At 65.2% G+C, this 56,973-nt stretch carries 51 protein-coding genes and 1 pseudogene (1 of these 52 only partly in view); 28 read left to right on the top strand and 24 right to left on the bottom strand.

Going from position 1 to position 56,973, the window contains the following annotated elements:
• The 3 genes in view from AC1D1Y_RS18430 to AC1D1Y_RS18420 are tightly spaced (at most 34 nt apart) and all read left to right on the top strand, a layout consistent with a single transcriptional unit that may run on beyond the window.
• Positions 1–646 carry the 3' portion of an ABC transporter ATP-binding protein gene (locus tag AC1D1Y_RS18430; protein WP_477683592.1) on the top strand. Its footprint begins 971 nt before the window's first position, so only the last 646 of its 1,617 coding nucleotides appear in the window; the start codon falls outside the window, past its left edge; the stop codon is at positions 644–646.
• A 34-nt stretch (positions 647–680) separates the two neighbouring features.
• A complete protein-coding gene (locus tag AC1D1Y_RS18425) occupies positions 681–1,370 on the top strand; it encodes a cysteine hydrolase family protein (RefSeq protein WP_477683591.1) in 690 nt (229 codons plus the stop codon).
• 9 nt (positions 1,371–1,379) lie between these two features.
• Positions 1,380–2,111 (top strand): GntR family transcriptional regulator, encoded by a 732-nt coding sequence (locus AC1D1Y_RS18420; RefSeq protein WP_477683590.1) that lies wholly within the window; start codon positions 1,380–1,382, stop codon positions 2,109–2,111.
• Positions 2,112–2,143: 32 nt separating this feature from the next.
• Here the strand turns inward: AC1D1Y_RS18420 and AC1D1Y_RS18415 are convergent, their stop codons facing one another.
• From AC1D1Y_RS18415 to AC1D1Y_RS18370, 10 genes are all read right to left on the bottom strand, one after another.
• Positions 2,144–3,073, bottom strand: a complete 930-nt coding sequence (locus AC1D1Y_RS18415) for a dihydrodipicolinate synthase family protein (protein WP_477683589.1) — start codon at positions 3,071–3,073, stop codon at positions 2,144–2,146.
• Positions 3,074–3,106: 33 nt separating this feature from the next.
• The gene (locus AC1D1Y_RS18410; RefSeq protein ID WP_477683588.1) at positions 3,107–4,843 is read right to left on the bottom strand and encodes an IlvD/Edd family dehydratase; all 1,737 of its coding nucleotides are present in this window, start codon (positions 4,841–4,843) and stop codon (positions 3,107–3,109) included.
• A 24-nt stretch (positions 4,844–4,867) separates the two neighbouring features.
• On the bottom strand, positions 4,868–5,902 hold the full coding sequence (gene yjfF, locus AC1D1Y_RS18405) for a galactofuranose ABC transporter, permease protein YjfF (protein ID WP_477683587.1): 1,035 nt from the start codon (positions 5,900–5,902) through the stop codon (positions 4,868–4,870).
• Positions 5,899–6,948, bottom strand: coding sequence for an ABC transporter permease (locus AC1D1Y_RS18400; RefSeq protein WP_477683586.1), 1,050 nt, complete (start codon positions 6,946–6,948; stop codon positions 5,899–5,901). The genes yjfF and AC1D1Y_RS18400 overlap by 4 nt, the downstream gene beginning before the upstream one ends.
• Positions 6,941–8,467: a sugar ABC transporter ATP-binding protein gene (locus AC1D1Y_RS18395; protein ID WP_477683585.1), complete on the bottom strand. Its 1,527-nt coding sequence runs from the start codon at positions 8,465–8,467 to the stop codon at positions 6,941–6,943. Before AC1D1Y_RS18395 ends, AC1D1Y_RS18400 begins: the two co-directional genes overlap by 8 nt.
• 55 nt (positions 8,468–8,522) lie before the next feature.
• Positions 8,523–9,740 carry a multiple monosaccharide ABC transporter permease gene (gene mmsB, locus AC1D1Y_RS18390; protein WP_477683584.1) on the bottom strand — a complete coding sequence of 406 codons (1,218 nt, stop codon included), beginning with the start codon at positions 9,738–9,740 and terminating at the stop codon, positions 8,523–8,525.
• A gap of 1 nt (position 9,741) precedes the next feature.
• Positions 9,742–11,250 carry a multiple monosaccharide ABC transporter ATP-binding protein gene (gene mmsA / locus AC1D1Y_RS18385; RefSeq protein WP_477683618.1) on the bottom strand — a complete coding sequence of 503 codons (1,509 nt, stop codon included), beginning with the start codon at positions 11,248–11,250 and terminating at the stop codon, positions 9,742–9,744.
• Positions 11,251–11,380: 130 nt separating this feature from the next.
• On the bottom strand, positions 11,381–12,451 hold the full coding sequence (gene chvE / locus AC1D1Y_RS18380; RefSeq protein ID WP_477653914.1) for a multiple monosaccharide ABC transporter substrate-binding protein: 1,071 nt from the start codon (positions 12,449–12,451) through the stop codon (positions 11,381–11,383).
• Positions 12,452–12,513: 62 nt separating this feature from the next.
• Complete coding sequence (locus AC1D1Y_RS18375) at positions 12,514–13,479, bottom strand: ABC transporter substrate-binding protein (RefSeq protein ID WP_477683583.1); 966 nt, start codon at positions 13,477–13,479, stop codon at positions 12,514–12,516.
• A 55-nt stretch (positions 13,480–13,534) separates the two neighbouring features.
• Complete coding sequence (locus AC1D1Y_RS18370; protein WP_477683582.1) at positions 13,535–14,986, bottom strand: aldehyde dehydrogenase family protein; 1,452 nt, start codon at positions 14,984–14,986, stop codon at positions 13,535–13,537.
• A 105-nt stretch (positions 14,987–15,091) separates the two neighbouring features.
• Here AC1D1Y_RS18370 and AC1D1Y_RS18365 point away from each other — a divergent pair, with 105 nt between their 5' ends.
• Positions 15,092–16,051, top strand: a complete 960-nt coding sequence (locus tag AC1D1Y_RS18365) for a LysR family transcriptional regulator (protein ID WP_477653917.1) — start codon at positions 15,092–15,094, stop codon at positions 16,049–16,051.
• Between the two features lie 106 nt (positions 16,052–16,157).
• Here the strand turns inward: AC1D1Y_RS18365 and AC1D1Y_RS18360 are convergent, their stop codons facing one another.
• On the bottom strand, positions 16,158–16,943 hold the full coding sequence (locus AC1D1Y_RS18360; protein ID WP_477683581.1) for an SDR family NAD(P)-dependent oxidoreductase: 786 nt from the start codon (positions 16,941–16,943) through the stop codon (positions 16,158–16,160).
• Between the two features lie 173 nt (positions 16,944–17,116).
• Between AC1D1Y_RS18360 and AC1D1Y_RS18355 the strand changes: the two genes are divergently transcribed.
• Together AC1D1Y_RS18355 and AC1D1Y_RS18350 are read left to right on the top strand one after the other, a co-directional pair.
• Complete coding sequence (locus AC1D1Y_RS18355; protein ID WP_477683617.1) at positions 17,117–18,019, top strand: SMP-30/gluconolactonase/LRE family protein; 903 nt, start codon at positions 17,117–17,119, stop codon at positions 18,017–18,019.
• 48 nt (positions 18,020–18,067) lie between these two features.
• The gene (locus AC1D1Y_RS18350; protein WP_477683580.1) at positions 18,068–18,994 is read left to right on the top strand and encodes an aldose 1-epimerase; all 927 of its coding nucleotides are present in this window, start codon (positions 18,068–18,070) and stop codon (positions 18,992–18,994) included.
• A gap of 14 nt (positions 18,995–19,008) precedes the next feature.
• On the opposite strand, the pseudogene AC1D1Y_RS18345 reads toward AC1D1Y_RS18350, so the two are convergent.
• Positions 19,009–19,633, bottom strand: a pseudogene (locus AC1D1Y_RS18345) (IclR family transcriptional regulator).
• A 102-nt stretch (positions 19,634–19,735) separates the two neighbouring features.
• Between AC1D1Y_RS18345 and AC1D1Y_RS18340 the strand changes: the two are divergent.
• From AC1D1Y_RS18340 to AC1D1Y_RS18310, 7 genes are all read left to right on the top strand, one after another.
• Positions 19,736–20,689: a hydroxymethylglutaryl-CoA lyase gene (locus AC1D1Y_RS18340; RefSeq protein ID WP_477683579.1), complete on the top strand. Its 954-nt coding sequence runs from the start codon at positions 19,736–19,738 to the stop codon at positions 20,687–20,689.
• A complete protein-coding gene (locus tag AC1D1Y_RS18335) occupies positions 20,682–21,890 on the top strand; it encodes a CaiB/BaiF CoA transferase family protein (RefSeq protein ID WP_477683578.1) in 1,209 nt (402 codons plus the stop codon). Before AC1D1Y_RS18340 ends, AC1D1Y_RS18335 begins: the two co-directional genes overlap by 8 nt.
• A gap of 44 nt (positions 21,891–21,934) precedes the next feature.
• Entirely contained in the window at positions 21,935–22,915 is a 981-nt protein-coding gene (locus AC1D1Y_RS18330) for a Bug family tripartite tricarboxylate transporter substrate binding protein (RefSeq protein ID WP_477683577.1), read from the top strand.
• A 93-nt stretch (positions 22,916–23,008) separates the two neighbouring features.
• Complete coding sequence (locus tag AC1D1Y_RS18325) at positions 23,009–23,980, top strand: Bug family tripartite tricarboxylate transporter substrate binding protein (RefSeq protein ID WP_477683576.1); 972 nt, start codon at positions 23,009–23,011, stop codon at positions 23,978–23,980.
• Between the two features lie 10 nt (positions 23,981–23,990).
• On the top strand, positions 23,991–24,920 hold the full coding sequence (locus AC1D1Y_RS18320; protein ID WP_477683575.1) for an SMP-30/gluconolactonase/LRE family protein: 930 nt from the start codon (positions 23,991–23,993) through the stop codon (positions 24,918–24,920).
• 61 nt (positions 24,921–24,981) lie between these two features.
• The gene (locus tag AC1D1Y_RS18315; protein ID WP_477683574.1) at positions 24,982–25,914 is read left to right on the top strand and encodes a LysR family transcriptional regulator; all 933 of its coding nucleotides are present in this window, start codon (positions 24,982–24,984) and stop codon (positions 25,912–25,914) included.
• Positions 25,915–25,951: 37 nt separating this feature from the next.
• A complete protein-coding gene (locus AC1D1Y_RS18310) occupies positions 25,952–26,401 on the top strand; it encodes a DUF2214 family protein (RefSeq protein WP_477683573.1) in 450 nt (149 codons plus the stop codon).
• A 3-nt stretch (positions 26,402–26,404) separates the two neighbouring features.
• Here the strand turns inward: AC1D1Y_RS18310 and AC1D1Y_RS18305 are convergent, their stop codons facing one another.
• Both AC1D1Y_RS18305 and AC1D1Y_RS18300 read right to left on the bottom strand, forming a co-directional pair.
• A complete protein-coding gene (locus tag AC1D1Y_RS18305) occupies positions 26,405–28,705 on the bottom strand; it encodes an O-linked N-acetylglucosamine transferase family protein (protein WP_477683572.1) in 2,301 nt (766 codons plus the stop codon).
• Positions 28,706–28,763: 58 nt separating this feature from the next.
• Entirely contained in the window at positions 28,764–29,396 is a 633-nt protein-coding gene (locus AC1D1Y_RS18300; protein WP_477683571.1) for a LysE/ArgO family amino acid transporter, read from the bottom strand.
• Positions 29,397–29,509: 113 nt separating this feature from the next.
• Between AC1D1Y_RS18300 and AC1D1Y_RS18295 the strand changes: the two genes are divergently transcribed.
• Positions 29,510–30,430 (top strand): HTH-type transcriptional regulator ArgP, encoded by a 921-nt coding sequence (locus tag AC1D1Y_RS18295; RefSeq protein WP_477683570.1) that lies wholly within the window; start codon positions 29,510–29,512, stop codon positions 30,428–30,430.
• A gap of 64 nt (positions 30,431–30,494) precedes the next feature.
• On the opposite strand, the gene AC1D1Y_RS18290 is transcribed toward AC1D1Y_RS18295, so the two are convergent.
• Positions 30,495–30,791 carry a PsiF family protein gene (locus AC1D1Y_RS18290; RefSeq protein ID WP_477674922.1) on the bottom strand — a complete coding sequence of 99 codons (297 nt, stop codon included), beginning with the start codon at positions 30,789–30,791 and terminating at the stop codon, positions 30,495–30,497.
• A gap of 133 nt (positions 30,792–30,924) precedes the next feature.
• Between AC1D1Y_RS18290 and argS the strand changes: the two genes are divergently transcribed.
• The 8 genes from argS (at position 30,925) to AC1D1Y_RS18250 (ending at position 39,305) form a co-directional block, all read left to right on the top strand.
• Positions 30,925–32,610: an arginine--tRNA ligase gene (gene argS / locus AC1D1Y_RS18285; protein WP_477683569.1), complete on the top strand. Its 1,686-nt coding sequence runs from the start codon at positions 30,925–30,927 to the stop codon at positions 32,608–32,610.
• Positions 32,611–32,668: 58 nt separating this feature from the next.
• Positions 32,669–33,307 (top strand): SPOR domain-containing protein, encoded by a 639-nt coding sequence (locus tag AC1D1Y_RS18280; RefSeq protein WP_477683568.1) that lies wholly within the window; start codon positions 32,669–32,671, stop codon positions 33,305–33,307.
• A gap of 117 nt (positions 33,308–33,424) precedes the next feature.
• A complete protein-coding gene (locus AC1D1Y_RS18275) occupies positions 33,425–34,087 on the top strand; it encodes a thiol:disulfide interchange protein DsbA/DsbL (protein WP_477683567.1) in 663 nt (220 codons plus the stop codon).
• 149 nt (positions 34,088–34,236) lie between these two features.
• Positions 34,237–34,866: a lipopolysaccharide transport periplasmic protein LptA gene (gene lptA / locus AC1D1Y_RS18270; RefSeq protein ID WP_477683566.1), complete on the top strand. Its 630-nt coding sequence runs from the start codon at positions 34,237–34,239 to the stop codon at positions 34,864–34,866.
• Positions 34,867–34,882: 16 nt separating this feature from the next.
• On the top strand, positions 34,883–35,665 hold the full coding sequence (gene lptB / locus AC1D1Y_RS18265; RefSeq protein ID WP_477653937.1) for an LPS export ABC transporter ATP-binding protein: 783 nt from the start codon (positions 34,883–34,885) through the stop codon (positions 35,663–35,665).
• Between the two features lie 134 nt (positions 35,666–35,799).
• Positions 35,800–37,335: an RNA polymerase factor sigma-54 gene (locus tag AC1D1Y_RS18260; RefSeq protein WP_477683565.1), complete on the top strand. Its 1,536-nt coding sequence runs from the start codon at positions 35,800–35,802 to the stop codon at positions 37,333–37,335.
• A 141-nt stretch (positions 37,336–37,476) separates the two neighbouring features.
• Positions 37,477–38,883, top strand: a complete 1,407-nt coding sequence (locus tag AC1D1Y_RS18255; protein ID WP_477683564.1) for a THUMP domain-containing class I SAM-dependent RNA methyltransferase — start codon at positions 37,477–37,479, stop codon at positions 38,881–38,883.
• Complete coding sequence (locus tag AC1D1Y_RS18250; RefSeq protein WP_477683563.1) at positions 38,880–39,305, top strand: putative toxin-antitoxin system toxin component, PIN family; 426 nt, start codon at positions 38,880–38,882, stop codon at positions 39,303–39,305. The genes AC1D1Y_RS18255 and AC1D1Y_RS18250 overlap by 4 nt, the downstream gene beginning before the upstream one ends.
• A 23-nt stretch (positions 39,306–39,328) precedes the next feature.
• On the opposite strand, the gene AC1D1Y_RS18245 is transcribed toward AC1D1Y_RS18250, so the two are convergent.
• A complete protein-coding gene (locus AC1D1Y_RS18245; protein ID WP_477683562.1) occupies positions 39,329–41,056 on the bottom strand; it encodes an FMN-binding glutamate synthase family protein in 1,728 nt (575 codons plus the stop codon).
• Between the two features lie 96 nt (positions 41,057–41,152).
• On the opposite strand from AC1D1Y_RS18245, the gene AC1D1Y_RS18240 reads away from it, so the two are divergent.
• A complete protein-coding gene (locus AC1D1Y_RS18240; RefSeq protein WP_477674912.1) occupies positions 41,153–41,983 on the top strand; it encodes a YecA/YgfB family protein in 831 nt (276 codons plus the stop codon).
• A gap of 11 nt (positions 41,984–41,994) precedes the next feature.
• Here AC1D1Y_RS18240 and AC1D1Y_RS18235 read toward each other — a convergent pair whose 3' ends face one another.
• The 6 genes from AC1D1Y_RS18235 to AC1D1Y_RS18210 all read right to left on the bottom strand — a co-directional run bounded on the left by AC1D1Y_RS18235 (position 41,995) and on the right by AC1D1Y_RS18210 (position 49,450).
• Positions 41,995–42,780, bottom strand: a complete 786-nt coding sequence (locus AC1D1Y_RS18235; protein WP_477683561.1) for a 5'-methylthioadenosine/adenosylhomocysteine nucleosidase — start codon at positions 42,778–42,780, stop codon at positions 41,995–41,997.
• A gap of 97 nt (positions 42,781–42,877) precedes the next feature.
• Positions 42,878–44,566: a long-chain-fatty-acid--CoA ligase gene (locus AC1D1Y_RS18230; protein ID WP_477683560.1), complete on the bottom strand. Its 1,689-nt coding sequence runs from the start codon at positions 44,564–44,566 to the stop codon at positions 42,878–42,880.
• Between the two features lie 169 nt (positions 44,567–44,735).
• On the bottom strand, positions 44,736–46,160 hold the full coding sequence (locus AC1D1Y_RS18225) for an NAD(P)(+) transhydrogenase (Re/Si-specific) subunit beta (RefSeq protein ID WP_477683559.1): 1,425 nt from the start codon (positions 46,158–46,160) through the stop codon (positions 44,736–44,738).
• Positions 46,157–46,483 carry an NAD(P) transhydrogenase subunit alpha part 2 gene (locus tag AC1D1Y_RS18220; RefSeq protein WP_477674908.1) on the bottom strand — a complete coding sequence of 109 codons (327 nt, stop codon included), beginning with the start codon at positions 46,481–46,483 and terminating at the stop codon, positions 46,157–46,159. Before AC1D1Y_RS18220 ends, AC1D1Y_RS18225 begins: the two co-directional genes overlap by 4 nt.
• A gap of 80 nt (positions 46,484–46,563) precedes the next feature.
• On the bottom strand, positions 46,564–47,679 hold the full coding sequence (locus AC1D1Y_RS18215; protein ID WP_477683558.1) for a Re/Si-specific NAD(P)(+) transhydrogenase subunit alpha: 1,116 nt from the start codon (positions 47,677–47,679) through the stop codon (positions 46,564–46,566).
• Between the two features lie 235 nt (positions 47,680–47,914).
• A complete protein-coding gene (locus tag AC1D1Y_RS18210) occupies positions 47,915–49,450 on the bottom strand; it encodes a CoA-acylating methylmalonate-semialdehyde dehydrogenase (protein WP_477683557.1) in 1,536 nt (511 codons plus the stop codon).
• 156 nt (positions 49,451–49,606) lie between these two features.
• On the opposite strand from AC1D1Y_RS18210, the gene AC1D1Y_RS18205 reads away from it, so the two are divergent.
• Together AC1D1Y_RS18205 and AC1D1Y_RS18200 are read left to right on the top strand one after the other, a co-directional pair.
• Complete coding sequence (locus AC1D1Y_RS18205) at positions 49,607–50,587, top strand: LysR family transcriptional regulator (protein WP_477683556.1); 981 nt, start codon at positions 49,607–49,609, stop codon at positions 50,585–50,587.
• Between the two features lie 133 nt (positions 50,588–50,720).
• Positions 50,721–51,245 carry an NUDIX hydrolase gene (locus AC1D1Y_RS18200; RefSeq protein WP_477683555.1) on the top strand — a complete coding sequence of 175 codons (525 nt, stop codon included), beginning with the start codon at positions 50,721–50,723 and terminating at the stop codon, positions 51,243–51,245.
• Here AC1D1Y_RS18200 and AC1D1Y_RS18195 read toward each other — a convergent pair.
• Positions 51,239–52,840, bottom strand: a complete 1,602-nt coding sequence (locus AC1D1Y_RS18195; protein ID WP_477683554.1) for an OpgD/OpgG family glucan biosynthesis protein — start codon at positions 52,838–52,840, stop codon at positions 51,239–51,241. The two genes, AC1D1Y_RS18200 and AC1D1Y_RS18195, sit on opposite strands and share 7 nt — an antisense overlap.
• Positions 52,841–53,066: 226 nt before the next feature.
• On the opposite strand from AC1D1Y_RS18195, the gene mnmA reads away from it, so the two are divergent.
• Complete coding sequence (mnmA, locus tag AC1D1Y_RS18190; protein ID WP_477683553.1) at positions 53,067–54,281, top strand: tRNA 2-thiouridine(34) synthase MnmA; 1,215 nt, start codon at positions 53,067–53,069, stop codon at positions 54,279–54,281.
• Here mnmA and AC1D1Y_RS18185 read toward each other — a convergent pair.
• Entirely contained in the window at positions 54,260–55,669 is a 1,410-nt protein-coding gene (locus AC1D1Y_RS18185; protein ID WP_477683552.1) for a MipA/OmpV family protein, read from the bottom strand. The genes mnmA and AC1D1Y_RS18185 overlap by 22 nt on opposite strands.
• Positions 55,670–55,889: 220 nt before the next feature.
• Here AC1D1Y_RS18185 and AC1D1Y_RS18180 point away from each other — a divergent pair, with 220 nt between their 5' ends.
• The gene (locus tag AC1D1Y_RS18180) at positions 55,890–56,165 is read left to right on the top strand and encodes a DUF4242 domain-containing protein (RefSeq protein WP_477683551.1); all 276 of its coding nucleotides are present in this window, start codon (positions 55,890–55,892) and stop codon (positions 56,163–56,165) included.
• Positions 56,166–56,174: 9 nt separating this feature from the next.
• Positions 56,175–56,973: AfsR/SARP family transcriptional regulator (locus AC1D1Y_RS18175; protein ID WP_477683550.1), on the top strand; the 799-nt coding region annotated here is incomplete at its 3' end.

Here is a 56,973-nt window from a genome sequence, read left to right as displayed (position 1 = left end):
CCAGCGCGAGCTGGTTGAAGCGCTGGTCGGCCAGCGGGCGCGCGCCGCCGGCGTAGTGCGGGTGGACGGCCGGCCTTACGCCGCCACGCGCGGCGAGAACCACAGCCTGAAAGTGCGCAGCCTGCCCGAGGAGCCGCTGCGCAATGCCTGCGTGGGTGATCTCAGCGTGGCCGAAAACATGGCGCTGCGCGACTTCGACCGAGCGCCGCTGTGCGCTGCAGGACGCTTGCGCTTCGGGCTCTGGCGCAGCCGCGCGCGCGAATGGATCAAGGGCTACGGCATCAAGACCCAGGGCGAGAACGCGCCCATCCGCAGCCTGTCGGGTGGCAACGTGCAGCGTGCCGTGCTGGCGCGTGAGTTGCATGGCGAGATCAAGGTGCTGATCGCCGCCAATCCGGTGTTCGGCCTGGACTTCGCGGCCGTGAAGGAAATCCACACGCGCCTGCGCGGCGTGGCGCAGCAGGGCGCGGCCGTTCTGCTGGTCAGCGAAGACCTTGACGAACTGCTGGAGCTGGCCGACCGCATCGTGGTGATGAGCGAAGGGCGCATTGTCTTCGAGACCGCAGCCTCCGGGGCCCGGCGGCAGGTGCTGGGTGCACACATGGGCGGGGGACATCACCCGCCTTCGGCGGAGGGTATGGCGTGAACTTCCCTGCACGTTCTTTCCCGGGATCACCACCATGCAACTAGACCAGGCCCAACCCTTTCCCTACACCTTCACGCTGAAGTCCACCGCGCTGGTCATCATCGACATGCAGCGCGACTTCATCGAGCCCGGCGGCTTCGGGGAAACGCTGGGCAACGACGTCTCGCTGTTGCAGGCCATCGTGCCGGCCTGCAAGGCCGTGCTGCGGGCCTGGCGCCGCGCCGGCGGGCTTGTGGTGCACACCCGTGAGGCGCACAGCGCAGACCTGGCCGATTGCCCGCCGGCCAAGCGCAACCGCGGCAACCCGGCCCTGCGCATCGGCGACATGGGAGCGATGGGCCGCATCCTGGTCGCCGGCGAACCGGGAAACCAGATCATCCCCGAGCTTGCGCCGCTATCGGGCGAAATCGCCATCGACAAGCCCGGCAAAGGCGCCTTCTACGCCACCGGCCTGCACGAGCGGCTGCAGCAGGCCGGCATCACGCATCTGCTGTTCATGGGCGTCACCACGGAGGTCTGCGTGCAGACCTCGATGCGCGAAGCCAATGATCGCGGCTATGACAGCCTGCTGCTGGAAGACTGCACCGAAAGTTATTTCCCGTCCTTCAAGTCGGCGGCCGTGGCGATGATGCGCGCCCAGGGCGCCATCGTCGGCTGGACCGCCACCAGCGGCGAGCTGCTGCCCAGGCTGGCGGCACTGCCTGCACAGCCCCAACACTGCTAGAGTTTCGCCATGCACACTGCCACCAGCCATTCCCCGAGCCTTGCCGGCCCGCCCGCCTACCGTTCACGGGCCGACGAGGTGTACGAAGAGCTCAAGCGCGACGTATCCGAGTTCAAGCTGGTGCCGGGCGACCGCTTCACCGAGACCGAGATCAGCGAGCGCCTGGGCGTCTCGCGCACGCCGGTGCGCCAGGCGCTGTTTCGCCTGCAGCAGGAAGGTTTTGTCGAGGTGCTGTTTCGCAGCGGCTGGCGCGTGCTGCCCTTTGACTTCGACAAGTTCGAGCAGCTTTACGACCTGCGCATGGTGCTGGAAACCACGGCCGTGCAGCGCCTGTGCGCCGGCAGCCAGGCGGTGGACACCGCGCTGCTTGCTGAACTGAACGCCATCTGGCTGGTGCCGGCGGCGCAACGCAGCGCTGACCACGTGCAGGTGGCCCAGTGGGACGAAGCGTTTCATTGCGCGCTGGTGGCAGCCGCCGGCAACGCCGAGATGGCCCGCGTGCACCGCGACGTGACAGACCGCATCCGCATCATCCGCCGGCTCGACTTCATCAAGCAGCCGCGTGTCGACGCGACCTATGAGGAACACGCCAAGATCCTCAAGGCGGTCCAGGCCAAGCGCGGCGACCAGGCGGCCATGCTGCTGCGCGCCCACATCGAGACCAGCCAGGCCGAGGTGCGCAAAATCACGCTGCACCAAGTCCACCTGGCGCGCCAGGCCGGGTCCGGAACGCCTCCTTGAAAGCCGCGTAGGCCTGCCTCAGGCAGGCTTGCCTACCGCGCCCAGCGCAGCACCAGCGGATCAAGCCGCCTGGCGGTCGCCAGCAAGCCTGCGCGTGTGTCCGGGTGCATGGCCGGGAAAGGATGGCGCGGCGCCTCGCAGGCGATCACGCCCCCTTCCTTCATCAAGGCCTTGGCGGCCAGCAGCCCCGCCTGGCGGTTTTCGTAATTGATCAAGGGCAGCCACTGCTGGTAGAGCGCGTAGGCCTTGTCGTGATCACCGGCGCGGTGTGCCTCGATGATGGGGCGGATGCCGTCGGGGTAGCCGCCGCCGGTCATGGACCCAGTCGCACCGGCATCGAGGTCGGGCAGCAGCGTGATGGCCTCCTCGCCGTCCCACGGCCCTTCCACCGCATCGCCACCCAGGCGGATCAGCTCGCGCAGTTTGGAGGCCGCGCCGGCCGTCTCGATCTTGAAATAGGCGATGTGCTCGATCTCGCGGGCCATGCGCGCGAGGAAGCAGGCTGACAGCACCGTGCCGCTGGCGGGGGCGTCCTGGATCATGATGGGGATGTTGACCGCATCCGAAAGGCGCGCATAAAACTCGTATATCTGGGGCTCGCTCACGCGAAAGGTGGCGCCGTGGTACGGCGGCATGACCATCAGCATGGCGGCGCCCATGTCCTGCGCGCGGCGGCTGCGTTCAGCGCAGATCTTCGTGCCGTAATGGGTCGTGGTCACGATGACGGGCACGCGCCCGGCCACGTGTTCGAGGATGCTGCGGGTCAAGGTTTCGCGCTCTTCATCCGACAGCACGAACTGCTCGGAGAAGTTGGCCAGGATGCAGATGCCGTCGGAGCCGGCATCGATCATGAAGTCGATGCAGCGCTTCTGGCTTTCCAGGTCCAGCTCGCCGGACTCGGTGAAGGTGGTGGGGGCGACAGGGAAGATGCCGCGGTAGCGCGGCCGGCGGGAGGTGTTCATGGTAGGGGCGGGTTGGGTGATTCAGTGAGCGTGTCAATGGGAGTGGCGGGGAACCTCGGAGCCGCGGCAACCCACCAGGAAATCGAAATCGCAGCCCTCGTCGGCTTGCAGCACGTGGTCCACATAAAGACGCTGGTAGCCGCCCCGCATGCCTTCGGGGGCTTTGCCGTCCAGGGCGGCGAGGCGTTCAGCCAGTTCCGCATCGCTGATGTCCAGGTGCAGCCGGCCGCCTTCACAGTCCAGTTCTATCCAGTCTCCGTCGCGCACGGCAGCCAGCGGCCCGCCGGCCGCGGCTTCGGGCGCCACGTGCAGCACCACGGTGCCGTAGGCGGTGCCGCTCATGCGAGCGTCCGAAATGCGCACCATATCCTTGACGCCTTGGCGCAGCAATTTGGGCGGCAGGCCCATGTTGCCGACCTCGGCCATGCCGGGGTAGCCCTTGGGGCCGCAATTTTTCATGACCATGACGCAGCTCGCGTCGATGTCGAGGTTCTCGTCGACGATGCGCTCCTTATAGTGCTCCAGGTTCTCGAACACGACCGCACGGCCGCGGTGCTTGAGCAGTTCGGGCGAGGCCGCGGAAGGCTTGAGCACCGCGCCGCGCGGCGCCAGGTTGCCGCGCAGGATGCAGATGCCGCCGTCGGCGATCAGCGGGTTGTCGAGCGGGCGTATCACCTCGTCGTTGTACTGCGGGGCTTCGCGCACGTTGTCCCATATCGACCGGCCGTTGACGGTGAGCGCATTTGGATGCGGCAGCAGGTTGTTCTCACCCAGGCGGCGCAACACGGCGGGCAGGCCGCCCGCGTAGTAGAACTCCTCCATCAGGAAGCGGCCGGAAGGCTGCAGGTCGACCAGGGTGGGGGTGCCGCGTCCGATACGCGTCCAGTCCTCCAGGTCCAGCTGAACACCGATGCGGCCGGCAATCGCCTTGAGGTGGATCACCGCGTTGGTGGAGCCACCAATGGCGGCGTTGACGCGGATCGCGTTTTCAAAGGCTTCGCGCGTGAGGATCTTCGACAACGTGAGGCCCTCGCGCGCCATCTCGACGGCCCGCGCGCCCGACATCTGCGCCAGCACATAACGGCGCGCATCCACCGCGGGGATCGCCGCGTTGTGCGGCAAGGAAGTGCCCAGCGCTTCGGCCATGCAGGCCATGGTGGAGGCCGTTCCCATGGTGTTGCAGGTGCCGGCTGAGCGCGACATGCCGCCCTCGGCCGCCAGGAACTGGTGCAACTGGATTTCGCCGGCCTTCAGTGACTCATGCAATTGCCACACGGCCGTGCCCGAGCCGATATTCTTTCCCTCAAGCTTGCCATTGAGCATGGGCCCGCCGGTGACCACGATGGCCGGGATGTCGCAGCTTGCCGCGCCCATCAGCAAGGCGGGGGTGGTCTTGTCGCAGCCCGTGAGCAGCACCACGGCATCAATGGGGTTGCCGCGAATCGCTTCTTCCACATCCATGCTGGCGAGGTTGCGCGTGAGCATGGCGGTGGGCCGCAGGTTGGACTCACCGTTGGAGAACACCGGAAACTCAACCGGAAAACCACCGGCCTCGGAGATGCCGCGCTTCACATGCTCGGCGATTTTCCGGAAGTGGGCATTGCAGGGCGTGAGTTCCGACCAGGTGTTGCAGATGCCGATGATGGGCCGGCCGTCGAATTCATGGTCGGGAATGCCCTGGTTCTTCATCCAGCTGCGGTACATAAAACCGTTTTTGTCGGCCGAGCCGAACCATGCGGTGGAGCGTAGTTTTCGTTTGGAGTCTGTCATGGGGAGTGTCTGGTCAATGAGGTTTCAGGAAGATTTGGGGCCGCGGTTTGCCAGCAGCCTTTGCAGCAGGCAAAAAACAAACAGCAGCACACCGACGACAATGCGTGTCCACCAGGAACTGAGGGTGCCGTCAAAAGAGATCAGGGTCTGGATGATCCCGAGCATCAGCACCCCGAACAGGGTGCCGGCCACATATCCCACGCCGCCGCTGAGCAGCGTGCCGCCGATCACCACGGCGGCAATGGCGTCAAGCTCCATGCCGGTGGCGTGCAGGCCGTAGCCCGAGAGCATGTAGAAGGTGAAGACCACGCCGGCCAGCGCCGAGCAAAAACCCGAAAGCGTGTACACCCCCACCAGCGTGCGGCGCACCGGCAGGCCCATCAGCAAGGCCGACTGCTCGTTGCCGCCGACGGCATACACGGCGCGGCCGAAAGGCGTGCAGTGCGCGATGAACACCGCGGMGAACAGCACCGCCATGGCGATGACGGCGCYGACCGAAAGCGAGGCGTCCGCCCACAAGGGAATACGCAGCTGCGAGACTTCCGAATAAAACTCGTTGGTGATGCTGATGGAGTCCACGCTGATCAGGTAGCACAGGCCGCGCGCGAGAAACATCCCGGCCAGCGTGACGATGAAGGGCTGCAGGCGAAAGCGCTCAATCAGAAACCCCATGAAGGCACCGAAGGCCGTGCCCATGAACAGCACCAGCGGAATCACCGCGGCCGGGCTCCAGCCGTGGTGCTCCACCAGCGCGGCCGACACCATGGTGGTCAGCGCAATCACGGAACCGACGGACAGGTCAATGCCGCCCGAAAGAATGACAAAGGTCATGCCCACGGCAATAATGACCAGGAAGGCGTTGTCAATCAGCAAGTTGAGAAAGACCTGCGCCGAGAAAAAACCGCTGTAGAGCACCGAGCCCAAGGTCGCCATGGCGATGAAGAGCGAGACGGTGGCCGCCAGCGGCAGGTATTTCGGATTGAAACGGGACGCCGGCGCCGCTGCTGCCGGTGGCACGGGCGCGGCGGCCCCAACGGAATTGGCCAGCACCCGGCTCATGGCCGCATCCCCCGCGCGGCCGGCCGCCGCATCCAGATACCGACCTCGGCCCGGAATTCAGGCGACTGCAGCAACATCACGGCAAACACCACGACAGCCTTGACCACCAGGTTGATCTCGGGCGGCACGCCCAGCGAATAGATGGCGTAAGTCAGGGCCTGGATGATCAAGGCCCCGATCACACTACCGACCAGGCTGAAACGGCCGCCGGTGAGCGCGGTGCCGCCCAGCGTGACCGCCAGGATCGCGTCGAGTTCCAGTAACTGGCCGGCGTTGTTTCCGTCGGCACTTTTGACGTTGGAGCTGATCAACAAGCCCGCGATGCCCGCGCACACACCGCAGAAGGCGTAGGCCGCAACCACCAGCCGCCGCGCCTGCACACCGGCGACGCGCGCCGCGGTCGGGTTGATGCCCACGGCCTGGATGAACAGGCCCAGAGCCGTGCGCGTCACCGCCAGGTACAACAGGGCAAACACCACCGCCACGATAAACAGCGAGAAAGGCAGGCCCAGCAGGTAACCGCTGCCCAGGAAGAAAAACGGCGCGTAGTAGATGGTGATGATCTGCCCGCCGGTGATGAGCTGTGCGATGCCGCGGCCGGCGACCATGAGGATCAGCGTGGCGATGATGGGTTGCATGCCGACCCTGGCAACCAGCAGGCCGTTCCACAGCCCGCACAGCAGCGCGATCCCCAGCGCCGCGAGGATCGCCAGCGGCATGGGGAAGCGGCTCACGCTTCCCGCCACCGATCCGCCAATCATCCAGGCGGCCACCGCCGCCGCGATGGCCACCACGGCGCCCACGGAGATGTCGATGCCGCGAGTGGCGATCACCAGGGTCATGCCCAGCGACACCAGCACCAGCGGCGCGGCGCGGTTGAGGATGTCGATCAGGCTGCCGTACAGGTGGCCGTCGCGCCACTCGACGTGCAGGAAACTGGCGTTAAACACCGTGTTCACGGCCAGCAGCAGGAACAGCGTGATGAGCGGCCAGGCCAGGCGGTGCCGAAGCAGCGCTGTCAGGGGGGAGTGGGAAGCGTCAGACATGTTCAGCCGCAATCAGCTCGTAGACGGTGTCTTCGCTGCTGCCGGCGGGCAACTCACCCACCTTGCGGCGATCCCGCAGCACCACGATGCGGTGCGCCACGCGCACCACCTCGCTCATTTCGGAAGAGATGAAAATCACGGCCATGCCGGCCTGGGCCAGGCGCAGGATCTGCTCCATGATTTCCTGCTTCGCGGCCACGTCGACGCCGCGCGTGGGTTCGTCCAGGATCAACAGGCGCGGCTCGGTCGCGAGCCAGCGCGCGATCATGGCCTTTTGCTGGTTGCCGCCCGACAGCAGGCCGATGGGGGTGTCCACACTCGCGGTCTTGATGCCCATCGCCTGGACAAAACGTTCGGCCAGTATGGTCTGGTCGGCACGCGACAAAAAACGGCGCATGCCCATGCGGGCCTGCAGCGCCAGCACGATGTTTTCCCGCACCGAGAGCTCAGCCACAATGCCGTCGGTCTTGCGCTCCTCGGGGCACAGGGCGAGGCCCTGCCGGATCGCGTCGACGGGGTTGGAAAAAGTGACCGGCCGGCCGTCGATGCTGAGCACGCCGCGGTCTGGTTTCTCCAGGCCGAACAGCAGGCGCGCCAGTTCCGTGCGGCCCGCGCCCAGCAGTCCGGCCAGGCCCACGACTTCGCCGGCGCGCACGCGCAGGTCCACGGGCTGCAACTGGCCGGCCTGGCCCAGGCCTTCGGCTTGCAGAAGCGCCGGCGCGGCATCGTCAAATTCCGGGGACACGGCGGCGGCGGTGGATTGCGCGGCCAGTTCCCGGCCCAGCATGGCCGCGATCAGTGCCTGCGGCCCCAGTTCACTGGCACGCCACTCGCCGACCCAGCTGCCGTTGCGCAGCACGGTGATGCGATCCGACACCGCATACACCTGGTTCAGGAAGTGGGTGACAAAAACAATGGCCAGCCCCTCGGCGCGCAGGCGTCGCAGCACTTCAAAGAGCTTTTGCACCTCGTCGTCGTCGAGGCTGGAGGTCGGCTCGTCGAGGATCAGCACTTTGGATTCAATGCCGATGGCGCGCGCGATCGCCACCAGTTGCTGCACGGCGACGGGGTAGCTGGACAGCAGGCGCGAGACGTCGATGTCCAGGCCCATGCGCGCGACCAGTTCGCGCGCGCGGCGGTTCACGGTGGTCCAGTCGATGCGAAATCCCTGCGCGAGCCCGTAGCGCGGGTAGCGGCCCGCGAAGATGTTCTCCGCCACCGAAAGGTTGGGACAGAGATTGACTTCCTGGTAGACCGTGCTGATGCCCAGCCGCTGCGCGGCCAGGGGGGAGTCGGGCCACACCGGTTGCCCATCCAGCTGCATCCGGCCGCCGCTGGCTTCCAGCACACCGGTCAACACCTTGATGAGCGTGGACTTGCCGGCGCCGTTTTGCCCCATCAAGGCATGGATTTCACCGGGATACAGGCGCAAGCGCACATCCTGCAAGGCCGGAATACCCGCGAACTGTTTATGGATGCCCGCAAGCTCCAGCACGGGGGCGGCGTCGGCCACGGTCATGGAGCGGCCTTCGCGCCATGCGCCGCGGTATTCGCCTTCGGAACGGCCGGGCGGTTCATGCCTTGTTCTTGTTGTAGACGTCGACAAACACGGCGGCCAGCAGCACCACGCCCTTGATGACCTGCTGGTAGTCGATGCCTATGCCCAGGATGGACATACCGTTGTTCATCACGCCCATCACAAACGCGCCTATCACCGCACCCATGACCTTGCCGACGCCGCCCGAGGCCGAGGCCCCGCCGATGAAACAGGCGGCGATAACGTCGAGCTCAAAGCCCAGGCCGGCTTTGGGCGTCGCGGTATTCAGGCGCGCGGCGAACACCAGGCCCGCCAGCGCCGCCAGCACGCCCATGTTCACAAAGGTGTAGAAGGCCAGGCGCTCGGTCTTGATGCCCGAAAGCTTGGCGGCCTTTTCGTTGCCGCCCAGCGCGTAGACGCGCCGCCCGATGGTGGTGCGGCCCGTGATGAAGTGGAACAGGAAAATCAGTGCGGCCATCACGATCAGCACATTGGGCAGACCCCTGTAGGAAGCCAGCAGGTAGCTGAAATAGATCAGGAGGGCCGAGAACATCGCCGTTTTGACGAAGAAAATGGCGGCGGGCTCGGCCTGGATGCCGTGCTTGAGCTGCTTGGCCCGCGCGCGTATGCCGGCCACGGCGAGCACGGCGGCCAGCGCCACGCCCAGCAGCAGCGAGGTCATGCGCAGGCCGTCGGTGCTCAGCAGGTCGGGCATGAAACCCGAGCTGAGCATCTGGAATGAATCGGGGAAGGGGCCGACCGACTGGCCTTGCAGCAGTGCCAGCGCCAGCCCCTTGAATACCAGCATGCCGGCCAGCGTGACGATAAAAGAGGGGATGCGGAAGAAGGCAACAAACCAGCCCTGAACCCCGCCTATCAGCGCGCCGCAGAGCAGGCACACCAGCGAGGCCGGCACAAAATGCCAGCCGTACTCCACCATCAGCACGGCCGCCAGCGCGCCTATGAAGCCGCACACCGAGCCGACCGAGAGGTCGATATGGCCCGCCACGATCACCATCAGCATGCCCAGCGCCATGATGACGATGTAACTGTTCTGCAGGACCAGGTTGGTGAGGTTGAGGGGCTGCATGAGCGTGCCCTCGGTCATGTACTGGAAGAACGCCATGATGGCCACCAGCGTGATCAGCATGCCGTACTCGCGGAAGTTGTGCTTCAGGTAGTCGAGCGGTGATTTGTCGCTTGCAGCGGCGGCTTTTGCGGCAATCGCGGTGGTGTTGGAAGACTCGTTGTTCATTTCAGCTTGCTTTCATGATCGCGCGCATGATCTTTTCCTGGGAGGCCTGGGCCGTCGGCATCTCGGCGATGAAGCGGCCTTCGTTCATGACGTAGATACGGTCCGTCATGCCCAGCAATTCAGGCATTTCCGAGGAAATCATGATGATGCATTTCCCTTCGGCCGCGAGCTGGGCCATCAGGGTGTAAATCTCGTACTTGGCGCCTACGTCGATGCCGCGCGTGGGCTCGTCGAGGATGAGCACTTCGGGGCTGGTGAACAGCCATTTCCCGAGCACCACTTTTTGCTGGTTCCCGCCCGAGAGGTTGAGGACTTTCTGGCCGACGCTTGAGCACCGGATGCGGAGTTTTTCGCGGTAGCTTTGCGCGACCTGGTATTCGCGGCCGCTGTCGATGACGGCGGCGCTTGAGACGCCTTTGAGGTTGGCCAGCGAGACGTTGAACTGGATGTCTTCGCTGAGCACCAGGCCGTTGCCTTTGCGGTCTTCGGTCACATAGGCCAGGCCGTGGCGGACGGCTTTCTCCACGGTGCCCACATCGACAGGCTGGCCGTTGAGCAGAACCTGGCCGCTGATGCGGCGCCCCCATGAGCGGCCGAAGATGCTCATGGCAAGTTCCGTGCGCCCCGCGCCCATGAGCCCGGCAATGCCGACGATTTCACCGCGCCGCACCTGCAGGTTGACGCCCTTGATGAATTGCCTGTCCGTGTGCAGCGGGTGGTAGACGTTCCAGTCGCGCACTTCAAACACGGTTTCACCGATTTGCGGCTGGCGCGGCGGGTAGCGGTCGGCCATCTCGCGGCCCACCATACCGCGGATCACGCGGTCTTCGCTGATGGGTTCGGCGGCGCGGCAGTCCAGCGTTTCCACGGTGCTGCCGTCGCGCAGGATGGTGATGGCGTCCGCCACGCGTGAAATTTCGTTGAGCTTGTGTGAAATGAGGATGCAGGTGATGCCCTGGCCCTTGAGCTCCAGCAACAGGTCAAGCAGCGCCTGGCTGTCGCCTTCGTTGAGGCTGGCAGTCGGTTCGTCGAGGATGAGCAGCTTGACCTGCCGTGACAGGGCCTTGGCGATTTCCACCAGCTGCTGCTTGCCCACGCCGATGTCCGTGATCAGTGTGGCGGGCGACTCCTTGAGGCCGACTTTTTTCAGCAGCGCCTGCGTCTTGCTGTGCGCGGCCATCCAGTCGATCACGCCGCGCTGCGCGGTCTCGTTGCCGAGGAAGATGTTCTCGGCAATGGACAGCAGCGGCACCAGCGCCAGTTCCTGGTGGATGATGATGACGCCCAGCTGTTCGCTGTCGTGGATACCGAGGAAGCGGCGCTCCTGTCCTTCGTAAACAATGTCGCCGCTGTAAGAACCGTGCGGGTAGACACCGGAAAGCACCTTCATCAAGGTCGACTTGCCGGCGCCGTTTTCACCGACGATGGCGTGGATCTCCCCGGCGCGCACGCGCAGGTTGACCTTGTTCAGCGCGACAACCCCGGGAAAGGTTTTGCGGATGTCGCGCATCTCGAGAATCGTTTCCAATGCCTGTCCTTTTGGTACAAAAATCGCTCCAAAGGTGATTGGCACCCATGGGCGTAAACAGTCCCGTGCCCCCAGGGCACGAGACCGTCGTGCTTTCAAGCCTCAACCAGGGTTACTTGATTTGCGACTCTTTGTAGTAACCGCTACCAATCAGAACCTGGTTCCAGTTGGAGGCATCCACAGCCACCGGCTTCAGCAGGTAAGAGGGCACCACCTTCACGCCGTTGTTGTACGTTTTGGTGTCATTGATCTCGGGTTGTTTGCCGGACAGCATGGCGTCCACCATGTTGGCCGTGACCTTGGCCAGCTCGCGCGTGTCCTTGAAGACGGTCGAGTACTGCTCACCTTTCAGGATGGACTTCACCGAAGGAATTTCGGCGTCCTGCCCGCTGACCACCGGGCAAGGCTGCTGCGCTGAGCAATAGCCGACGCCTTTGAGCGAAGACAGGATGCCGATGGACAGGCCGTCATAGGGCGACAGGACCGCGTGGACTTTGTCCTTGCCGTAATAGGCCGACAGCAGGTTGTCCATGCGCGCCTGCGCGACCGCACCGTCCCAGCGCAGCGTGCCGACCTTGTTCATGCCCATTTGCTTGCTGCGCACCACCAGCTTGCCGCTGTCGATATAGGGCTTGAGCACGCTCATGGCACCGTCGTAGAAGAAGAAGGCGTTGTTGTCGTCGGGCGAGCCGCCGAAGAGTTCAATGTTGAAAGGACCCTTGCCCTGCTTCAAGCCCAGCTTGTCGACGATGGAAGTGGCTTGCAGCACGCCGACCTGGAAGTTGTCGAAGGTGGCGTAGTAATCCACGTTCTTCGAGCCCTTGATCAGGCGGTCATAGGCGATGACCTTGACACCCTTGTCGGCCGCGTTTTGCAGGGCCTTGGACAAGGTGGTGCCGTCGATGGACGCGATCACCAGGACCTTCACGCCCTTGGTGATCATGTTCTCGATCTGGGCAAGCTGGTTCGGGATGTCGTCGTCGGCGTATTGCAGGTCGGTCTTGTAGCCGCGCTCCTTGAGCACCTTGACCATGTTGTCGCCGTCGGCAATCCAGCGGGCCGAGGACTTGGTCGGCATCGAGATGCCGATGCTGCCCTTGTCCTGCGCGTAGGCAAGCGGCGCGATGCCCATGGCGCCCAGAACCAGGCCGGCCAGCAATGTCTTCAGAAAAGTACGCTTCATTAAATGTCTCCTAGAGTGTTATGAATAATTCTTCAGTATCCGTGCGCTGTTGCAGGCACAAATCAGTATTTACGCTTGGGGAACTCTTTGGCTGCTACTTCCATCGGAAAAATCCCCTCTTCGGTAACGATACGTTTCTGAACCGGCTTGCCGGCCTTGATGTCCTTGACCGCGGCCATCAGTTGCGGGCCCAGCAAGGGGCTGCATTCCACCGACACATTGAGCTTGCCGGCCATCATGGCCTCAAAAGCGCCCTTGACGGCATCGATCGAAATGATGGTGATGTCCTTTGCCGGCTTCATGCCCGCCTCTTCAATCGCCTGGATCGCGCCTATGGCCATGTCGTCGTTGTGCGCGAAGAGCACATTGATCTTCTTGCCTTCGGCCTTGAGGAAGGCTTCCATCACTTCCTTGCCTTTGGCCCGGGTGAAGTCGCCCGTCTGCGAACGGATGATCTTGAACTTCGGGTCGGCCTTGATGATTTCTTCAAAACCTTTTTTGCGGTCGATGGCCGGTGCGGAGCCCACGGTTCCCTGCAGCTCGACGATATTGACCTGGCCGGTGGTGCCCTTCATTTTCTCGACCAGCCAGCGGCCTGCCTTGCGGCCTTCTTCCACAAAATCGGAGCCCATGAAGGAGACATACAGCGAGGTGTCCTTGACGTTGACGGAGCGGTCGGTCAGGACCACCGGAATCTTGGCGGCCTTTGCCTCGCGCAAAACGGTTTCCCAGCCCGACTCCACCACGGGCGAGAACGCGATCACGTCCACTTTTTGCGCGATGAAAGAGCGGATCGCCTTGATCTGGTTTTCCTGCTTTTGCTGCGCATCGGAGAACTTGAGTTCGATGCCGGAGTCTTTGGCGGCCGATTTGATGGATTCGGTGTTGGCGGTGCGCCATTCGCTCTCCGCGCCCACCTGGCTGAAGCCCAGCACGATGGGTTTTTGCGCCCAGGCCGAAGCCGGCAGCAAGCCGGCAAGAGGGGCGCACGCGAGCGCGGCGGCGAGGGTACGGCGATTGATCTTCATGTTGTCTCCTTTGGTTGAAATTGAACTGACAGCTCTCCCGTGATCTTCATACGGCTCAGGCCAGCACGTAGCCGGTCTTGACCGTGGTGTAAAACTCCGCGGCGTAACGGCCTTGCTCGCGCGAGCCGTAGCTGGATCCCTTGCGCCCGCCGAAGGGCACGTGAAAGTCGACACCCGCCGTGGGCAGGTTCACCATGGTCATGCCGACTTCGGCGTGGCGCTTGAAATGCATGGCGTGCTTGAGGGAGCTTGTGCAGATGCCGGCGCACAGGCCGAAAGGCGTGTCGTTGGCCAGGGCCAGCGCGTGTTCAAAGTCATCGGCCTGCAGCACGCATGCGACGGGCCCGAAAATCTCTTCGCGCGCGATGCGGTGCTCGGGCCGGGCCAGGAAAAGCGCCGGGTTCATGTAATGCCCCGGTGTCGGGCGTTCGAGCAGTTCGCCGCCCCAAACATGCTCGGCGCCCTCATTGCGCCCTATCTCCAGATACGATTGATTCAGGTCAAGCTGGCCCTGGTCGACCACGGGGCCCATTTCAATACCTTGTTCCAGCGCGTGGCCCACCTTGAGCGCGGCGATGCGGTGGCGCAGCCGAGCGACGAAGGCGTCATGCACGGGCGCCTCCACGATGAGGCGGCTGGACGCGGTGCAGCGCTGGCCCGTCGAAAAATACGAACCCTGCACAGCGCATTCGACGGCCCGGTCAAGGTCGGCATCGGCCAGCACCACCAGCGGGTTTTTGCCGCCCATTTCAAGCTGCACCTTGGCGCGGCGCGCGGCGGCGGACTGGAGAATGCGTTCGCCGGTCGACACCGAGCCTGTGAAGCTCAGCGCATGGACCAGGGGATGGTCGACCAGCGTTTGCCCGACTTCCCGGCCGCTGCCCATGACAAGGTTGAACACGCCCGCGGGCAAGCCGCAGCGGCTAATGATTTCCGCCAGCGCCCATCCGCAGGTGGCGACCAGCTCGGCCGGCTTGAAGACCACCGTGTTGCCATAGGCCAATGCGGGTGCGATCTTCCAGGCCGGGATCGCCAGCGGGAAATTCCACGGCGCGATGATTCCCACCACGCCGACGGGTTCACGTGTCACGTCGACCTGGATACCGGGCCGCACCGATGCCATGGTCTCGCCCTGCACGCGCAGCGCTTCCCCCGCGAAAAACTTGAAGATCTGGCCGGCCCGCGCCGCTTCGCCCACACCTTCGGGCAATGTTTTTCCTTCTTCCCGCGCCAGCAGCATGCCCAGCTCATCCTTGCGCGCCAGGATCTCGCTGCCTATCTGGTCGAGTACGTCAGCGCGGCGCTGCGGGGTGCTGTGGCTCCAGTGCGGCAAGGCCTCGGACGCGGCCCGGATGGCGAGTTCGGTCTGGTTGCGGTCGGCACGCGCGTATTCGCTCACCACCTCCCGGGTATCCGAGGGATTGGTGCTGGTGCCTGTTGTTGTGCCGGTTTCCCAGCGCCCGTTGATGTAATGCCGGGCGCTTTGCTGCAGCTCGCCGAATTTCATGAAAGCCTCGTTTTTTGTCACGCTGCAGTCTATGATTCATTTTGATATCGATCTAATCGTTTTTTTGACAAAATAGATATCGTTCTACGCATTCTGGAAAACCCGATGAGTACTTATAACCACTGGTTCATACGCGCGCGGCTCAAAACCCGGCAATTGCTGCTGCTGGTGGCGCTCGCCGAAGAAGGCAACATTCACCGCGCGGCGCAGGTCCTCAGCATGACGCAGCCGGCCGCGTCCAAGCTGCTCAAGGACCTGGAAGATGTGCTGGAAGTCCCGCTGTTCGAGCGCCTTCCGCGCGGCATGCGGCCGACCTGGTATGGCGAGACCATGATCCGCCACGCGCGCATGGCGCTGGCCAGCCTGAACCAGGCGCACGACGAGCTCACCGCGCTCAAAACCGGGCACTTCGGCCATGTCGGCATCGGCGCGATCACCTCGCCGGGGCTGGCCTTGCTGCCCTCGGCGGTCGCCGTGGTCAAACAGGAGCACCCGAGCCTGCGCATCTCGCTGGACATCGAAACCAGCCCGGTCCTGCTGGAGCGGCTGGAGCAAGGCAGGCTGGACATCCTGGTGGCACGCCTGTTTGCCGAGCACGACAAGACGAATCTGCGCTATGAGCCCCTGGTCGAGGAACCGGTCTGCGCCATGGCCAGGCCGGGGCATCCGCTGCTGGGCGTGTCGGGCCTCACCCTGCGCGACGTGGTGGCGGCCGCCTGGATMGTGCCGCCTGCGGGCAGCGTGCTGCGGCACCGGTTCGAACTGATGTTCCAGGAAGACGGGCTGGCGCCGCCGATCAACGTGGTCGAGTCCTCAGCGCTGCTTTTCATCACGCGCATGCTGCAGCAAAGCGACATGGTGGCCGTGGTCGCGGCCGACGTGGCGCGGTATTACGCCGCGCACGGCCTCGTCTCGGTGCTGCCGCTGGACATGCCCTGCCACATGGACGCCTTCGGCATCATCACCCGCACCGACCGCCTGCCTTCGCCCGCCGCGAAAGTCATGATGAAGGCGCTGAAGACGGCCAGCTTCACGCTGTATGGACGCAAGTTGGAGGCGGACTAAAACCCGCGCTGCTCAGACCAGAGACACCGCGGAACCGGCTTTGCCGGGCCGCCAGTGTCGCCCCCTTGAGGGTGGGGGTGCCGAAGGCGCTTCGGGGAGGGCCGGACTAAACCCAGCCGGCATCCACCTTGAACTCCTGCGCCGTGCACATGGCGGCGTCGTCGGAGGCCAGGAACAGCACCATGCGGGCGATGTCGTGGGGCAGCAGTTTGTCGGGCAGGCACTGGTTGCGCTCGAGTTCCTTCTCGCCTTCGGCATTCAGCCAGAGCTCGATCTGCCGCTCGGTCATGACCCATCCCGGCGATACGGTGTTGATGCGGATGCGATCGCGGCCCAGTGTTTTCGCGAGACCGCGCGTCAGGCCGTTCACCGAAGACTTGGCGATGGCGTAGCACGGGTAACCGGTGCCCTTGCCCTGCCAGCCGGTGGAACCCAGATTGATGATGGAGCCGGCGCCCAGCCGCTGCATGCCCGGCACCACCGACTGGATCGCAAAAAAAGCCGGCCGCTCGTTGATCGCGATGCGGTCGTCATAGTAGGCGGGGGTCACGGACTCCAGGCTGTGGCGGTCATCGCTGGCAACGTTGTTGACCAGCACCGAGAAATCGCCCAGTGCGCCCGCCGCCTCGGCGATGGCAGCCTGCAGGGCGGCCACGTCCCGCACGTCGCAAGCGCGCCACCACGGGCGGGTGTGCCCCGCATCCGCGAGCTGCTGCGCAAGCGCTTCGCTGGCCTCCTTGGCGACATCAATAAAGCCAACGCGCGCGCCCTGTTGCGCGAACGCCGTCACGATGGCGGCGCCTATGCCGCTTCCTCCGCCGGTGACAAACACCGAGCGCTGGTTCAGGCTGGGGAAGACAGACAGGATGCCGGCGGCGGGCGCGGTGCGCATGGGAAGGGAGCTGGAAATGTTTGACATTGCAATTTATGTATCAATGAATTTATAAATAATAAGTTTTCAACATCACTATGCATTGATATTATCCATCGCGTCAAGAAAAAAAGGCTGCGGTGCTCAACGCCGGCCCGCAACAACAGGGGACATCAGTGACATCGATTCTGGACATGCCCACGACCCTGGCGGTGCCCGACAGGGCGCATTGCGTTCATCCGGCCGGGGCCCTGCTCGGTGAAGGCACGCTGTGGTCGCCGCGCGAGCAGTCCCTGTACTGGGTGGACATCCTTGGGCGCCGCCTGCACCGCTTCCGCCCGGCCACCGGCGCGCGTAGCAGCTGGTCTTTTGACGAGGAAATTTCCGCGCTGGCCGAGCGGGCTTATGCGCCCGGCCTGATCGTGACCCTGCGGCACGGCTTCGCGCTGTTTGATCCCGCGTCGAACACCGCGCCGACCTACCTGCACCAGCCCGAAGCCGACTTGCCGGGCAATCGCTTCAATGACGGCAAGTGTGATGCGCAAGGCAGTTTCTGGGCAGGGACCATGGACTTTGATTGCACGGCCCCGACCGGCGCGCTGTATCGCTACGACCCCGACGGCCGATGCACGCGCCATGATGAAGGTTTTGCGGTGACCAACGGCCCCACCTGGTCCGTCGACGCGCGCACCCTGTATTTCAACGACACGGTCAACGGCCGTATTTATGCCTATGACTTCGATACCGGAGCCGGCAGCTTGTCGAACAAACGGCTCTGGCTGGCCTTTGCGCCGGGTGACGGCGTGCCCGACGGCATGACCACCGATGCCGCGGGCCGCCTGTGGATTGCCCACTGGGGCGGCGCCTGCGTCAGCTGCCATGACCCGGTCACCGCGCGGGAGCTGTGCCGCGTGCCGCTGCCGACAAGCCATGTGACCAACTGCGCCTTTGGCGGGCCGGACATGCGCACGCTTTTTATCAGCACCGCCCGGACCGGGCTCACGCCCGAACAGCTCGCCGACCAGCCGCTGGCCGGCGGCCTGTTCGCGGTGGCCATGGAAAGCCCGGGCCTGCCCGCAGGTTTGTTCGGCGGCTGATGGCATGGACGACAGCACCATGGACTACCCCAACCGTGAAAGATCGCCATGACTGATTCCGCGCATCCCGTTGTCTGGCTGCGCCACGCCGGCCAGCGCCTGGGGCTGCTGCCCTCGCTGGGCGGCAGCGTGGCCGCCTGGCAACTTGAGCGCCCGCAAGGGCCGCTGGACCTCTGGCGGCCCTGGGACGGCAAAACAGAAGACCTCTACCAGACCGCTTCGTTTGCCATGGTGCCCTGGTCCAACCGCATCAGCAGTGGCGGCTTCACGCATGCCGGGCAGTTTCACGCGATGCGGCCCAACCGCAAAGGCGAACCCTATCCCATCCATGGCGACGGCTGGCTGCAACCCTGGCAGCTTTCGCAGCCGGCCGCCGACACCCTGGTGATGACGCTGGTGTCGTATGGCTTCGATGGCAACCCGTATGACTACGAAGCCGTGCAGACTTTCCGGCTGGTAGACGGCGGGCTGGACCAGCGGGTACAGGTGCGCCACCTGGGCGTCACGCCGCTGCCCTACGGCCTGGGCGTGCACCCCTGGTTCCCCCGCACCCCACAAACGCGGATTAGCGCGCCTGTGCAAGGTGTTTGGCTCTGCGGCGACGATCCGCTGCCGATTGGGCACACGACGGACTTTCCGGCCGGCTGGAACCTGAACGAAGGCGCGCCGGCCAACGGCCCGCTCATCGACAACGGCTACACCGGCTGGGGCGGCGAAGCCCGCATCAGCTGGCCCGAGCTGGGCCTGCAACTCACGGCCCGCATGCCGGACTTCGAGGAAGACGGCGGCGCGGCGCAGCACTTTTGCCTGGTCTACCGGCCGCCGCAGGGCCCCGCGTTTTGTTTTGAGCCGATCACGCAGCCCATCGATGCCTTCCACCTGCCGGGGCAACCCGGCCTGCGTGTGCTGGGGCCCGGGGAGCAGTTTTCGCTCAACATTCAGTGGCGCATCGAAGGCGCGGCCACGCGGGGCTGAACCGGCACAGACCCTTAAACCTGGCCTGTCAGGCGGCGGGCGGCTTCAAGTACCGGCTTGACATGGGTTTCGCTGTAACGGTTGGCAGGCATGGTCAGCGTCACCGCGCCCGCCAGTATGCCGTCGGCCCTGAACACCGGCGCTGAAATGCCGGCCACCTCGGCCAGCCGGTCGCCAACAGCCGTGTAGTAACCCTGTTCGCGGATCCTGGCGTAAAGCTGGTGGTCTTTTCGTGCGGCGGCCCTTGCCCTCCCGGTGTCGAACGCGATCAGGATGCGGGCGCCCGTACCGCGATCAGCGGGCAGCAGGTCACCGGCCCGGATGTGGTCGCGGATCGGCTGCGGCGAGTCCACGCGGTACAGGCACAGGCGCGCCTCGCCCTGGCGCACGTGGTAGGCCGCGCTTTCGCCGGTAGCCGCGACCAGCTCGCGCAGCACCGGCAGCACCACGCGGTCCAGCGAAAACGAAGCGGCGTACACCGCGTTGAGGCGCGCCACCTCATTGCCCAACCCGTAGCTGCCGTCGTCCAGGCGCTGTACCAGGCGCGCGTGCTCAAGCGAGGGCGCGTCCCCCCGGGCCCGCGCCGCCGGGGGCGGCATCGCTGTCGGCGAGGGATTCGATCTGGGCTTTGCGGGGCATGGCACCTTTCAAGGCTTGCGCGCCGCGCGGCTTGACAAGCCGGCGCTTAACGCGGAACATTTCATTAGAAAGAACTACGTTCCATCTTACAGAACATCAAGCATGAACACAAGCCCCGCCCACTTTACCCGCCCGGACGTGCTGGTCAGCGAAGTCGGCCCGCGCGACGGCCTGCAGTCGGTCAAAGCCGTCATGCCGACGGCCTACAAACTTCGCTGGATCACAGCCCTCTACGATGCCGGCCTGCGCGAGATCGAGGTCGCATCGTTCGTGCCGGCCAGATTGCTGCCGCAGATGGCCGACGCGGCCGAGGTGGTGCGGCACGCCCTCACCTTGCCGGGCCTCACGGTCATGGCGCTGGTGCCCAATCTTCGCGGCGCGCAGGCGGCTCTGGCGGCCGGCGTGCACAAACTGACGCTGCCGGTGTCGGCCAGCGCCGCGCATTCGCTGGCCAATGTGCGCAAGACGCGCGAAGAGATGGTGGAGGAAGTGCGTGCCATTGCGGCGCTGCGCCGCGATACCGCGCCGCAGGTGAAGGTCGAGACCGGCATTTCCACCGCCTTCGGCTGCACCTTGCAGGGCGAGGTCGCCGAGGATGACGTCATCCGCCTGGCGGCCCAGTGCATTACCGCGGGCGCCGACGAAGCTGGCCTGTCGGACACCACGGGTTATGCCAATCCAGCGCAGGTCAGGCGCCTGTTCAGGCGGCTGCGCGCGGAGATCGGCGAACACGCCGGCGCCGCGCATATGCACAACACGCGCGGCCTTGGCCTGGCCAACTGCCTGGCCGCCTATGAGGAAGGCGTGCGCACCTTCGATGCCTCGCTGGGCGGCCTGGGCGGCTGCCCCTATGCGCCGGGCGCGTCGGGCAATGTGGTCACCGAGGACCTGGTCTTCATGTTCGAGGCCATGGGTGTTTCGACCGGCGTGGACCTGGGCCGGCTGATGGCCGCGCGCGAGCCGCTGCGGGCCGGGCTGCCGGGCGAGGCGATTTACGGCATGACACCCGAGGCGGGCTTGCCCAAGGGTTTTGTACAGGGAGGTACGCATGCCTGAAGCCGATTCCACAGCCAGGCCCCTGCCCTATGCGGGGCTGCGTGTCGTCGAGTTCACCCACATGGTCATGGGGCCGACCTGCGGCATGCTGCTGGCCGACCTGGGCGCCGAGGTCATCAAGGTCGAACCGATTGCCGGGGACAACACCCGCAAGCTGATCGGCTCGGGCGCGGGATTTTTTCCCATGTTCAACCGCAACAAAAAAAGCATCGCCGTCGACCTGCAGAAACCCGAAGGGCGTGAGCTGGTGCTCAAGCTCATCGCGACGGCCGATGTGGTCAGCGAGAACTTCAAGCCCGGCACCATGAAAAAGCTGGGCCTGGACTACGCCAGCCTGTCGCGACTCAACGAGCGCTTGGTTTACGTGAGCCACAAAGGTTTCCTGCCCGGCCCTTACGACCACCGCACCGCACTCGACGAGGTGGTGCAGATGATGGGCGGCCTGGCCTATATGACGGGACGCGCCGGCGACCCGCTGCGCGCCGGCAGCAGCGTCAACGACATCATGGGCGGCATGTTCGGTGCCATTGGCGCCATGGCCGCACTGGCCGCGCGCGAGAAAACGGGGAAAGGCCAGGAAGTGCAGTCCGCGCTGTTTGAAAACAACGTCTTCCTGGTGGCGCAGCACATGATGCAGTTCGCCGTGACCGGCCAGCCGGCCGCACCCATGCCCAGCCGCATTTCGGCCTGGGCGGTTTACGACGTGTTCACGGTCCGGGACGGCGAGCAGATTTTCCTGGCTGTCGTGAGCGACACGCAGTGGGCGGTTTTCTGCGAGGCCTTCGGCCTGCAGGATCTGCGCGCCGACCCGCGCCTGCAAAGCAACAACGACCGCGTGCGCGCGCGCGATTGGCTGATGCCGCTGCTGCGCTCGCACCTGGCCGGGCATAGCGCCGCCGAACTCGGCGCCGTGTTTGAAATGCATGCGCTGCCCTTCGCGCCCATCACCCGGCCGCAAGACCTGTTCGAGGACCCGCACCTCAAGGCCACCGGCGGGCTGGCGCCCATCACCCTGTGCGACGGCGAGCGCGCGGGGCAGGTGACGTCCACCGTGCTGCTGCCGCTCACGCTGGGCGGTGAGCGCCCCGGCGTGCGCATGAACCCGCCCCGGCTGGGAGAACACACGCAGGAACTGCTGCGGGAGCTGGGCTATGCCGACGACGCCATTGAGGGCTTGAAGGCCGCCGGCGTCACACGCTGAGCATTTCAAAGCAAAAAAACACAACAACATCAACGGAGACAAGATTGAACAAAAAACTGAAAACGGTTTTGCTGGCCGCGGGCCTGGGCCTCGTCCAGCTCACGGCATGGGCGCAAACCACCTGGCCGGCCAAACCCATCCGCATCGTCGTGCCCTTCCCGGCGGGCGGGCCGACCGACATCACGGCGCGTGTCGTGGGGCAGGCCATCGGCGAGTCGCTCAAGACGCCCGTGATGGTGGAAAACAAGGCGGGCGGCCACGGTTTCATTGGTGTGGGCGAGGCTGCCAAGGCGCCGGCGGATGGCTACACCCTGATGATGGCCAGCATAGGGACCATGGCCATCAACCCCCGGCTGCACGAGAAGATTCCCTACGACGCCAACAAGGATTTCGCGCCGGTGTCCCTGGTGGTGACCGTGCCCATCGTGGTGGTGGCAAATCCGCGGGTGCTGCCGGTGGGCACCCTGCCGGAACTCGTCGCGCAGCTCAAGGCCAATCCCGGCAAGGTCAATTTCGCGTCGGCCGGCAACGGCGGCTCCTCCCATCTGGTGCCCGAGTACTTCAAGTACCGCACGGGCACTTTCATGACGCATGTTCCCTATAAGGGTTCGGGCCCCGCCATCAGCGACGTGGTGGCGGGCCAGGTGCAGCTGATGTTTGACACCCTGCTGACCAGCACGCCTTTTGTGAAAAGCGGCAAACTCAAAATGCTGGGCGTCACCACCGCGCAGCGCCTTCCGCAATATCCCGACGTGCCGACGGTTGCGGAAGCCCTCAACATGAAGGACTTCGAGGCCTCGTCCTGGTATGCGCTTTACGCGCCCGCCGGCACGCCGCCCGACATCGTCAAGCGACTGTCCGCCGAGGTGGATGCGGCGCTCAAACAGCCTGCGGTGGCAAAACGCCTGACGGATTTGGGTGCCATACCTGTCGGCGGCCCACCGGAGAAGCTGGCCGCGTTCCAGCGTGCCGAGCAGGAGAAATGGGGCAAGGTGATCCAGATGGCAAAAGTCAAGCCGGATTGAGCCGTCCTGTTCAGCGCCCCCCGGCTGGACGAACCCAGCCACACGACGTCCATATCAATATCAATATCAATATCAATATCAACGGAGACAAGCATGAACAAAAACCTGAAAACCATTTTCGTCGTTGCCGGCCTGGGCCTCGCCCAGCTTCCGGCATGGGCGCAAAGCGCCTGGCCTGAAAAGCCGGTGCGCATCATCGTGCCCTATGCGCCCGGCGGCACCACCGATTACGCGGCGCGGCAGATCGCGCAAAAACTCACCGAGCAGACCAAGCAATCGTTTTACGTCGAGAACAAGGCCGGCGCCAGCGGCACCATAGGCACGGACCTGGTGGCCAAGGCCGCGCCCGACGGCTATACCCTGCTGACCAACGACACCACCTATGCCATGCTGCCCTCGCTGTTCAGCAAGCTGCCCTGGGACCATGCCAACGGCCTGGTGCCGGTGACAACCATCGCACAGACACCCGTGGTACTGGTGGTGGGCGTGAATTCGCCCTACAAGACGCTGGCCGAGCTGCTGGCTTTCGCGCAGAAAAATCCCGGCAAGCTCAATTTCGGCTCGGGCGGCCCCGGCAGCTCCACTCACCTGTCGGCAGAACTGCTGAAGAAGGAAGGCAAGCTCTTCATGACGCACATTCCCTACAAAGGCGCCGGCGAGGCCATGCTGGCTGTGGTGTCGGGCCAGGTCGATGTGCTGGTGACCGCCAGCCCGACGGCGATCCCGCAGGTCAAGGGCGGCAAGCTGCGCGCACTGGCCATCACCGGCGACAAGCGCCTGCCCAGCCTGCCCGACGTGCCCACCTTCAAGGAAGCGGGCCTGCGCGGCTACACGGTCACCAACTGGTTCGGCCTGGTGGCGCCCAAGGGCACACCGCCCGAGGTTGTCAACAAGCTGCAGGCGGAAGTCAAAAAAGCGCTGGCCGACCCGGCCCTGCGCGAGCGCCTGACACAGCAGGGCGCGCAGCCCGGCGGCATTTCGCCGGCAGACTTTGCCGGCTTCATCAAGCAGGAAACCATGATCTGGGGCGCTGTGGCCAGGCTGGCCGGCGTGAGACCCGAGTAAGCGTCGCAACATGTGGAACCTCTCGTTCACGCCGCCGCAAATCATTGAAGCCCGGGTCCTGACCCGCCTGCCGGACAGCATGCGCCAGCCCCGGCCCACGGCCTGGGTGGACGCCAACAAACCCGGCCACGTCATGGACAGCTTCCTGGAAGGCCCGGCCTTCGACCGCGCCGGCAACCTTTACCTCACCGACATTCCCTACGGCCGCATCTTCCGCGTCAGCCCCGATCTGCAATGGACGCAGGTCGCGCAGTACGAGGGCTGGCCCAACGGCCTGGCCGTGCACCAGGACGGCAGTGTCTGGATCGCCGACTACCAGCGCGGCATCCTCAGGCTGGACCCGGCCACGGGCCGTGTGGACACGCTGCTGGGCCACCGCAACAGCGAAGCCTTCAAGGGCGTGAACGACCTCACCTTCGACGCGCAAGGGCAGTGCTATTTCACCGACCAGGGGCAGACCGGCCTGCACGACGCCACGGGCCGCGTCTACCGGCTGTGCGAAAACGGCCAGCTTGACCTGCTACTGGGCAACGCGCCCAGTCCCAACGGCATCGTGCTGAGCGCCGACGGCAAGGTGTTGTTTGTCGCCGTGACGCGCGGCAATGCGGTGTGGCGCGCGCCGCTGTTACCCGACGGCTCCATTTCCAAGATGGGCGCCTTCCAGACCTTCTTCGGCGCCAGCGGCCCCGACGGCATGGCGATGGACGTGGAGGGCCGGCTGGTCGTCGCGCATGCCAGCCTGGGCGGCGCTTTTGTGCTCAATGCGCGCGGCGAGCTGACCCATTTCGTGCGCAGCCCCGTGGGCGCGACCGTCACCAATGTCGCCTTCCGGCCGGGCACGCGCGAGCTGCTCATGACGGAATCACAGACCGGCAGCGTGCTGACGGCGGAGCTGCCTGCGCAAGGCCAAGCCTTGTATTCGCACGGCACATCAAAATAGACGACGGAATAAGCAGGGATTCTCTGTTGATTACTGACATTCATGCGCATAATGAATGGGCATGGACAAACTCAAGCAGCTGGAATCCTTTGTCTCGGTGGTGGCGCGCGGCAGCCTGACGGCGGCCGCCAAATCCGAGGGCGTGGCCCCAGCCATCATGGGGCGGCGGCTGGATGCGCTGGAAGAGCGGCTGGGCGTGAAGCTGCTGGTGCGCACCACCCGGCGCATCGCGCTCACGCATGAAGGCAGCGCCTTCCTCGAGGACTGCCAGCGCCTGCTGGCCGACCTGGCCAACGCCGAAGCCAGCGTGTCGGCCGGCGGCGTCAAGGCCAGCGGCCATTTGCGCGTCACGGCGCCGGCGGGCTTCGGGCGGCGCCACGTCGCGCCGCTGGTGACCCGCTTCCGCGAGCAGCATGCCGACGTCACCATCTCGCTGAACCTCAGCGACCGCGTGGTGGACCTGGCGGGCGAAGGCTTTGACTGCGCGGTGCGCGTGGGCGACCTGCCCGATTCATCATTGGTCAGCGTGCGCATGGCCGACAACCGGCGCCTGTGCGTGGCCACGCCGCGCTACCTGAAAACCCACGGCACGCCGCAGCACCCCAGCGAACTGGCGCGCTTTGACTGCCTCACGCTGTCCAGCGACGCCTCGCAAACACGGGGCTGGGCCTTCCAGGTGGGCGGCGAGCTGATGCACCTCAAACCAGGCGGGCCCCTCGATTGTTCCGACGGCCAGGTCCTGCACGACTGGTGCCTGGCCGACTGCGGCATCGCCTGGCGCAGCACCTGGGAGGTCGAATCGGAGATCGCCGCCGGCCGGCTGACGGCGGTGCTGGAAGACTTCGCCGCGCCGCCCAACGGCATTTACGCGGTGTTCCCGCAGCGCAAGCATTTGCCGCTGCGGGTGCGCCTGTGGGTAGACTTCCTGAAGCACCACTACAGCCAGGCGGAGTTCTGGCGCACCCCGGCAGCCCCCGCCATCCCCAAAGCCTGACCATCCCAAACCGACGAGACTGAAAAAGGATCTTCCGATGACTCTCGAATCCCTCTTGGCCTATGCCCACCTGCTGGCCATCCTCACCATGGTGGTTTTTCTCGCGAGCGAAGCGGCGCTGTGCCGCGTCGAATGGCTGAACGCCGCCGTGGTCGAGCGGCTCGGCAAGATCGACATGGTGTACGGCATCTCCGCGGGCCTGGTCCTGCTGACCGGCCTGGCGCGCGTGTTCCTGGGCAGCAAGGGCGCGGCCTGGTATGCCCACAACCCCCTGCTCTATTTGAAGCTGGCGATGTTCCTGGTGATAGGCCTGGTCTCGATCAAGCCGACCCTGATGTTTGTGCGCTGGCGGCGCGCCCTGCGCGCCAGCGGCGCCCTGCCCGACGCGCCGGAGATCAAGAAAGCGCGCCGGCTGGTGATGGTGCAGGCGCACATCCTGCCGTTTATTCCGCTGGCGGCGGTATTCCTGGCACGGGGTTTTGGTTAAGGCCTAAGGCAGGGAGGGGACCGCAAAACTGGCCGGCGCCTCCCCACGCTGGCTCCGTTCCCACATCAATGTGTACGCGGACTCCATGTGGGCACAAAAGCGCTTCGTGTCGAACAGCGGATATTCAGACCGGTTACGCGATAGCCTCGCACGAATATCGGACAGCAGGTCCGCAGACCTTGCCAGCTTGAGGGCCAAGGCCTCATAGTCCGCCAGGCTTTCAGTGATCAGTTCCGGCAACCCCACCGCATTCAACAAACTGGCGGCCACCCGGCCAGGAAATGTCGTGCCCATACAAGTCAGAACGGGCAGCCCGGCCCACAAGGCATCGCTGGCAGTGGTATGCGCGTTATAGGGAAGTGTGTCCAGAAACAAATCCGCCAGTTTGTGCCGCGCCAGGTGCTTGTCCAGCTCGACCCGCGGCGCAAAGACCAGCCGTTCCGCTGCGACGCCGCGTCGCAGTGCCTCGGAGCGCAGGTTCCGCGCGACGGCGGTATTGTCTTCGAGCAGCCACAATACGCTGCCGCCGACCCCGGCCAGCAGGCGCATCCAGACGTCGAATACATCGGGCGTGATTTTGTAGTTGTTGTTGAAGCAGCAAAAAACAAAACCAGACGCCGGCAAGCCGCATTCCGCCCGGCCAGGCGTTGTTTTTGCAATCTGCCGCTGCGCATCGTTGGACTGGTAGCTGTCCGGCAGCCGGACTACTTTTTCAGAATAAAAAACCTCGTGCTCAGCGGGAATGACATGACGGTCCGCAAGGATGTAGTCGACATGATCCACGCCCATGCTTCCGGGAAAGCCCAGGTAATTGACCTGAACAGGCGCAGGCCTGTGGGCCAGAATTCCCGGCCGGCCATCCGTGGTGAATCCTTTCAGGTCAACCGCGATGTCGATTTCCATTTCCCTGAGCAAAGCGGCCGCTTCCCGGTCGCTCTTTGTTCGAACGTCGACAAACCGGTCAAACGAACGCAACAGGCGCTGGCGCATGGCCCCCCGGGAATCAGGGCCAAACGACAGCGCGACGATCTCAAAGCGTTCGTGATCATGAAGTTCAAACAGTTCAGCCATCAAATAAGCGGTGGCATGGTCATGAAAATCCGCGGAAAGATAGGCCACCCGAATCCTGTCATGCGCATGGCGCTCACCGTTCCACAAGGGCCTGTCCGAGGGCGGGCACGCCTCGCCGGCATGTGTCCGCGCGCACTGCAACAGCGCGGCCGCTGACGCTGTCGCCGCCAGCAGCGTGAATGGCTCGGCGGCTTTTTTCCCCGCCATGACCGCACTGTTCAATCGCTCCAGGTCCGACGCATACTGCGACCAATCACACGAATGCCTTTTCGAGCCAATCAGGTTTCCGATGGCATGGGGATATTCCGGCTCGATGTCGATCAATCGCGCAAAGGCACGTGCGGCGTCATCGTGCCGGCGCAAGCAACCCAGCATCGCGCCAAGATTCCCCAAGGCATCCGCATGCCGCGGCTCCAAGGCCAATGCCTGCTGAAAGGCCGCCAACGCCTCTTCATGCCGGTCCAGCCCTCCAAGCGCAATGCCGCGGTTGTTGAATGCCTCCGCGGAGTTCGGGTTCAGGGCGACCAGCTTGTCATAACTCGCCAACGCATCCTCAAACCTGTTGGACCTGCGGAACACATCTCCCAGCCGGCCATGAACCTGCGCATGATCCGGTTGAAGCTTCAACGCTGCCTGAAAACAATGAATGGCCCGCTCCAGATCGTTCTCGTACGCATACAGGCTGCCGAGCTGCGCGTGAAGATCCATCATCTCCGGGTATGCGGCAATTCCCTTGAGGGCAATTTCCTTGGCACGCCCGATTTGCCCGCTTTCCACCAGCATCTGGCACAAATCGCCATATACAAGCTCGAAGTCCCGCTTGAGGTCGAGCACCCGAACGAAGTTTTCTATGGCGATCTCTGTTTTGCCCTGCCTTTTGGCCATCAAACCGAGAAAATAAAAAGCGTCAGCCTGTCCCGGGTTGATGTCCAGGCTCCGCTGGAGCGCATGCTCCGCTTCTTGATAACGCTGTTGTTCACTGAGGGCGAACCCAAGATTGAGGCAGGCATCAGCGTCCTGCGGGTTGAGGGCAATCGCTTCACGGTAGCTGCTTGAGGCCTCGTCCAGCTTACCTTCAGCAAGAAAGGCATTTCCGCGACGCCTGAGGATATCGCCCGGCGGTGTTTGATCGATTGCCGTCGATGTGCCGTGCGCACCTTCCAGTGCTTTAACAGGGCTCGCCTGCTTCCCTGCATCGACGACGGCTTGCCTCAACCAATTGAACACCCCCATACGCTTCCTATTTATGACCAGGGACTCACACTGTATCGTGCGCAGTGCGCCTCACCTTTTAAAGCAGGCCGCGCACCAGCCAGAACGCCGTGCCCCACATCATCAGCGCGACCAGCAAATCCATGGCGCGCCATACCGCCGGTGAATTGAGCCGTCGCCCCACGCACCACAAGGCGACACCCAGGCCGGTAAACCACAGCAGCGAACCGGTGATGGCGCCCAGGCCGAAGACCGCGTTGTCGGGCTGCGTATAGGCCAGCGAGGCCGTGCCTATCACCACCGCCGTATCCAGCCAGGCATGGGGATTGAGCCAGGAAAGCGCCAGCGCCAGGCCGATGGCCTTGCGGCGCGAAATGGCCTGGTCGGCGAGCGGCGCGCCGTCGGCCGCCTGCGGCGCCGGCTGCAAAAAGCGCCGCATCGCCTGCGCGCCATAAACCATCAGCACCAGCGCGCCCGCGCCCGTCATCGCGCCCAGCAGTTTGTCGGACAGGCCGCCCAGTTGCGCCAGCCCCATCACGCCCAGGCCGATAAGCGCCACGTCTGTCAGCACGCAGACGGCGACCGTGAGCCACAGGTGCTGGCGCAGCAGGCCCATGCGTATCACGTGGGCATTTTGCGGGCCTATGGCCATGATCAGCGACAGGCTCAGGACCATACCGGTCAGGAAAGCGGGGGCGGCAAGGGGGTTCATGGCGGTTCTTTGAGTAGATGTCGGTTCTGTACGCAGTGTCCCGCAAAGTCGATAATGCTTAAACAAAGTTAACTAAAACTAGCTTTGATCAATTAATACTTGATGAATCAACCATGCTCGACGCCCGACAACTGGACGCCCTGGCCGCCGTGATCGAACACGGCAGCTTCGGCGATGCCGCCAAAGCCCTGAGCCTGACACTGGCCGCCGTGTCCCTGCGCATCAAATCGCTGGAAGACGCGCTGGGCCAGCGCCTGCTGGTGCGGGGCAAGCAGGTGCGCGCCACGCCGGCCGGCCAGGCACTGCTCGGCCATGTGCGGCAACTGCGGCTGATGGAATCCGATTTACTGGCGGGCCTGCAGGGCGGCGGCAAGGCCGGGCGCCTGCAAAGCCTCAGCGTGGCGGTGAATGCGGATTCCCTGAGCAGCTGGTTTTTACCGGGCGTGGCGCCGGTGCTGCATGAGCATGGCCTGCTGCTGGACGTGGTGGTGGACGACCAGGACCACACCCACGATGCGCTCAAAAGCGGTGACGTCACCGGCTGCGTGACCACGCTGGCCCAGGCCATGCGCGGCTGCGTGGCCGAGCCGCTGGGCGTGATGCGCTACCGCTGCATGGCCTCGCCGGCGCTGGTTGCGCAGTGGAGCGAGCCCGCAGTAGGCAAGGCGGCGGGACCGAATCGCCTGGCCCACCGCCTGCTGGCCAGCCCGGCCGTGATCTTCAACCGCAAGGACGCGTTGCAGGACGCCTTCCTGGCGCAGCACTTCAAGCTGCGTGATGCGCTCTACCCGCGCCACTTCGTGCCGGCCGTCGATGCCTTCGAGCTCGCGCTGGAACTCGGCATGGGCTGGGGCATGGTGCCCGACATCCTGCTGGCGGCGCGCACCCACCGCCCGCCGCTGCAGGAAGTGTTGCCGGGCTGCGCGGTCGATGTGCGGCTGTATTGGCAGCACTGGGCGCGCGAACCGCTGGCGGCGCAGCGGCTGACGCAGGCCGTCAAGCAGGCGGCGAAGCAGCAGTTGCTGCAGGATTGACGCGGGCAAAAAAACAGCCTGCCGGGTCGTCCCCGGCAGGCTGCCGTGCTGAAGCTGGGCTGGTTTACTTGCTCAGGCACTCTTTCATGAAGGCCTTGCGCTCGTCGCCTTTTTTGCCCTTGGCGTCGGCGTTGCAGGTTTTCATCTTGGTTTGCTGGGTGGGTGCCGCGGCCTTGGCGCTCAGGCATTCCTTCATGAAGGCCTTACGCTCATCGCCCTTCTTGCCCTCGGCGTCCTTGTTGCAGGTGCCCATCTTGGTCTGCTGCGCGGTCTTGGCGGGAGCGTCCGCGGCATGCGCCACCGGAGACAGAATGGCGGCGGCGGCAAATGCGAAGGCGGTCAGGGATAACAGCTTTTTCATGATGGCTCCATGGGTTGGGAATCGGGATTGAGTTCCGGCTGGAATTCCAACACATAACGCCGGGCCGGGCAAATTCGATGACCGGGTATCTGCGGGCCCCAGGCGGCGCATGGCTTAACCGTAAAATCAGACGATGCTCTCGATTAAAAAAGACCTGCTCACGGCCCTGGCCGCGGGCCTGGAAGAACTTTCCACCGGCGCGGGCGACAAGGCCGCGTTTGAATCCCCCAAGGTTGCGGCCCACGGCGACCTCGCCTGCACGGCCGCCATGCAGCTGGCCAAGCCGCTCAAACTGAATCCGCGCCAGGTCGCCGAAAGCCTGCGCGCCATCTTGCTCAAGGCCCCGGCTTTCGAGCGCTGGGTGGACGCCATCGAGATCGCCGGCCCCGGCTTCATCAACATCCGCCTCAAGCCCGCCGCCAAACAGGAAACCGTGCGCGAGGTGCTGCAGGCCGGCGTCGCCTACGGCACGCAAGCCGAGAGCAGCGGGCGGCGCATGATCGTCGAGTTCGTCTCGGCCAACCCGACCGGACCGCTGCACGTGGGCCACGGCCGGCAGGCCGCGCTGGGCGACGCGATCTGCAACCTCTTCGCCACCCAGGGCGCGCAGGTGTGGCGCGAGTTCTATTACAACGACGCGGGCGTGCAGATCCAGACCCTGGCCGCCAGTACCCAGGCGCGCGCCAAGGGCCTCAAGCCCGGCGACGCCGGCTGGCCCGAGTCAGCCTACAACGGCGACTACATCGCCGACATCGCGGCCGACTTCCTGGCGAAAAAGACGGTCAGCTCGGACGACCGCGAATTCACCGCCTCGGGCGACGTGGAAGACATGGACTCGATACGCCAGTTCGCGGTGGCCTACCTGCGCCACGAGCAGGACCTGGACCTCAAGGCCTTCTCGGTGAAGTTCGACAACTATTACCTCGAGTCCAGCCTGTACAGCTCGGGYCGCGTCGACGCCACCGTGGCCAGACTGAAGGATGCCGGCAAGACCTATGAGCAGGACGGCGCGCTGTGGCTGAAGTCGACCGACTACGGCGACGACAAAGACCGCGTGATGAAAAAGAGCGACGGCAGCTATACCTACTTCGTGCCCGACGTGGCCTACCACCTGGCCAAATGGGAGCGCGGCTTCGGCAAGGCGATCAACATCCAGGGCATGGACCACCACGGCACCATCGCCCGCGTGCGCGCCGGGCTGCAGGCCGCCGGCGAGGACATCCCCCAGGGCTACCCCGACTACGTGCTGCACACCATGGTGCGCGTGATGCGCAACGGCGAGGAGGTCAAGATCTCCAAGCGCGCCGGCAGCTACGTCACCCTGCGCGACCTGATCGAATGGACCAGTGCCGACGCCGTGCGCTTCTTTCTGCTCAGCCGCAAGCCCGACACCGAATACATCTTCGACATCGACCTGGCGCTGGCCAAGAACAATGAGAACCCGGTGTACTACGTGCAGTACGCGCACGCGCGCATCTGTTCCATCCTCACCACCTGGGCCGGCCAGGGCGGCGACGAAGCCAGCCTGAAGTCTGCCGACCTGTCGGCGCTGGACAGCCCACAGGCCCAGGCACTGATGCTGCTGCTCGCCAAATACCCCGAGATGCTGGCCAACGCAGCAGCCGGCCTGGCGCCGCACGACGTGGCGTTTTACCTGCGCGAGCTGGCCGCGAACTACCACAGCTACTACGATGCCGAACGCATCCTGGTCGATGACGAGGCCGTCAAGCGTGCCCGGCTGGCACTGGTCGCGGCGACCGCGCAGGTGTTGCACAATGGCCTCGCGGTGCTGGGCGTGAGCGCCCCGCGCAAGATGTAATGCAGACACGCGTTAGCACCCTAATTTTCAGGACAAGACAATGAACGTGGGCAAGGGAATGAACACTCAAAAAGGCGGAACCCTGCTGGGTTTGGTGATTGGCGCCTTGATCGGCCTGGGCGCCGCGCTGGCCGTGGCGGTCTACATCACCAAGGTGCCCGTGCCTTTCATGAACAAAAGCCAGGCACGCAGCCCCGACAGCGATGCCGCGGAAGCCAARAAGAACAAGGACTGGAACCCGAACGCGCCGCTGGCCGGCAAGAACCAGCCCAAGCCGCCGGCGCCTGCCCAGGGCCCCGCCGAAACGCCCAGCGTCGCCGTTCCCGACCCGTCCGCCGGCCCCAAGGCCGCCGCCTCGGCGCCCGCCAAAACCGCCGCCAAGCCCGCACCCGCGGCCGATCCGCTGGGTGACCTGGCCAAAGCCAAGGTCGAAGGCCTGTCGTCCAGCCCGGGCGTGGACCCTTTCAGCTACTTCATCCAGGCCGGCGCCTTCCGCACGCCCGAAGATGCCGAACAGCAGCGCGCCAAGCTGATGCTGCTGGGCATGCAGGCCAAGGTTACCGAGCGCGAACAGGCCGGCCGCACCGTGTACCGCGTGCGCCTCGGGCCTTTCGACAAAAAGGAAGACGCCGACAAAGCCAAGGAGCGGCTGGACAACAATTCCATCGAAACCGCCCTGGTCCGCGTGCAGCGCTGACGATAGGCTGAACTTTTCACGAGGCTGGTGTACAAACCCCTGTGCCCCGCACCCTGAGGGCCGCCGTCCGGAGGGGCGGCTTACCCACCATTTCTGTCATACCAGGAGAAGAATCTGATGCAACGCCGTGAGTTTTCGTTTACAGCCGCCTCGGCTGCCGTCGCCACCCTGGGCGGCATCGCCCTGCCCACCATGGCGCAAGCCCAGGCCAAGGCCTTCAAGGACGGCGCCGATTACCTGACGCTGGACAAGCCGGCGCCCACCGAGGTCCCCGCGGGCCAGGTGGAGGTGGTCGAGTTCTTCTGGTACAGCTGCCCGCATTGCAACGCCTTTGAGCCTCAGCTCGAAGCCTGGATGAAGCAGGCGCCCAAGGATGTGACCGTGCGGCGCGTGCCGGTGGCCTTCCGCCCCGATTTCGAACCCCAGCAGCGCCTTTTTTACGTGCTGGAGGCCATGGGCAAGGTCGAGGAGCTCCACAAAAAGGTGTTTTACGCCATCCACGTGGAAAAACTCGCGCTCGCCAATGCCGACTCGATTACCACCTGGGCCGAGAAGCAGGGCATCGACAAAGCCAAGTTCGTCGAGATGTACAACTCCTTCACGGTCACCACCAAAGCCCGCAAGGCCACGCAGCTGCAGGACATCTACAAGGTCGACGGCGTGCCGGCCCTGGGCATTGCCGGGCGCTACTACACCTCGGCCACCCTGGCCCAGAGCATGGGTCGTGCCCTGCAGGTCACGGATGCGCTGATCGCGCAGTCGCGCGGCAAGGGCAAATAAGACGCTCCGGGCCCATAGCGGCCCGCCGCCCCAAAACCCGCCTCATTCCAGGCGGGTTTTTTTATGCCCCTAATATTCCCCGTGCAAGCTATTCCCGCGGCTTGCATGGCTACAATGGCCGAACCCCAAAGCAGCAAGATTCGTGCCTTATGAAACACCCCCTTATTTCCCTCCTCCTGCCGGCCGCTTTGGCGCTGGGGGCGGCGTTTCCGGCCTGGGCTGAAAAAGCCGACCGGGACAAGCCCATGAACGCGGAGGCCGACGCCCTGCGCTATGACGACCTCAAGCAGACCAGCGTGTTCACCGGCAACGTGGTGATCACCAAGGGCACGACCATCGTGCGCGGCGCGCGCGTCGACGTCATGCAGGACCCCGAGGGCTACCAGCAGGCGGTCTCCATCGCGGCGCCCGGCAAGCTGGCCTTCTACCGCAAAAAGCGCGACGGTGTGGACGAATACATCGAAGGCGAAGGCGAGCGGATTGAATACGACAGCCGCGCCGACCTCGTCAAATTCATCAAGCGCGCCGTGGTGCGCCGCTACAACGGCGCCACCCTGGTGGATGAAACCACCGGCGCCGTGATCGTCTACGACAACAACACCGACGTCTTCACCGTGGACGGCGGCGTGCAGAACCAGACCGCCGCCAACCCGAGCGGCCGGATACGCGCCATGCTCTCGCCGCGCGCCGCCGCGTCGGCCCCGGCCCCGGCCACCGCACGCGCGGCCCCGCCCGCCGCCCTGCGCCCCAGCACCACGCTGGGCACTGAAAAGAACTAGAAAGAACCTTTCACAGATGGATGTGGTGACTGACACTTCGGCGGCCCCGGCCGCGACCCCCAGCCGCCTCGTTGCGCAAGGGCTGCAAAAATCCTACGGCAGCCGCAAGGTCGTTCAGGACGTCTCGGTGGCCGTGCAAAAAGGCGAGGTCGTGGGCCTGCTGGGCCCCAACGGCGCCGGCAAGACGACTTCGTTCTACATGATCGTGGGCCTGGTGCGCGCCGACGCGGGCGAGATCTCCATCGACGGCCAGTCGGTCGAGCACATGCCGATTCACCTGCGCGCCCGCCTGGGTCTGAGCTACCTGCCGCAGGAAGCCTCGATCTTCCGCAAGCTCACGGTAGAAGAAAACGTGCGCGCCGTGCTCGAACTGCAGCTGGGCGCGAACGGCAAGCCGCTGGGCCGCGCCGAGATCGAGTCGCGGCTGGACGGCCTGCTGCAGGACCTGCGGGTGGACCACCTGCGCAATTCGCCGGCGCCGGCGCTGTCGGGCGGCGAGCGCCGCCGCGTCGAGATCGCGCGCGCCCTGGCGACCCAGCCGCGCTTCATCCTGCTSGACGAGCCKTTTGCCGGYATYGACCCGATYGCSGTGATCGAGATCCAGCGCATCATTGGCTTCCTGAAGTCGCGCGGCATCGGCGTGCTGATCACCGACCACAACGTGCGCGAGACSCTGGGCATCTGCGACCACGCCTACATCATCAGCGACGGCCACGTGCTGGCCCAGGGCACGCCCTCCGAGATCGTGAACAACGCCGATGTGCGACGCGTGTACCTCGGTGAACACTTCAAGATGTAGGATGACACTCCCCCTGTTGTCGCTCACTTCGTGTAGCTCCCTCCCCCCCGAGGGGGCGGCGCCTGCGGCCTGGCAAAGCCAGTTCCGCGGCCCCTGCTCGCACTTTTTCTGCGCTTCGATCAAAGCTCCTTGACATGAAGCAGGGCCTCTCGCTCCGCGTCTCGCAGCACCTTGCGCTGACGCCCCAGCTGCAGCAGTCGATACGGCTGCTGCAGCTGTCGACGCTCGAGCTGAGCCAGGAAGTCGAGCAGATGCTCGACGAAAACCCGTTTCTCGAGGTGGCGGAAGAGACCGCGGTGCGCGAGGAGTTCGGCCTGGAGCACCTCAACACGCCGGTCAGCCAGGACAGCCGCGAGTTTGAATCCGCGGCGGAGTCGCCGAGCGGCGGCACTGAGGACGCTGGCATTTCAGCCGCAGGCGAAGCCGAAGTCAGCGCCGAACCCAAGCTCGAGGAAAGCTGGGAAGGCGACGGCACGGTGGAGACCACGCCCGACGACAGCGAATGGGGCAGTGATGCGCCGGCCCGCAAGAACAACAATGACGAGGGCGACACCGAGGCCTCCGACCTGACGGGCGCCCACGAGTCGCTGCAAGACCATTTGCACCGCCAGTCGCTGGGCCTGCGCCTGTCCGAGGAAGACCGCGCGGCCCTGCATTTCCTGATCGAGTCGCTCAACGACGACGGCTACCTCGAAGACAGCCTGGCCTCGCTCGCGGCGGGCCTGGCCGGGGACGACCTGGAACAGGCTGAGGACCTCGAGCAGCGTTTTGCCATGGCGCTCAAGCTGCTGCACCACATGGAGCCGGCCGGCGTGGGCGCGCGCAACCTGGCCGAATGCCTGGGCCTGCAGCTGCTGGACTGCAAAGACTGCGAAGAGACCCGCGCCGCCATCGCCATGTGCAAGCAACCCATGGAACTGCTGGCCAAGCGCGACCTGAAGCGCCTGTCGCACCTGTGCGGATTCACCGAAGCCGCCGTCCGGGGTGCGATTGCCGTGATAGGCCGGCTCGACCCCAAACCCGGCCGCCGCTTCGTGAACGTGGAGCGCAACCTGATCGTGCCCGACGTCATCGTCGTGAAGTCGGGCCGGGGGTTCAAGGTCTCGCTCAACGGCGACGTAATGCCGCGCCTGCGCGTGCACGACATCTACGCCAACGCCCTCAAGCAGCACAAGGGCCAGGGCGGCCAGGCGCTGCAGCAGCGTCTGCAGGAGGCGCGCTGGTTCATCAAGAACATCCAGCAGCGGTTTGACACCATCCTGCGCGTGAGCASSGCCATCGTCGAGCGGCAGAAAAACTTCTTCACGCACGGCGAACTCGCCATGCGCCCGCTGGTGCTGCGCGAGATCGCCGACGAACTGGGCCTGCATGAGTCTACGATTTCGCGCGTGACCACCGCCAAGTACATGGGCACGCCCTTCGGCACTTTTGAGCTCAAATACTTCTTCGGCTCCGCGCTGGGCACCGAAACCGGCGGCAACGCTTCCAGCACCGCCGTGCGCGCGCTGATCAAGCAGTTCGTCTCCTCCGAGAGCCTGAAAAAGCCGCTCAGCGACAACCAGATTTCCGAAATGCTCAAGGAGCAGGGCATCGAATGCGCGCGCCGCACCGTGGCCAAGTACCGAGAGGCTTTGCGCATCGCGCCGGCTAATTTACGCAAATCACTGTAAATCCGATTCTCGGGCGCATGGCGGCGTTGCGCGGTGCTCGGAATCCTCATGCACCCAAGTGCATTCCGGTTCCTGCGCTCCGTGCGCCTTGCCCTGCATCCCGATAATCGAATTTCCAGCAGCCCTTTTGAAGAGTCCGACATGAACCAGCTCCAATTGTTTTTACCGTGCGCCGCCGGCGTCGAGGCCTTGCTGGCCACCGAGGTGCAGCGCGTCACCGGCATCCAGGGCAAGGCCTGGCGCGCCGGCGTGCAGTTGCAGGCTTCCTGGCGCGACGCGCTGCAGCTCAACCTGCACAGCCGCCTGGCCCAGCGCGTGCTGATCGAGTTGCAGCACAACCAGTACCGCAGTGAACAAGACCTTTACAACGCCGCCGCCAACGTGGCCTGGGAAATCTGGTTCACGCCCAAGCAGACCTTCAAGGTTGAGATCACCGCCCAGCACAGCCCGCTGCAGAGCCTGAACTTCGCGGCGCTGAAGATCAAGGACGCCATCGCCGACCGCTTCCGCGCCAAGTTCGACGACGTGCGGCCCAGCGTCGACACGCGCTGGCCCGACGTGCGCGTCTATGTGCACCTGACGACCGACACCGTCACGATTTACATCGACACCTCGGGCGAACCGCTCTTCAAACGCGGCTGGCGCGAAGACAAGGGCGATGCGCCACTGAAAGAAACCYTGGCCGCCGCSATGATCGCCGCCAGCGGCTGGGACCAGCTGTGCAAGGACGGCGTGCCGCTCTACGACCCCTGCTGCGGCTCGGGCACCATCGCCATCGAGGCGGCGCAGATCGCCTGCAACATCGCGCCCGGCATCAACCGCCGTTTCGCTTTCCAGAAATACCTGCCCTTCCAGGGCCATGTGTGGGACGGCCTGCTGGACCAGGCCGAAGCCGCCATCACCGAACCCACGGCGCCGGTGTTCGGCAGCGATGTGTCCTTCCGCATGGTCGATTTCGCCGAACGCAATGCCGAGCGCGCCGGCGTGGCCAATGCGGTGGAATTCCGCGGCGGCGACGCGCTGCAGCGCATGCCGCCTGCGCCCTCGGGCGTGATGCTGGTGAACCCGCCCTATGGCGAACGTATCGATGTAGCCGGCGTGGCCGGCATCACCGGTGTGCAGGGCCGCGACCAGCGCCGCCAGCAGAGCCGGGAAGTCCAGCACGACCACCGCAACCAGCCCATCGACGAATTCGGTCAGCCGCTAAACCAGGACGACGGCGACAGCCGCGAAGAGCCCGCCTTCGAGACTTCGCGCGACCGCTCGGCCAACCCGGGCCGCGAGCAGGCGCAGAACGCCTGGGGCGAGGAAGCGGCCGACTTCTTTCCGCAACTGGCCGCGCACTGGAAGAAAAACTACGCGGGCTGGACAGCCCACGTGCTGACGCCCGATCTCAAACTCCCGGGCAAGATGCGCCTGAAAGAATCRCGCCGYGTGCCCATGTGGAACGGCCCGATCGAATGCCGGCTGTTCCGCTTCGACATGGTGGCCGGCTCCGCGCGCGGCAAGCCCGGGGCCGCAGGCACGGCACGCGAGCCGGCGCCGTGACGGCCGGGGCGCGCCAGCCCGTCGTCCTGGACACCAACATCGTCCTCGACGTGTTTGTTTTCAACGATGCGGCGGCGCAGCCGCTCAGGCAGGCGCTGGAAGCCGGCGAACTCGACTGGCTGGCCACGCAAGCCATGCGCGATGAGCTAGAACGCGTGCTGGCCTACCCGCAGATTGCGCCGCGCCTGGCGTTTTACCAATTGGGCGTGGATGATGTGCTCGCGGCTTTTGACCGCCACGCCCGCCTGCTGGAGGTGGCCGCCAAGGCCAGCGTCACCTGCAGCGATGCCGACGACCAGAAGTTCATCGACCTGGCCGTGGCGGCCAAAGCCTTGCTGCTGAGCAAGGATCGGCACGTACTGTCCATGACCAAGCGGCTCGGCAGCCTCGGCGTCAGGGCGCAGAGCGCGATGCGGGCTTAGCGGCGGCAGGCGGCCAGGCGTATTCAGGCCGCCGCGACGGCGGCGCCTGACGCCAGGGCACCATCGGGCCCGGCCGGCGCCTGCATGGCGGCGCCATTGGCGCGAAAGCTGTGCGCGCTGGCCAGCGGCCAGTAGTAGCTGAACACGGTGTTCTGTTTTTCCAGTGAGCCCAGCAGCGCGCCGGGCTCCACCTGCATGATGAGGTTGCTGAGCAGCCGCACCTCGGTGTCGGTCAGGCGCCGCACGATGTGGTGGGCGTTGACCTCGCGCGGGTGGCACAGGCCCGCAGCCTGCACCAGCTCCTGCAGCGCGTGCAGTGTGCTGCGATGGAAATTGCGCACACGCTCGGCCTTGTCGGGCACCACCAGCGCCTGCTGGCGCACCGGGTCCTGCGTGGTCACGCCGGTCGGGCATTTGCCGGTGTGGCAGCTTTGCGCCTGGATGCAGCCCAGCGCCATCATGAAACCGCGCCCGGCGTTGCACCAGTCGGCGCCCAGCGCCATGAGCCGCACCATATCGAAGGCGCTGACCACCTTGCCGGCCGCGCCTATGGAGACGCGGCTGCGCAGGTTCACGCCGATCAGCGTGTTGTGCACCAGCAGCAGGCCCTCCTGCAGCGGCGCGCCCACGTGGTCGGTGAACTCGACGGGCGCGGCGCCGGTGCCGCCCTCGGCGCCGTCCACCACGATGAAGTCGGGCGTGATGCCGGTCTCCAGCATGGCCTTGACGATGGCGAACCATTCCCACGGGTGGCCTATGCAGAACTTGAAGCCGGTGGGCTTGCCGCCCGAGAGCTTTCGCAGCCTGGCGATGAAATGCATCATCTCGACCGGCGTGGAGAACGCGCTGTGGCTGGAGGGCGAGATGCAGTCCTTGCCTTGCGGCACGCCGCGCGCCGCCGAGATTTCAGCGGTGACTTTGGGGCCGGGCAGGATGCCGCCGTGGCCGGGCTTGGCACCCTGGCTCATCTTGAGTTCGATCAGCTTGACCTGCGGGTCGCGCGCATTGGCGGCGAAGCGCTCCTCGCTGAAGCTGCCGTCCTCGTTGCGGCAGCCGAAATAGCCCGAGCCGATTTCCCAGATCAGGTCGCCGCCGTGCAGCCGGTGGTGCTGCGAGATGGATCCCTCGCCCGTGTCATGCGCGAAGCCGCCGAGCTTGGCGCCCTTGTTGAGCGCCATGATGGCATTGGCCGAAAGCGAGCCGAAGCTCAGGGCCGAGATGTTGAAGACACTGGCATGGTAGGGCTGGGTGCAGGGCTCGACCGAAGGCGAGGGATGGTCGGGCGAGCCGCCTATCCAGACGCGGAAGTCGTGCGAGGCCAGCTTGGTCGGCGACATCGAATGGTTGACCCATTCATAGCCTTGCGCGCCCACGTCGAGCTGCGTGCCGAAGGGCCGGTTGTCGGGCTCGCCCTTGGAGCGCTGGTAGACCAGCGAACGCTGGGCACGCGAAAAAGGCGTGGCTTCGCTGTCGCTTTCGATGAAGTACTGGCGCATCTCGGGCCGGATGAACTCGAACAGGAAGCGCATGTGGCCTATGACAGGGTAGTTGCGCAGCACCGCATGCCGGGTCTGCCGCAGGTCGCGCACACCCACGCACACCAGCACCGTGCCGCCCACCAGGGATACCAGGGCCAGCTTCCCCACGCCAAAAATCATCAGGCCGAGCAGCCCCAGAAGCGCGGCAAGCCCGCACAGGACCATAAAGGTGTAACGGACCGGGAACCGGGCATCCAGACGCTGGAGGAACATGGTGGTGCTTCCGTGGGGAGAGGGGCAAAATAACCGCGATGCGGCAGATACACTTTGCATCATAAGAGCCTCGCGTGAGGCTCAGGACTGTTTTTCATGAAGCCCACCCCTAAAACCACTTCTTCCCCAGTGCCCTCGGCGGAGCCGGCTTTCCTTGAAGCCGAGGACTTTGACGAACTCGACGCCATCCTCGACGACTTGCGCACCCGCTACGACGAGACGCCGCAGTGGGAATTCTGCGAGGGCTTCATGGCCGCCGTGGTTTGCTCGCGGCGCCCCATCGCCGCCGCCGAATACCTGCCTGTGCTGCTGGCCGTGCCCGCCGAAGGCGAGGCGCCGGACCCGGAAGGCGGCTCCTTCGCGAGCGCCGAACAAGGTGGGCGCTTCCTCACGCTGTGGAACCGGCGCTGGCACGAAGTCGAAACGGCGCTCGATGCCGAAGTCGATTCGCTGGAAGACGACAACTGCTACCACCCCGAGGTGATGGACATACGCGGCGCCGTGGCTGAGATGGCGCCCGAAGAGCGCGCCGCCTTCAAGGGCGAAGACCTGCCGGCCTTTGCCCAGGTCTGGGCGCTTGGCTTTATGTTCGCGGTCGAGAGCTGGCCCGACGAATGGATGGCCCCGCGCGACAAGGACGCCGCCAAGTGGCTGGACGGCGCGCTGCAGGCCGTGGTCGCCATGACCGAGGACGACACGGCCGCGCCCGAGGTTTCACCCCTGAGCGAAGACGGCGCGCCCAGCACCAGCATTGCCCGGCTCAATGCCTTCGGCGAAGCCATCTGGGCGGTGTACGACCTGCGCGAGTTGTGGAAGACCCTGGGGCCCAAGGTGGAGACGGTGCGGGTTGAGGCCACGCCGGGGCGCAACGACCTTTGCCACTGCGGCAGCGGGAAAAAATACAAGAAGTGCCACGGCGCGGGGTGATCCCGCTGCGCTTACCGCTCCAGCGACACCAGCAGGCGCTCCATGATGGCGTGTGCATAGCGGCTGGCCACTTCCTCGACAAAACGCGGGAAGTCCACATGCGCGCTGTCGTCCGCGCGATCCGAGATGGTGCGCACTGCGGCAAAGGGCACGCCGTAGTCGTGGCAGACCTGGGCCACGGCAGCGCCTTCCATCTCGACCGCAAGCGCCTCGTGGCCGGCGCCCGTGAGCGCGGCATGCAGGCTGCGCGACTCGCCGGCGCCTGAGACAAAACGGTCGCCGCTGGCGATCAACCCCTTGTGAACGCGCGCGCCCGGAAAGGCCCCGCTTGCGCCGCCATCACCGCCGCCACCCAGCGCCGCCGAGGCCGCATTGAACAGCAGCGCCGTGAGCGCCGCGTCGCCCTCGAAGCGGCTGCGGCCGTACAGCGGCACCTCATAACGCGGAAACAGCGGCGAGGCATCGAGGTCGTGCTGCACAAAATCGCTGGCCACCACGACATCGCCGACATTCACTCCCGTACCGAGGCCGCCGGCCACGCCGGTGAACACCATGCGACGCACGCCAAAGCGTTCGATCAGCGCGGTCGCCGTGGTGGCGGCCGCCACCTTGCCGATTCTCGACAAGGCCAGCACCACGGGCCGGCCATGCAGGTCGCCGAGCCAGAAGTCGCGGCCGGCGTGCGTCACCTTGCGCGGCTGGTGCAGCAGTTCCATGAGGCCTTGCTGCTCCTGCAACAGGGCACTGAGGATGGCAATGGGGGGTGGGGGGCTTGAGGCGGTCTGGGAAATCGGCATGGCAGGATTGTGCCTACAAAGCACAGACGCAAAAAAGGGCGACTCGCGCCGCCCTTAGAAAACCTTTGCAGGCTCTAAAAACTTGTTCGCCGGCAGCTTATTTTTTGTCCCGCAGCTCGCGGCGCAGAATCTTGCCGACCGGTGTCTTGGGCAGGTCGGTGCGGAACTCCACCACCTTGGGCTGCTTGTAGCCGGTCAGGTTGGCCTTGCAGTATTCGCGCACCTGGGCTTCGGTGAGGGCCGGGTTCTTCTTGACGATCACCAGCTTCACGGCTTCGCCGGATTTTTCGTCGGCCACGCCCACGCAGGCGCATTCCATCACGCCGTCAAGCTTGGCGACCACGTCCTCGATCTCGTTCGGGTAGACATTGAAGCCGCTCACCAGGATCATGTCCTTCTTGCGGTCGACGATCCTGAAGAAGCCGTTTTCATCGAGCACGCCGATGTCGCCGGACTTGAAGTAGCCGTCGGGCGTCATGACCTTGGCGGTCTCGTCGGGGCGCTGCCAGTAGCCGGCCATGACCTGCGGGCCCTTGATGGCGATCTCGCCGGGCTGGCCTTGCGGCACTTCATTGCCATCGTCGTCGAGCAGCTTGAAGTAAGTGCCGGGAATCGGCACACCGATGGTGCCGGTGAAGGCCTTGCTGTTGGTCGGGTTGCAGCTGGCCGAGGGCGAGGTCTCGGACAGGCCGTAGCCCTCGCAGACCGGGCAGCCGGTTTTTTCAAGCCACAGCTTGGCCACCGCGCTTTGCACGGCCATGCCGCCGCCCAGCGACACCTTCAGGTGCGACCAGTCCACGGTGTTGAAGTCGGGGTGGTTGGCCAGGCCGTTGAACAGCGTGTTGACCGCCGGGAAGCTGTTGACCTTGTGCTTGGAGAGTTCCTTGAGCACGGCGGGCAGGTCGCGCGGGTTGGGAATCAGGATGTTTTTGCCGCCGGTGCGCATGCCCAGCATCATGTTCACGGTGAACGCGAAAATATGGTACAGGGGCAGCGCGCAGACGTAAGTGGGCTGCTGGCCGGCCTGCATGCTGGCCATGGCCGGGCCGTTCCAGGCCTCGGACTGCAGCACGTTGGCGATCACGTTGCGGTGCAGCAGCACCGCGCCCTTGGACACGCCGGTGGTGCCGCCGGTGTACTGCAGCACGGCCACGTCGTCGGGCTTGATGTTGGGGCGCTTGAGCGTCGCGCGCGTGCCCTGGGCCACGGCGTCGTTGAAGCGCACGGCGCCGGGCAGGTTGAAGGCCGGCACCATCTTCTTGACGTTGCGCACCACGTAGTTGACCAGCGCGCCCTTGAGCATGCCGAGCTGGTCGCCCATGGCGCACAGCACCACGTGCTTGACCGGCGTGGCGGCGATGCATTGCTCCAGCGTGTTGGCGAAGTTCTCGATGATGACGATGGCCTTGGAGCCTGAATCCTTGAGCTGGTGCTCGAGCTCGCGCGGCGTGTACAGCGGATTGACGTTGACCACCACGTAGCCGGCGCGCAGGATGGCGGCCACGGCCACCGGGTACTGCGGCACGTTGGGCATCATGATGGCGACGCGGTCGCCTTTGGCAAGGCCGAGGCTTTGCAGGTAGGCGCCGAAAGCCAGCGAGAGGCTGTCGGTCTGGGCGAAGGTGACGTCCTTGCCCATGAAGCTGTAAGCGACGCGGCTGCCGTACTTCTTGAAGCTTTCCTCCATCAAGGCCACCAGCGACGGGTACTGCGACGCGTCGATGTCGGTGGGAACGCCCGGCGGGTAAGCCTTGAGCCAAGGGCGGTCAATGGTCGCTGCATTCATGTTTGTCTTCTCCATTACGTTTTGCTTACAGCCATGGATTCTCACGGCACGCCCTCTTCGTGGCTATTGCGTTTTCCCTAGGAAAGCCGGGAAATCAGAAGGGAAGCTCCTCTAAATCAGAGGGAGCGGCGCGGGGCCGCGGGAAAACCCGTCGGCCGGCGCTTATTGCTTACTCGATGGCCTTGCCCATGTCTTCAATGACCTTTTTGGCGTCGCCGAAGACCATCATGGTTTTGTCCATGTAGAAGAGCTCGTTGTCCAGGCCCGCGTAGCCGGCCGCCATGGAGCGCTTGTTGACGATGACCGTCTTGGCCTTGTAGGCCTCCAGGATGGGCATGCCGTAGATGGCGCTGCCCTTGACGTGAGCCGCGGGGTTCACCACGTCGTTGGCGCCCAGGATGATGGCGACGTCGGCCTGGCCGAACTCGGCGTTGATGTCTTCCATTTCATACACCTGGTCGTAAGGCACTTCGGCCTCGGCCAGCAGCACGTTCATGTGGCCCGGCATGCGGCCGGCCACCGGGTGGATGGCGTACTTGACGTTGACGCCCTTCTCGATGAGCTTTTGCGCCAGCTCTTTGACCGAGTGCTGCGCGCGCGCCACCGCCAGGCCGTAGCCGGGCACGATGATCACGGTTTCGGCATTGCCCAGGATGAAGGCGGCGTCATCGGCGGAACCCGACTTGACGGGGCGCTGCTCTTTGGCGCCCGCGGCGGCCGCGCCGGGCTCACCGCCGAAGCCGCCCAGGATCACGTTGAAGAAGGAGCGGTTCATCGCCTTGCACATGATGTACGAGAGGATGGCGCCCGATGAGCCGACCAGCGAGCCGGCGATGATCAGCATGGAGTTGTTGAGCGAAAAACCGATGCCGGCCGCCGCCCAGCCCGAATAGCTGTTGAGCATGGACACCACCACCGGCATGTCGGCGCCGCCGATCGGGATGATGATCAGCACGCCCATCACGAAGCTCAGCGCCAGCATCGCGAAAAAGGCTGGCCAGCTGCCGGTGAACATGAACACCAGCCCGAGGCCTATGGTCAGCAGACCCAGGACCAGGTTCAGCTTGTGCTGGCCGGCGAACTGCACCGGCGCGCCCTGGAACAGGCGGAACTTGTAGGTGCCCGACAGTTTGCCGAAAGCGATCACCGAGCCGCTGAAGGTGATGGCGCCAATGGCCGCGCCGAGGAACAACTCGAGCCGGTTGCCGGTGGGGATGGGGTTGCCTTTGGCTGCGATGCCGAAAGCGTAGGGCTCGGCCACGGCGGCCACGGCGATAAAGACCGCGGCCAAACCGATCATGCTGTGGAAGAAGGCCACCAGCTCGGGCATCTKGGTCATTTCGACCGTCTTGGCGCGCCAGGCGCCATAGCCCCCGCCGACCACCAAGCCCAACAGAACGTAACCCATGCCCAGGGCCTTGCCGCCCGAGATTTCGACGATCAGCGCGGCCGTCGTCAGCATGGCAATGGCCATGCCGACCATGCCGAACAGATTGCCGCGTATCGAGCTGGTGGGGTGCGACAGGCCCTTGAGCGCCTGAATGAAACAAACGGAGGCTACCAGGTACAGCAGCGTGACGAGGTTCATGCTCATTTAGCGGCTCCTTCAGCGGGCGCGGCGGCCTTCTTTTCTTTCTTGCGGAACATCTCGAGCATCCGGCGCGTCACCAGGAAGCCGCCGAAGATGTTGACGGCCGCCAGCGCCACGGCCAGCACGCCCATGGTCTTGCCCAGCGGCGTTTCGGTCAGCGCGGCGGCCAGCATGGCGCCCACGATCACGATGGCCGAAATCGCGTTGGTCACCGCCATCAGCGGCGTGTGCAGGGCCGGCGTGACGGTCCACACCACGTGGTAGCCCACATAGATGGCCAGTACAAAAATAATCAGGTTGATGATGGTGGGTGACACTGCATCCATGGTCTTCTCCGTGAGAGCTGCGCCGGCCTTGGGGCCGGCCTTATTACGATGGGTCCGGGGGGCTGGTGGGTTCGAGGCGGCTATTTGCGTTTGACTTCGCCACCTTGCGTCATCAGGCAGGCGGCAACAATGTCATCTTCAAGGTCGATCTTCAGTTCACCCTCTTTGGTGATGATGAGCTTGAGGAAGTCGAGCAGGTTGCGCGCGTAAAGCGCACTGGCATCGGCCGCGACCAGCGCCGGCACATTGGTTTCACCGATCAAGGTCACGCCGTGCTTGACCACGGTCTTGCCGGCTTCGGTGAGCGGGCAGTTGCCGCCCTGGGGCGCGGCCAGGTCGACGATCACGCTGCCGGGCTTCATGGACTTGACCATGTCCTCGGTGACCAGCACCGGGGCCGCGCGGCCTGGGATCAAAGCCGTAGTGATAACGACGTCGGCCTGCGCGACGCGCTTGGCGACTTCGGCCTTTTGCCGTTCCAACCAGCTGGGCGGCATGGGCTTGGCATAACCGCCCACGCCGACGGCGGCTTCGCGCTCTTCATCGGTTTCATAGGGCACGTCGATGAACTTGCCGCCCAGCGATTCGACCTGTTCTTTCACGCTGGGGCGCACGTCGCTGGCTTCAATCACCGCACCCAGGCGCTTGGCCGTGGCGATGGCCTGCAGGCCGGCGACGCCGACACCCAGGATCACCACGCGCGCGGCCTTGACCGTGCCGGCCGCCGTCATCAGCATGGGGAAGAAGCGCTGGTAGCGGTCGGCCGCCATCATCACGGCCTTGTAGCCGGCGATGTTGGCCTGGGAAGACAGCACATCCATGCTTTGCGCGCGGCTGGTGCGCGGCGCGGCTTCGAGTGCGAAGGAGGTCAGCTTGCCCGCGGCCAGGCGCTGCAGGCCGGCGGCGTCAAAAGGATTGAGCATGCCAACCAGCACGCCGCCGGCTTTGGCCAGCCCCATTTCGCTGTCCAACGGGCAACGCACCTTGAGCACGATGTCGGCGCCGTAGGCGCCCGCCGCGTCGGTGATTTCCGCGCCGACGGCCGTGTAGGCCTCGTCGGGAACGCTGGCGGCGACGCCTGCGCCCGACTGCACCCGAACGGTATGCCCCTGGGCCTTGAGCTTTTTGGCCGTTTCGGGCGTGATGGCGACGCGTGTTTCTCCGGCCGTGATTTCGGCGGGTACCCCAATCAGCATGGGTCTCTCCTCAGTACGTTGGTATGGGCTTGGTGGACATCAGCCCGCGGGCGGGCTTGTGCGCGATCTGTCTTCTGCGGGTGTGTTTGTACCTGTCATGAAGCTTACATGAGATTTTTGCGATTTTTTGTCAGGGCAGTCTATAGTTTTTGCCTGCTCCAGCGCCGACCACAAAAATAAGCCCCATCAACCGCCATGCGGCTGACGGGGCTGTCCTGCCCGGCGGTGCGCCGTGTTATTTGGCCGTGGGCATCACGAACTCGGCGCCTTTGCCTATGCTTTCGGGCCAGCGCTGCATGATGGACTTCTGCTTGGTGTAGAAGCGCACGCCCTCTTCGCCGTAGGCGTGCATGTCGCCGAAGAGGCTCTTTTTCCAGCCGCCGAAGCCGTGCCAGGCCATGGGCACCGGGATGGGCACGTTGATGCCGACCATGCCGACCTGGATGCGCCGGCTGAATTCGCGCGCCACATGGCCGTCGCGGGTGAAGCAGCTCACGCCGTTGCCGAACTCATGGGCGTTGATGAGGTTCACCGCTTCGGCGAAGTCTTTCACGCGCACGCAGCCCAGCACCGGGCCGAAAATTTCTTCCTTGTAGATGCGCATGTCGGGCGTGACGTGGTCGAACAGCGTGCCGCCCATCCAGAAACCCTTGTCGCAGCCGGCGCCGGCCTGGGCGCCCGTGAAGCCGCGCCCGTCGACCAGCAGCTTGGCGCCCTCTTTCACGCCGGTGTCGATGTAGCCCGTGATGCGCTGGTGCGCAGCCGAGGTGACGATGGGGCCCATCTCGGCGTCGAGTTCCACGCCGTTCTTGATCACCAGGGTCCTGGCGCGCGCTTCCAGCATGGGCACCAGCTTGTCGGCGACATTGCCGACCAGCACGGCCACCGAGATCGCCATGCAGCGCTCACCGGCCGAACCGTAGCCCGCGCCWATCAGCGCGTCCACCGCCTGCTCAAGGTCGGCGTCGGGCATGACCACCATGTGGTTCTTCGCGCCGCCCAGGGCCTGCACGCGCTTGCCGTGGCGCGCGCCGGTTTCATAGATGTAGTTGGCGATCGGTGTAGAGCCGACGAAGGACACTGCCTTCACGTCGGGGTGCACCAGCAGCGCGTCGACCGCCTCCTTGTCGCCCTGCACCACATTGAAGACGCCGTCGGGCAGGCCCGCCTGCTTGAGCAGATCGGCCATGAAGAGGCTGGGGCTGGGGTCTATGGGGCTGGGCTTGAGCACAAAGCAGTTGCCGGCGGCAATTGCCACCGGGAACATCCACATCGGCACCATCACCGGGAAGTTGAAAGGCGTGATGCCGGCCACCACGCCCAGGGGCTGGCGCAGCGTCCAGTTGTCGATGCCGGTGCTGACCTGGTCGGTGAAGTCGCCCTTGAGCAGTTGCGGGATGCCGCAGGCGAATTCSACGATGTCGATRCCGCGCGAAACTTCGCCTTGCGCGTCGGTAAACACCTTGCCGTGCTCGGCGGTGATCATGTGGGCCAGCTTGTCCTTGTTCTGGTTCAGCAGCTCCAGGAACTTGAACAGCACGCGCGCGCGGCGTAGCGGCGGCGTGTCGGCCCAGGCCGGGAAGGCCGCCTGCGCGGACGCCACGGCGGCATCGACCTCGGCCGTGCTGGCCAGCGCGACGTGGCCCGACACCGCGCCGGTCGCGGGGTTGAAGACTTCCTGGCTGCGGCCCGAGGCCGGCGCGGCGACACGGCCGTCGAGGTAATGGCCTATGGTGGCCTGGGGAGCGGTGGCGGCGGGAGATAAAGACATGGGGAATCCTCTGGGAGTGGCCTGGCGGCGGGTTGCAAGCGTCGAAAAGGTCGGCTTGATGGCAGTCTAGGCTCGCAAGGCCGGATTGATAACTCCCTCATTTGTGATTACATTGTTCATATTTTTGAACAATCAGGCACCTGGGGTGCCTCATCCATGTCCTCCGACCAACTCTCCCCCCTCGTGGCCGACCTGCACCTGCTGACCGTGCTGGCCGCCACCCGCAGCTTTACCGAGACGGCGCGCCGCCTGGGCGTCTCCAAGGCCTCGGCCAGCATGCGCATCAGCGAGCTGGAGCGCGCCGCCGGCGTGACGCTGGTGCGGCGTACCACACGTTCGGTGGGCCTGACCGAGGCCGGCCAGCAGCTGGTCAACGGCATGCAGCCGGCCTTCAACCGCATCAGCGAAAGCTATTCGGCCGTGAAAGACCTGGTCGGCACACCGCGCGGGCTGATCCGCGTGACCGCGCCGGTGGCGCTGGGACGGCAGCACCTGGCGCCCTGCGTGGCGGCCTTCCTCAGGCGCTTTCCCGAGATCCACATCGAGCTCGAGCTGACCGACCGCTTCGTGAACCTGGCCAACGAGGGTTTCGACCTGGCGATACGCCACACCAATGCGCCGCCCGAAACCCACGTGGCCTGGGTGCTGTGCGAGACACGCTCCATCCTGCTGGCCAGCCCCGACTACCTGGCGCGGCGCGGCGTGCCCACGCAGCCCTCGGAACTCGCCGCGCACGACTGCCTGCTCTACCTCGGCAGCCACAACACCGCGAGCTGGACCTTTGTGCGCAGCGGAAAGCGCAAATCGCGCGAACAGGTCGGTGTCAACATCACCGGCACCCTGAAGGCCAACAACAGCGAAGTGCTGCGCGAGGCGCTGGTGGCCGGCCTGGGCATAGGCCTGCTGCCGGACTTCAGCGTGCCCGCGCCCTCCGGCCAGCCCCCATCCCTGGTTCATGTGCTTCCCGACTGGCAGGTGCAAGGCTTCTTCGGCGAGCGCATCTATGCCTTGCGGCCCTGGTCGGCCCAAGTGCCCAAGGCCGTGCAGTATTTTGTCGAGCATCTGCGCGAGAGTTTTGCCCGCGGGTTCGGTGCAAGCACTCTTGCTCCCTCCCCCGCTGGGGGAGGGCAGGGGTAGGGGCCGACGGCCTCAAAACACCGTCGGCGCAACTTCAAACGCCGGCGGCCCCCATCCCAACCTTCCCCCAGTAGGGGAAGGAGCAAAAAAATACCCACAGAAACTGTCACCCGCGCCACGGATAATCACGGCCATGAACAATCGATGGAAGCCCAGCGTCACGGTCGCTGCGGTCATAGAAAAAATAATCGACGGCGTCCCCAAATTCCTGCTGGTGGAAGAGGAAACCCGGGACGGCCTCAAGCTCAACAACCCCGCCGGCCACCTGGACCCGGGCGAAAGCCCGGTGCAGGGCTGCGCCCGCGAGACGCTGGAAGAGACCGCCTTCCATTTCAAGCCCACCGCCATCGTCGGCGTCTACCTGTCGCGCTTCGAGCGGGCCGTGCCCGGGCAGGACGAACCGCTGGACATCACCTACCTGCGCTTCGCGTTCTGCGGCGAACTCGGCGAGCACGTGCCCGGCCAGGCGCTGGACGAAGGCATTGTGCGCACCGTCTGGCTGACGGCCGACGAGATCCGGGCCAGCGTCCCCATGCACCGCAGCCCCTTGCTGCTGACCTGCATGGAAGACTACCTGGCCGGCAAACGCTACCCGCTGGGCCTGGTCACCACGGATCCCAGCGTGCATGTTCCGCTGAGCCAGGGCAGTCCTCAGTAAAGAATCCGCTGCGCCACGGGCGGCGGCGTCCATTGGTACAGCCAGGTTTCAGTCAATGACTGGCCGTCGACCTGCAAATGCATGCGCAGGTTGATGGGTGCGGTGCTGTCGCCATCGGGGCGCAGGTCGAACATGGCGCGCCAGCCCTTGATGGCGTCCAGCGGCCGGGCCGACGTCAATTCAATCGTGCCGCGCGAGGCGGTAATCACGGCTTTGACCTGGGCCTTGGCGCTCAGTAACCCAAAGTCGCCGCCCGCAAAATCGACGGCAAAACGCCATGCATAGGCCGTGCGCTTTTGCCCGACCACGCCGCCCAGGCCGGTGCGCGTGGCCACACAGCGCGCCAGCGGCCCTTGCGCGGCAGGCGGCTGGCCACCCCAGTGCAACCGGTAGGAAAACAGCAACTCCTGCCCTGCCTGCGGCTTGTCGCTGGGGTTCCAGAAGGCCACGATGTTGTCAAAGGTTTCGTCCACGGTCGGGATTTCCACCAGCTGTACCGAGCCCGCGCCCCAGCCCGTTTTGGGCTCGACCCACAGGCTCGGGCGTTTGTCATAGAACACGCCGTCGTCCTGGTAATGGTCGAAGTTGCGGTCGCGCTGCATCAGGCCAAAACCGCGCGGGTTGTCGTCCTGGAAGGCGTTGAATTGCAGTTGCGCCGGGTTGGTCAATGGGCGCCACAGCCATTCGCCCGAGCCGCTGTGCATGGCCAGGCCGTCGGTGTCGTGGATTTCGCCGCGCCAGTCCCAGCCCATGCGCCTGTCGTTTTCGCCGGTCTGGAACATGCTGGTGCACGGCGCGATGCCCAGGCGGGCTATGGTTTTACGCGGGTACAGCGCCACGTCCAGGTCCATGACCTGCGTGTCGCCCGGCGTGATCACAAAGCGGTAGGCGCCGCTGACACTCGGCGAGTCCAGCAGGGCGTAGACGGTCAATGAAGCGGCTTTCGGGTCCGGCTTTTCGAGCCAGTAGCCGATGAAGTCCGGAAACTCTTCCGGGAAAGTTTGCGCCGTGTCGATGGCCAGGCCCCGCGCCGACTGGCCGTACTGCCATTCGCCGCCCACCGCGCGAAAGTAGCTTGCGCCGAGGAAGGCCGCCACGTCACGCACCGGGTCGGTGTGGAAATTCAGCCGGAAGCCGGCAAACCCGAGATCGGCGGGCAGCTTGTCGCCCCGCACGCCGCTTTTCCCGTAATCAAACATGGCCGGGTCATAGGCCAGTTCCTGTGCCTGGCCGTTGCTCACTTCATGCATGCGCACCGGTGCCTTGAAGAACAGGCCGAGGTGGAAAAACTTGGCCACGAAGCGCAGCTTGTCATCGCCCCACAAGGCATGGTCGTCCCGAAAGCGGATGGCCTGGTGCTGGTCCCAATTCAAGTCCGAAATACCGGCCGGCAAGGCCGTCGATCGGGGCTGGAAGGGTTTGGCCGACAAGTCGCGCGCCTGGCCCTTGAGCACCGCGTAGTCGAAGGCTTGGGCTTTGCCCACGGGCTTGAGGCCCGCGGCTTGGGCCAGTGACGAAAGCCATGGCAGCCCGGTGGCCATGCCGGCAGCCGTGACGGCCTGCCCGGTGCGGGAAAGAAATTGACGTCGTTGCAAAGTGGCAGCTCCTGCAAGAAAGGGCATTCCATTGTGCTGGAAACGTCTGCGAAGATGCGGTGCAGCCATCGACAATAGTCCGAACGGCTCAGCAAACCCAGCGGCTTGCCCGTGGCGAGCACCGTCTCCGGCGGCAGTGGCCGGCCACCCCAGCGAGCGAAAGCGCCCGGGCGCGCCATCATCCCCGCAAACCCCCGGTGTTTGGGGCTGCGGGGATAATTGCCCCATGGGTCAAAAAGGCAAGTCCGCGCAGCGGATCGTCGTGGGTTTGAGCGGAGGCGTGGACTCCGCGGTGACGGCGCACCTGCTCAAACAGCAGGGCCACGAGGTCATCGGCATCTTCATGAAGAACTGGGAAGATGACGACGACAGCGAATACTGCTCGTCCAACATTGATTTTGTCGACGCCGCCGCCGTGGCCGACGTGATCGGCATCGAGATCGAGCATGTCAATTTCGCGGCCGACTACAAGGACCGCGTGTTCGCCGAATTCCTGCGCGAATACCAGGCCGGCCGCACGCCCAATCCCGACATCCTGTGCAACGCCGAGATCAAGTTCAAGGCCTTCCTGGACCATGCCATGCGCCTGGGCGCCGAAAAAATCGCCACCGGGCACTATGCGCGCGTGCGCCGCAACGAAGCCACCGGCCTGCATGAACTGCTCAAGGGCCTGGACCCGGCCAAGGACCAGAGTTATTTCCTGCACCGGCTGAACCAGGCGCAGCTTTCGAAGACGCTGTTCCCGGTCGGCGAGCTGCACAAGACCGAAGTGCGCCGCATCGCCGACGAGATCGGCCTGCCGAATGCGAAGAAGAAGGACTCGACCGGCATCTGCTTCATCGGCGAGCGGCCTTTCCGCGATTTCCTGAACCGCTACATCGCCAAGGCCCCCGGCCCCATCAAAAACGACAAGGGCCGCGTGCTGGGCGAGCAAGTGGGCCTGTCCTTCTACACGCTGGGCCAGCGCCAGGGCCTGGGCATAGGCGGCGTGAAGGCCAAAGGCGCCGACTTGAAGGCCGCGCAGGCGCGCGGGCTGCGCGGCGTGGGCGAGCACGAGCCCTGGTTCGTGGCGCGCAAGGACCTTGAAACCAACACGCTGTGGGTGGTGCAAGGCCATGAGCATCCCTGGCTGCAGTCGACGGTGCTGACGGCGCAGGACTGCAGCTGGGTGGCCGGCAGCGCACCGGCGCCGGGCGCCATGGCCGCCAAGACGCGTTACCGGCAAGCCGACGCGCCTTGCGAACTTCGCCAGTCCTCCATAGCCGGCTGTGAGTTGGCGTTTAGCGATGCGCAATGGGCGGTGACGCCGGGGCAGTCGGCCGTGCTCTACCAGGGCGAGGTCTGCCTGGGCGGCGGCGTGATCACCGCCAGCAATGTGCAGAACCAGCCCGCGGTGTCACCTCACACCGGCGCGGCGCGTCACAGCGCCGTTTCGAGGTAGGTGTAGATGTAGTTGGAGCCGCCGTTGACGTTGCCCAGCAGGCGCGACGAGCCAAAAATCCCCGAGCGGTGCGAAACGCCGAAACCGATGTAGGTTTCCTTGAGCGGCCGGTAGCCGATCAGGTCGCCCAGGCTCACGTCGAGGGTCGGGTCCAGGAAGTTGAGCATGCGGGATGCCGGCTTGCCGTTGGCCGCCAGGCTGGAGGACTCGATGTAAGGGGCGCGCTGCGCCATCGACACCCCCACGCCCAGGCCCAGCCGGGTCTTCACGCGGTCGCTCCAGGGGAAGCCTGAATACACGGCTTTCATGAACAGGTCGAGCTGCAGTCCGTTGGGCTGCAGGCCGCGGTCGTTGTGGTGGGTCAGGCCCACATAGCCGATGAAGTCCAGCGGCCAGCCGTTCACGTTGTTGATGAAAGGCTTGCCGATCTGCACGCCGCTGATGCTGGTCGGGTTGGTCTTGGCCGTCGACAGGCACTGCGCCGTGATGATCTTGGCCAGGTGGCAACCGTCCTCGGTGGACTTGCCGTACAGCACCTTGAAGTAAGTGGGCGAGCCGTCCTCGGCCCACTCGCGCTTGTGGCCGCCGAAGTCGTAGGCCGCGCCCACATAGACCGCGGGCAGCACGCTTTTTTGCACGATGGGGCTGTCCTTGACCTTGTTTCCCAGAAACGTCGCCGATACGCCGGCCAGCAGGCGCCAGCGTTCCGTGACGTCATAAGAGCCGTAAAGGCCCAGCGAAGTCTGCACGCCCGCGCCGGGCTCATAGGCGGGACGGCCCGCTGTAGCCTCGCTGGTCCGCACGCCGTAGTAATAGTTGTTGAGCTTGGCGTCGCGAAACGCCACCGTCAGGCTGGGGCGCAGCATCCAGGGGCCGGAGCGCCAGTCGTAGGTGTAGCCGAGGCGGAACTCATTGCCCTTGTAGGTGTTGCCGATGTCGTGCACCAGCTCGGCCTGCAGCGTGCCCCAGGGCTGGCGCCAACGGTAGGCCAGGCCGAGGTCGATGGCGGAGTCACGCGCCGACATGCCGGCCAGGCTGGCCGGCAGGCGCTCGGTGGGAAAGCCCTCCAGGCGCTGCTCCACAAAAAGGTCCAGCCGCCGCTCGCTGCCGTTGAGCAGCTTCACGCCGCCCCGGTTGGCATGCAGGAACAGTCGCTCGCCCTCGTAAAGGTAAAGCGGCAGCAGGTCGTAGCGGGTGCCCGCATCCTTGTAGGGGGAGCGCTCGATGCGCGTCACCAGCCCCAGCCCCGCACTGCCGGGCGTCGAGAGAATGTCGGTGAGAGGCTCGGTGTTGCCGCCGGCCAGGGCTGGCTGCAGGACGCAGAAGTTGCCCAGTACAAGGGCGGTGCCCAAAAGGAGGCTGCGCGGCGCGGAGATCAGGTTCGTCATTTTTTTTGGAAATCTGCTGTTGGGAAAGGCCGCCGCCAGGCAGGGCACTGCGGACACTCCGATGCTATCCACGAACGCCACGCCCCGGCCCACCCAACTTGTAAGCAAAAAGGCACAAATGGGCTAGGTCGGCATGCCCTCTGAACCCATTTCCTCACACGCCGGCTCACACGTACACTGCCTATCTTCGGGTCTCCTTCAACTTTTTACGGAGCCTGTTATGCCCAAATTCGTGATCGAACGTGCCATCCCCGGACTCGGCGCCCTCAAGCCCGCCGAACTGCACTCCGTCTCCCAAAAATCGTGCGGCGTGCTGCGCGAACTCGGCCCCGACGTGCAGTGGGTGAAGAGCTACCTGACGGGGGGCAAGATGTATTGCATCTACAACGCGGCCAGCGAGGAACTCGTGAGGGAGCATGCGCGCAGGGGCGGCTTTCCGGCGGACTCCGTCGCGCGGGTCACCGGCGTCATCGACCCCACCACCGCCGAAGCCTGAGGCCCGCCGGTGGACGCGCAAACCCCAAGCGTGCCGCCACCCCTGGGGCTTGCCGTCCACCTGCTGGGCCCGCCGCGCGTGGAGCGCGGCGGCCAGCCCGTGCCGGCGCCGCGCGGGCACAAGGCCTGGGGCCTGCTGGCCTACCTGGTGCGCAGCGATGCGCCGGTCAGCCGCAAACACCTGGCGGGCTTGCTGTTCGAGGACGCCGAAGACCCGCTGGCCGCCCTGCGCTGGAACCTCAGCGAGCTGCGTCGCCTGCTCGGCCATGCGGAATTGCGCGGCGAACTGATCGCCTTGCCTTTGACGCCGGCCAGTTATGTCGACCTCAGGGCCGTGCTGTCGGGAAGCTGGGCGCAAGCCCTGTGCGTGCCCGGCCTGGACCGCGAGCTGCTGGAGGGCATGAACTTTTCGGGCAGCCCGGCCTTCGAGGTCTGGCTTGCCGCGGAGCGCCGCCATCTTCAGGCCGCCGCGGAGGCCGTGCTGCGCGAGGCCGCCCTGGCCCGCATGGCCGCCGGCGCCATGGCCGAGGCCGCCGGACTGGCCGGCCGGCTGGTGCGGCACAACCCGCTCGACGAAAACTACCAGGCCCTGCTGGTGCGCAGCCTCGCGGCTTCGGGTGACGGGGTCGGCGCGGCGCGCCAGGCCGCCGCCTGCCGTGAATTGTTCCAGCGCGAACTCGGGGTGCAGCCCGGCGCCGCGCTGGATGCCGCCCTGCGCACAGCTACCGCGACGCCCACCGCGCGGCCCGCCACCGGGCGCGCCGCGGCACTCGCGCAGCTGGAAGCCGGAGAGGCGGCGATCGGCGCCC

It is taken from the genome of Polaromonas sp. P1_G1, assembly GCF_056405595.1.
Note: the sequence above shows the minus strand (reverse complement) of the source record. Positions and strands in the feature narration are given on the sequence as shown.

Bases quoted from the DNA above. Each gene is read 5' to 3' on its own strand.
- AC1D1Y_RS18425 (WP_477683591.1), top strand. From the start codon at position 681: ATGCAACTAGACCAGGCCCAACCCTTTCCCTACACCTTCACGCTGAAG.
- AC1D1Y_RS18420 (WP_477683590.1), top strand. From the start codon at position 1,380: ATGCACACTGCCACCAGCCATTCCCCGAGCCTTGCCGGCCCGCCCGCC.
- AC1D1Y_RS18415 (WP_477683589.1), bottom strand. From the start codon at position 3,073: ATGAACACCTCCCGCCGGCCGCGCTACCGCGGCATCTTCCCTGTCGCC.
- AC1D1Y_RS18410 (WP_477683588.1), bottom strand. From the start codon at position 4,843: ATGACAGACTCCAAACGAAAACTACGCTCCACCGCATGGTTCGGCTCG.
- AC1D1Y_RS18400 (WP_477683586.1), bottom strand. From the start codon at position 6,948: ATGTCTGACGCTTCCCACTCCCCCCTGACAGCGCTGCTTCGGCACCGC.
- AC1D1Y_RS18395 (WP_477683585.1), bottom strand. From the start codon at position 8,467: ATGACCGTGGCCGACGCCGCCCCCGTGCTGGAGCTTGCGGGCATCCAT.
- mmsB (WP_477683584.1), bottom strand. From the start codon at position 9,740: ATGAACAACGAGTCTTCCAACACCACCGCGATTGCCGCAAAAGCCGCC.
- mmsA (WP_477683618.1), bottom strand. From the start codon at position 11,250: ATGCGCGACATCCGCAAAACCTTTCCCGGGGTTGTCGCGCTGAACAAG.
- chvE (WP_477653914.1), bottom strand. From the start codon at position 12,451: ATGAAGCGTACTTTTCTGAAGACATTGCTGGCCGGCCTGGTTCTGGGC.
- AC1D1Y_RS18375 (WP_477683583.1), bottom strand. From the start codon at position 13,479: ATGAAGATCAATCGCCGTACCCTCGCCGCCGCGCTCGCGTGCGCCCCT.
- AC1D1Y_RS18370 (WP_477683582.1), bottom strand. From the start codon at position 14,986: ATGAAATTCGGCGAGCTGCAGCAAAGCGCCCGGCATTACATCAACGGG.
- AC1D1Y_RS18360 (WP_477683581.1), bottom strand. From the start codon at position 16,943: ATGCGCACCGCGCCCGCCGCCGGCATCCTGTCTGTCTTCCCCAGCCTG.
- AC1D1Y_RS18355 (WP_477683617.1), top strand. From the start codon at position 17,117: ATGCCCACGACCCTGGCGGTGCCCGACAGGGCGCATTGCGTTCATCCG.
- AC1D1Y_RS18350 (WP_477683580.1), top strand. From the start codon at position 18,068: ATGACTGATTCCGCGCATCCCGTTGTCTGGCTGCGCCACGCCGGCCAG.
- AC1D1Y_RS18340 (WP_477683579.1), top strand. From the start codon at position 19,736: ATGAACACAAGCCCCGCCCACTTTACCCGCCCGGACGTGCTGGTCAGC.
- AC1D1Y_RS18335 (WP_477683578.1), top strand. From the start codon at position 20,682: ATGCCTGAAGCCGATTCCACAGCCAGGCCCCTGCCCTATGCGGGGCTG.
- AC1D1Y_RS18325 (WP_477683576.1), top strand. From the start codon at position 23,009: ATGAACAAAAACCTGAAAACCATTTTCGTCGTTGCCGGCCTGGGCCTC.
- AC1D1Y_RS18320 (WP_477683575.1), top strand. From the start codon at position 23,991: ATGTGGAACCTCTCGTTCACGCCGCCGCAAATCATTGAAGCCCGGGTC.
- AC1D1Y_RS18315 (WP_477683574.1), top strand. From the start codon at position 24,982: ATGGACAAACTCAAGCAGCTGGAATCCTTTGTCTCGGTGGTGGCGCGC.
- AC1D1Y_RS18310 (WP_477683573.1), top strand. From the start codon at position 25,952: ATGACTCTCGAATCCCTCTTGGCCTATGCCCACCTGCTGGCCATCCTC.
- AC1D1Y_RS18305 (WP_477683572.1), bottom strand. From the start codon at position 28,705: ATGGGGGTGTTCAATTGGTTGAGGCAAGCCGTCGTCGATGCAGGGAAG.
- AC1D1Y_RS18300 (WP_477683571.1), bottom strand. From the start codon at position 29,396: ATGAACCCCCTTGCCGCCCCCGCTTTCCTGACCGGTATGGTCCTGAGC.
- AC1D1Y_RS18295 (WP_477683570.1), top strand. From the start codon at position 29,510: ATGCTCGACGCCCGACAACTGGACGCCCTGGCCGCCGTGATCGAACAC.
- AC1D1Y_RS18290 (WP_477674922.1), bottom strand. From the start codon at position 30,791: ATGAAAAAGCTGTTATCCCTGACCGCCTTCGCATTTGCCGCCGCCGCC.
- AC1D1Y_RS18275 (WP_477683567.1), top strand. From the start codon at position 33,425: ATGCAACGCCGTGAGTTTTCGTTTACAGCCGCCTCGGCTGCCGTCGCC.
- lptA (WP_477683566.1), top strand. From the start codon at position 34,237: ATGAAACACCCCCTTATTTCCCTCCTCCTGCCGGCCGCTTTGGCGCTG.
- AC1D1Y_RS18245 (WP_477683562.1), bottom strand. From the start codon at position 41,056: ATGTTCCTCCAGCGTCTGGATGCCCGGTTCCCGGTCCGTTACACCTTT.
- AC1D1Y_RS18240 (WP_477674912.1), top strand. From the start codon at position 41,153: ATGAAGCCCACCCCTAAAACCACTTCTTCCCCAGTGCCCTCGGCGGAG.
- AC1D1Y_RS18235 (WP_477683561.1), bottom strand. From the start codon at position 42,780: ATGCCGATTTCCCAGACCGCCTCAAGCCCCCCACCCCCCATTGCCATC.
- AC1D1Y_RS18230 (WP_477683560.1), bottom strand. From the start codon at position 44,566: ATGAATGCAGCGACCATTGACCGCCCTTGGCTCAAGGCTTACCCGCCG.
- AC1D1Y_RS18220 (WP_477674908.1), bottom strand. From the start codon at position 46,483: ATGGATGCAGTGTCACCCACCATCATCAACCTGATTATTTTTGTACTG.
- AC1D1Y_RS18215 (WP_477683558.1), bottom strand. From the start codon at position 47,679: ATGCTGATTGGGGTACCCGCCGAAATCACGGCCGGAGAAACACGCGTC.
- AC1D1Y_RS18205 (WP_477683556.1), top strand. From the start codon at position 49,607: ATGTCCTCCGACCAACTCTCCCCCCTCGTGGCCGACCTGCACCTGCTG.
- AC1D1Y_RS18200 (WP_477683555.1), top strand. From the start codon at position 50,721: ATGAACAATCGATGGAAGCCCAGCGTCACGGTCGCTGCGGTCATAGAA.
- mnmA (WP_477683553.1), top strand. From the start codon at position 53,067: ATGGGTCAAAAAGGCAAGTCCGCGCAGCGGATCGTCGTGGGTTTGAGC.
- AC1D1Y_RS18185 (WP_477683552.1), bottom strand. From the start codon at position 55,669: ATGACGAACCTGATCTCCGCGCCGCGCAGCCTCCTTTTGGGCACCGCC.
- AC1D1Y_RS18180 (WP_477683551.1), top strand. From the start codon at position 55,890: ATGCCCAAATTCGTGATCGAACGTGCCATCCCCGGACTCGGCGCCCTC.